We start from the raw sequence: 57671 nt of genomic DNA, 5'->3' as shown, positions 1-57671 counted from the left end.
CTATTGCCGCGGCTGTACCAACAGCTTTGTGGGCAGGGTAGTTATATAAGGTGAGCAAAGGAACCGAAATAGTACCACCGCCTATCCCGACCATAGAACTGAAAAAACCAATTGATGTGCCCATCATTGTTTGCCCTGCGGTATTTGGCAGTTTTTGATACAGAGCTGACTTTCCCGTTCTAAATAACATGTTTAGTGCCGATAAAACCGCTATCATCCCAAACAACATAGTAAGCATAGTCCCTTCAACGCGAGTCACTAACCAACTACCAAGCAACACCCCCACAAGAATAAATGCTGCCCAACGTTTAAGTAGGTCAAAATCCACATTACCTTTTTTATTGTGAGAACGAATTGAACTAATAGACGTTGGTACTATGGTGGCCAGTGAGGTTGCTGTAGCAACTAACATCGCAGACTCTGGTGATACGCCGAAGCTCTGGAACAAGAAAAAAAGCACAGGTACGATTACGATACCGCCGCCTACGCCTAACAACCCAGCTAAAATCCCTGCAAATACACCTGTGGCAACCAACGCCAAAAGTGTCGGCATATTATTTGTTATAAATTCAATGATATTCATTAACTACTACTTCTATTTTCATTTCTATTATGTATAGCCGTCACCAATCAAGATACAGTTTTCAGAGTGCACGTTGAATGGTAACGGGTATAAGCGCAATAAAGACCTTACTATCAATTCAAAGGGCAAACGCACACAGTATGCCCCGTATTATTTAAAGCTGTCAAAAGTAAGCTGAGTAAACAGTAATATATTGCTTCGTTATGAGGCATTATTACTCAATTACCGACGGAAAGTTCTCTGCGGATAATTGCTGCACCTGCACTTAACGCATTTAATTTCCCCCTTGCTACCTCACGAGATAAAGGCGCCATACCACAGTTGGTGCAAGGATAGAGTTTGTCGGCATCGACATACTTAAGTGCTTCTCTAAGCGTGTTGGCCACTTCCTCGGGTGTTTCAATGGTATCGGTTGCGACATCAATGGCACCTACCATCACTTTTTTACCGCGAATAAGTTCAAGTAACTCCATTGGAACATGAGAGTTATGACATTCTAGCGAGATAATATCGATAGTAGATTGTTGCAGTTTGGGAAAAGCTTCTTCATATTGTCGCCACTCAGACCCCAAGGTTTTTTTCCAGTCTGTATTGGCTTTGATGCCATAACCATAGCAAATATGTACAGCGGTTTCACAGTTAAGTCCTTCAATTGCTCTCTCTAAGCAAGCAATGCCCCACTCATTAACTTCATCAAAGAACACATTAAATGCCGGCTCATCAAATTGGATAATATCAACACCCGCTGCTTCTAACTCTTTCGCTTCTTGATTAAGGATTTTGGCAAATTCCCAAGCAAGTTGTTCGCGACTTTGATAATGGGCATCATAAAGCGTATCTATCATAGTCATAGGGCCTGGCAGCGCCCATTTAATAGGCTTATTAGTTTGTTGACGTAAAAGTTTAGCATCGTCAACAAACACGGACTTTGGCCGAGAAACAGCACCAACTACCGTCGGTACACTCGCATCATAGCGATCTCTAATTTTAACGGTTTTACGATTTTCAAAATCAACACCGGTTAGGTGCTCAATAAAAGTAGTCACAAAATGTTGCCGCGTTTGCTCGCCATCACTGACAATATCAATACCTGCCTGTTGCTGTTCTTGCAAGGACACCCGTAATGCATCGTGTTTGCCGTCAATTAATTCCTCACCCTGCAATTTCCAAGGTGACCATAGTGCTTCAGGTTGTGCAAGCCATGAAGGCTTAGGTAGACTGCCTGCCGTTGATGTAGGTAATAGTGTTTTTTGCATACTTACTTTCTGAATACGTGTTTTCATAATAAATGCTGTTGTACCTTTTTATTCATTAAAGAGCATAGTTAGCAGACCACTGCTCTAGTACTGTTTGATGTGGTTTGATGAAGTGCTCCTCAGCAAACTTCCCCTGCTTAATAGCCAGCTTACTGCGCTCTTCTCGATCATAAACAATTTGAGTTAATGAATGATCTTGGTTCTTCAAGTTTGGTTGATAACAATTTCCCGCAACCGCATTGGCATTATAAATTTCAGGTCGGTAAATTTTTTGGAAGGTTTCCATCGTGCTAATCGTGCTTATTAGCTCAAGATTACTGTAATCATTAAGTAAATCGCCAAAGAAATAGAAAGCCAAAGGGGCAACACTATTAGGCGGCATAAAATAGCGAACCTGTAAGCCCATTTTTTTGAAATATTGTTCAGTCAACGATGATTCGTTGGGCTGATATTCAAAACCCAATAAAGGATGTTGATTTTCAGTTCGGTGATAGACCTTGTTATCAGAAACACTCAAACAGATAACAGGTGGCTTTTTAAAATGCTGTTTATAAGTAGTTGAGTTGACAAAATACTTGAAGAGGTTTCCGTGCAGTTCGCCAAAACTATCTGGAATGCTAAATTTGCTTTGGCCTTTATTATGATCAGAAAGTAATACACTAAAATCATAATCTCGCACATAAGAAGAAAAGTTATTCCCTATAATACCTTCAATGCGTTCATTGGTTTTATGATCAATAATATTGGTTTTCAATACTTCAATTGACGGGAAAGTCTGGCCACTGTCCTCAATATCTATATCAACAGAGATTATTTCAAGTTCTACAGAATAGCGATCACCTTTGGGGTTATCCCAAGAGGCTAAAGCATTAAAGCTATTGTCTATCATTTTCAACGTGTTACGTAAATTCTGTTGGCGACTCTCTCCTCTGGCCAAATTAGCAAAGTTGGTGGTAATACGAGTATTGTCTGAAGGATGATAGTTTTCATTGAGACAAATGTTCTTAATAGTAAAGGTAAAATCTTTATTCATGATTATCTGGTATCCAATTTTTGTAATAAAACCCGCATTTATTTCATGCTCGTTTGAGCAGTCCTATTTTTCTGATTTTCCCAATCTGTCGTCTTCACAGTCTTTATTGGTTTATGCCTGGAGGCTTGATTAAGAACCAACTGTAATTTTGTCTAAAGTTAAAAGCAGAATGTATTTTATACTTGGTTCATTACATGAATAAAATTGATTTAATTTCATAAAACCATGAACTTTACTCATAGGTTATTTCAGTGGGACATTTTGCCGTATTTCTACTCAGGTTATACGGTCACATATTTCACTTTACACTGATTATCTATTTCGCTATGTATGCTGATAAGTCACCGTCAATATTTTTCGATATAAGCTGCTAATACGGCATTAAAACAACGGTTGATTCAGCAGTAAATTAGCGTATTCTAAATCACTTTCTAGTTATTCATGTGGAAACATCATCTTGAAAAAAGTTGTGCAAGGTTTTATTTTACTGTCCGTGTTTTTTAGCTTATCTGGCTGTATTGCGGCGACTGTTGTATCTGCCGCGGTAGATGTTACTTCAACGGTTGTTGCTGGGACTATCGACGTTGTCGATACAGTGACTCCAGATATTATTGATGACGATGATGAACACGTAGAAGATGAAGAAAACGACAAAAGTTAAACCGCTTGCTTTGATAAAAAAATCGTCAAATACGGTGGCGTTTCTCATCGCGTGATGCCTTTCTCAATATTGATAAAGATCCACCATCAGCTATAATCATCCAGCGCTACATTAGCAAATTTTCTATAAGCAAAATGCTTATTAGTCCTTAGTAGGCAAGCTAATATGCACAGTAACTCCTTCAGGGTTTTGATGATTATAAGCACTGATACTTCCCTGATGAAATTGGCAAATTAAGCGAGAAATATATAAGCCTAAACCAAGGTGTGGCACCACTTGCTTATCTTGCGTTTTTTGGTTTTTATCACGTAATGACACCATGGAATCAAATAAACTTTCGCTAAGTTGCTCGGGTAATAAAATGCCATTATTACTAATAAGCAGTTCCGCATTATGCTTATTACTGCTCTTTTTCAACTCAATAGTGATGATATTATCTTGGCTAAATTCAACACTGTTACTGATCACTTTATCTAACAATTGCACGATATGTTCGGGTGAACCATGCATAAGAAACGTACTTTTTTTGGACGCTTTACCGTCAACATTCAAATTGAATTGTATTGCGGGGTAAATTTGCTGGTAGCCAGAAATACAACCTTTAACAACTTGCTGTAAATCAAAATCCACTTTTTCAGTGCTCGATAACATTTGTTCAAGGCGCGTTGCTTCACTCATATTGGTGAGAATTAAATTTAACGTCTTAATGCCAGTTTGCGCTCTTTCAATATAGGGATTATCTGTTTGAGCTTGCTGCGTCTCCAGTAAGCTTAAGTTGTCTAATGATGTTTTAACCACGGCGATTGGCGTTCTTAATTCATGGGATAAACGAGAAGACATGTTTTCTAAATAGTGATTGTACTCACTTAAACGATTAACTGCGGTAGTAAAACTCCGTGATAAATCACCAATTTCATCATTACTGTTAGAGGCCTGCATTTGGCCAATAATGCGCCCTTGTTTATCAATCGCTAGTTCAGCTTGACTGGATAACTGACGAATACGCGATGATATACGTGAGGCAAATAAAATAAAGGTCAACGCGCCTAAACTCATAATCGCTAAAATGACGGTAAATAGCTTTTCTAACGCGCGATTTCGTAAACTACGTATGCCGTTTGTTGTTTCTTCAACAATGACAGCGCCTTTTACTTGGTTATTAATAAAAATAGGATACGCCGCAGAAAGCACTAGCGCTTTTTTATCGGTAGTTAAACGCCATTGAGAGGTTGCCTTTCCACCTAAGGCATTAACAATATGTAAGCCTTGTAAATGCTGTGCATCGTAGAGTTGATCGATAAAGTCTGTTGACGGTTTCGTTAGAATTTTATAATACAAAGGCAATAAAAATTGCTGCTTAAACTGATACCAAAGACTATTTTTTTCCTCTTCCTGCGGCTGCTGTTCTTTTGCATGCCAAACACCACTGGCAGATTTTAGTGAACCTGCACTAGCGAGCACTCGGTGGTGTTGATCGACCACCCAAATGCTAGAGTTGGTATAGCGCATGCCTTTCACAATACGCTCAATTTCAGGCGAAGGCACAACGATAGTCCCCAAACTTTCTTCGTTACTGGGATCTGCAGAGCCAATGGCAGAAACGGCTTCACCATTGCTTTTATCTACATCATAAAAAGCAAAAGCAATGTTATCGCCTAAGTTGTCTAACGGTACTCTGAGCTCAACATTATAGCCTTGTGCTGTTGCTAACCAGTGTCCTTGAATCTGAGGTGCCGGCGCAGGAACCGCTAAATCATCATCAGCAAGGGCAAAAGCAGATATCCAACCGGCTTTTTTATTACTGATAATAAAGCGATTTAACTTATTGTTCGTATCACTAAAAGACAGAGCTAAATGATCGTTATTGCTGATACTTCGGGTATTTTCACCACGAAAGATCACACGGTTATCAACGACCTGAAAAAATAAATACAAATAATTATTGTACTTACCAACACTCGCTTTAAAGTTTAGGCTTAATGGCTCGTTGGCAAAGAGCTGCTGTTGTTGGTTATAAAAATGTGTGCGTTGATTAAAGTCAGGCCAATCATTAGGTAAACCATCTAAATTGACAGCTTCTGTTAATTTGTAGCCATAAAGATCTTTGCCTTGTTCAACATTAGGTAAAAAGCTCGCTTGATTATTAAATAACTTCTCTCGCTCATGCAACGCAGTCGCTAGTGCTCGCGCTGTACCTACTAATGTTTGCTCTTGTCCAAAGCGCAAATACTTTTCCATTTCCCAGACATATTGATACCCAAACCAAGGAATGACAAACAAAAAACTTGAAAGTAATAACAGTTTTGATCGCAGTCCAAAGCGCAGATTAGGGCGTTTAACCTTAGCCATATTAGCCTTCATCATTCACTATCAATACTGTTAGCAGTTAACCAGCGATAGCCCATGCCATAAACCGTTTCGATGCAGTCAAAACTGCTGTCGTGTTGCATAAATTTTTTGCGTATACGTTTAATATGTGAAGTGATGGTACTGTCATCTACATATATTTTTGAATCACTCATCAATTGGGTACGGTTTTTAACATGACCTGGTTGTTTGGCTAAGGCATGCACTAACCAAAATTCGGTAATAGTTAAATCAATAGCGCTATTTTGCCAGGTAATACTCATGCGTTGACTGTCCACTGTAAGCGCACCAGAGCGAGTAATATGGTCATCATTAATGGGTTTCTTTAGAGCTTCTTGGCGACGAAATAATGCCGATATTCGCGCTGTTAAATGAGGTAAACTAATATCTTTGGTCAGGTAATCATCTGCGCCAATGCGTAAGCCAGAAACGGTATCAAAATCATTATCTCGTGCGGTCAAAAAGATAATAGGCAAAGTCGCCGACTTTGCTCTAAGTTGCTGACACAAAACAAATCCACCATCATATTCATCATTCAAGCCTATGTCTAAAATGACTAAGTTGGGTAAACGTAGATTAAAGGCTTGAGTGGCGCTAGATCTATCGGCATAGGTTTGTACTTGATACCCTTGATTACGTAATACGTCTGCATAGTTTTCTCTGATAGCCGCTTCATCTTCGACGATAGCAATTCTTTTACTCATTTCTATTCACTTTTAATTATCTTGATAAATTGACACTAAAACTAACACCTATATCCGTGACCATTCAAAATGCATGTTTCAGTGGGAGAAAAAAACGATTTAGGCAAGGCATTGATTGTAGGGAATGGTTGTTTCATTCTCAAAATCAATAACGACGTATCAATCGTTTTTAGCCCCATCGTAGAAGCGCTTGAGCAATATCATTTTATTGTTGCGCCAAAGAAGTAGGGAATCCCCCTGACTTAATTGACGCGCTTCACACTGAAATTGCTCAAGCACTCTGAATCGAGCATTTTGAATGATTATGGGTATCTCCTCTTTATTAGGTCGACTATATCTAACTTTTCGGGTTAACGCGCTTAATTTTTGAAATTGCCATATTGTTGCCACAATTGCTCACTGCTTTGCCTTTATTCGAGCAGAGCAATGCCCATTTTTTGCGGTGTAATAACTCCTGTCAACAACACAGCCTTATCAACATAACTTAACAAGACTGTTTAACAAAAAATACGCCATAAAAAGGAAATATCATGAAAAATAAAATTCAACCAGTCCAAGGTCAATCAACTAAAATCACAGGGAAAAAATTAGCGATAACGACAGCGCTAATTGCGGCATTAGCAACAGGTTCAGTCAATGCCTCAGAAAAAACACATCAAGAAGCAACAAATAATGAAAATATTGGTTTTGGCACAGGTGCCGTCATCGGTGCAGTCGTTGCAGGTCCTTTAGGCGCGATTGTTGCGGGAGTAGGCGGCATATTTGTGGCTAAATACATTAATGTGAATGATGAAAATGATGAATTAACTACTGCGTTAGTCAATGAACAGCGCAAACAACGTTCTAATGAGCAAATACAAAGTCAATACCAAGCTAAGTTACAGCGTTTAGAAGCCTCGTACCAGCAACAGCTAGTCGCCTTAGAAAATCAACAGCATAACTCTGGTCAATTGCAAGCAGACAACTTGTTAATGAGTCTGCAATTCTCTACCGGTTCAAGTGACATAGCACCACACTATCAAGAACAAGTTTCAGCGCTTGCACAAATATTAAATAGCTCACCACAAATGAAAATTGACCTATCGGGTTATACCGATTTAATCGGTGAGCAATCACTTAATCAAACATTATCACAAGCCAGAGTTGAGTCAGTACGGACCTTGTTGATGGCACAAGGTGTAAAAGAGCAACAAATAGCGACTTTTGCTTTTGGTGAAGATGCTCCGGTAGTGGCTAATAATGAAAGTGAAGTGAGCTTTTATGACCGTCGTGTTGTGCTGAAACTGCATACCCCGCCATCAGAAGAAGAGGCAGAAACAATAAACAACCAAATGGCTAATAATCATTAATTTTCCAGATCAGTAACTCCCAGTCAGTCGTATTTTTAATATCAAAGGAGGTGTTTATGGCCATCTAATGAGTACAAGAAATTTATACCTGTAATAAGAGTAATGAAAAAAGTCGCCCTAGAAGGCGACTTTTTTATAAATATCTAGCTAAATTAAAATGCGTTTTATTCGTCCGAGCTAGTTAATGAGAGTCAGCGGCATTAAAATCTTGGGTTTCAAAATACAAGGGTTTTATCGTGCCACAGTTTATAAACTTATATTGAAGTTCTGTTTCTTTTGGTACTGGCGATGAGGTATTAAAACGGCTTAAACACCCTGCTTCTAAATCCACACCTAATATATGATCAAAGCTAGGTGCCTGTTGAATTCTGTGAATATAGAATTTATAGTTTTTTCTTAAAGAAATAACGTCGTACTCTTGTGTTTTACTTGAAGGTTTAATGTCATCAAACGAACGTACATACAATTGCTTATCAAAAGACAATGAAATATTTTCATACACTAACATGCCGTCACGCTCAAAATGTCCCGCATATAAATCTGCCTGTATAACCATTTTCTCGCCGCGCATTAAGCGCTGTAAGTTAAATGGTTTGGGTTTAATAGTAACAAGTTGACTATCTCTAACCGTTTGTAACACCGCCAAATCCTTATTATCTAGCTTATAAAGTAGCTGTACGTTATGAGGCTTGTTATAAAGCGGCAAGTGAGACGCATAAAGGCTTGAGCCATGAGTCACTATAACCATACCGTGAACTCCCATATATCCTGGGTCTAATGGCGGTAACTCTTTAACATCATCCTCTGCAAAACTCACCTGACTTAATAACAAGACAAGACCAAATAACACTTTTTTCATAGATTAATTCTCACTACTTATCGACAGGTTGAAGCAAGTTCTACAACCAAAATTTCAGATCCAATTGCACATTATAATTTGTTTTATAAAGCAAAAATATCCTATTGCAGTAAGAATTTACACTTAATGGTCTTTTTATTCCTTGGCTGTTTACTTTTTTGGCAACAAGCTCTTTTTAGGCATCACCAATATAACTAACGCTAATATAATACGTCACTAGAGCTCGTTTAATTAATCACTACGTTTATCAAAAGAAAATTGTCCGGCAAGCTCTGCTTTTCCTGAGCGATCTCTTGGCGTAGTATAAAATTCAACATTTAGCGCATCGTTTTGATTATTTAGTTCAATATGGGCAAAACCCCACACGAAACTTTGCGACCAATGCAGCTTATATTGTGGATACCGTTTCGCTTGTTGCTCGGCAAACGGGGTGTGTTTACCCCGCATTTTCGCAGCTGCGCCACTGATAATCAAAGGTAATGGTGGGCGAGACTTCCCTGTATTGTAACCTGAGCAATCATCAGTGATCAGTTCTAAGTCATGCTCATGTCCGGCAATATAGGCATCGGCATATTGGCATAATGAGGGTAATAATAACTTTCTTAATACATGGCCTTCACTGTATTTACTGCCGCCAATAGACCACAAAATATGATGACCATAAACAACTTTCCATTTAGCTGTTGAGCTTGCTAACCCTTTTGCTAACCAGGCAAGTTGTTGTTCATCTTCATTTTGTATGGGTAATTCATGTGCATCTGCTTGCTCTAATTCAGCCGTGCCATCGTTAAATGCTAATGATAACTCTCCTTCACTGCCATCACTATTAAGAGGGACTTCATGAAAGGTTTGCCCAGAAAGCAGCATATTGGTATCTAAGACAAAAAACTCAACATCATTGCCTTTGCTCCCGATAGTATATTTATAATAACCTTGCTCACCCAGCGTAAAATTCTGTTGCTTTGCCATCCACTCTGTTTGCAAAGCAACACCTTGGCGTGAGCTTTTCCAGTCATGATTTCCTAACGCTGAATACACCATTAAATCGGGGTTTTCGGTGAACAAGGGAATTAACGGTGACAGTATTAAATCATTCATGCGCTTTTGATCATCTTTGCCATCATCGGCACCAGCACCATCAGGGTAGATATTATCGCCCAATTGAATGGCAAATTGACACGGTTTATAAATACAGACCTCTGTCATTGCTAAGCCAACCGCCTCTGCTCCGCCTTGCTCAGTTGCGATATTTGTATTGGGGTAGACATAAATAGGCGCATGTTCAAACTCTGCTTCAGGACGAAAATCAGCGAGCCAATCTTCTTTTTCATGAGCAATAAAATCAGGTTTATTTCTAGGATTTTCTATATGTTTTTGCTTCGGATAATCCACATGATAGCCACCATCACCAAAAGCAAGAAAGCTAATATTATCAGGATCGTCACTAGCGCTAACATTTTTATTCGAAACACTGCCAGCTGTAATTTCATGGTCAGAGCTATCCGTTAATGGCAGCTGACTGCAACTGGCTAACATGGCTAAACTTAAAAGTGAACTAGATATTGCCACTCGTGATAATGGCTTCGCTCGCTTTAAATTAAACATAATGTTTGGTGTTAAATTTTTATTTTTCATAAGTCACTCGATAGAGGGTAACAACATATCTTTTGAAACAGAGGCAATAGTAGGAACTGTTTCACATCAACAGTTCCTACTCGCGATTATTTATTATAAAGACGTGATAGTAATACCTAATTCAAAACTACGGCCGTATTCTTCGAATTGATAGTTATATTGCGTTTCACCGTGATAGAGGTAATACGGTTCATCATTAATATTCACCGCATTAAAATAAAATTGCGTGCTATTATTGAGGTAATATTTTGCACTAAAATCTAGCTGCATATGAGCATCTTGATAAACGTCCGCATCATTATCAGTAAACTTAAAGTTCTCACTTTTATAAGTTGAACTTAATCGTAGACTGATATCATTGTTCTCAAAACCAAGCATTAAATTAGCCACTGTATCGGCTTGGTTCGGCAGTTTTTCATCTGCATCAACAAAGGTACCGTTTGCCCCGAGTAAAATGCCCGATTTGAACGTTTTATTCCACGCGAGTTCAAGCCCAGTAAGAGAAGCACTTCCGCCATTTTGCGGTTGAATGACTTCTTCAAAGCCATCCCACTGACCATTATCCTGCACTTCTTGTTTTAGAATATAATTATCAATATCTTTATAAAACAGACCTGCCGATAAGACGCCAATATGTCCTGGGTAATATTCGATACTCAAATCGAGATTGCTTGCTTCATAAGGATCAAGATCTGGATTACCTACTTCAGCTTTGCGCTCTGTAATCGTTTCACCCTCTTCTTCGGTTACTTCGGTTTCTATTAACTGATTTGCGGCAGTATCACTAAAAGTGGGTCTCGCAATCGTTTGAGTATAAGCAAAACGGCTAATTAACTTGTCGTTAATGTTATAACGTACATTCAGGCTTGGGAAAAAATCATCATAATCTTTGGCTCCTTGCCAAGGGCTAATATTAACTGTTTCGTTGCCATCACCTGTGGGTGAGTCATCAACAATTAAGTCAACCTTACTGCCTTGCGTAGTAAAACTGGTATCTTCGTAACGTACTCCGGCAACTATGTACCAGTCATTAATGTCGAAACTGACCATGGCATATAAGGCTAAGACATCTTCATTGCTTGTATAGGAGCTACCTTGACTTTCAATATCAGACTTCAAACTATTTAGCTCAAAACCCGCCATATTACTCAGTACATAATCACTTAATTGGTTTTGAGAAATGCCAGGACCAAACTCGCCTAAATTAAAATCAACAGCGCCAGTATTGAATGCTTGTGCATTTTGATCCTCACCTGTAGCATCAGTAAAACCACCATCATAGATAGCCGCATCAACACGGTTAAATTTTTCCCTAGTACGGTATTTGCCACCAAACTTGAACTGACCATTATTATTTTGCCACACAAAGTCTTTACTAAAATCTAATGCTAGGGTGACTTCTTCGTCTTCGGTAAGGTTGTTTTCATAAACCACTTCGTCTAAGGCAAAGTTATTCAAATCCTGAGATGCGTCATCAAAAGTGAGCTGTGGAATTTGACCTGAACTTAAATAGCCAATAGGTAAACCTTTAGCAACAAAAGTGCTATCTAGACGATCCGGCTCAGCTTCGCTGCCTTTAGAGTAACCAGCACTGTATTCCACAAGCCAATCCCCCAGCTGATTTTCACCACCCGTGATAATGGAGAATATTTTTTGCGCTTCATAACGATCTTTAGTATCACGCTCCATTTTAGCATCCGAAAACTGGGCACTATTTGGCGTATGAGAACTTAAATCAATTTGACCTTTATCATATTTAAACTGATTTCTTAAACGGTATTCATCATCTGAAAATTTACTGTAAAGAGTACGTAAATAATACTTATCTGTCGCTGAACCATATAAATCAAAATTCAGTGCCGCACCCAAACGTTCACGTTCAATACCATAAACACGTTGCTCAATTTCTTCTGCGCCAAACGCCTCAACATCTTCACCGGTTGCCGCGTCTTCATAATCAAAAGTACTCCAGCCTCCATCGGTTTCCATATTGTGCGAGCCAAACTCGCGCTTAAACCATGAAACAGCGCCAGCAACGCCAAGCTGACTCCCCCCTGCTAAGGTATAAATATCGGTATAACTCCCCGAGATTTTAGGACTTGTTTCAGACACTAATTCATTATGAGAGGCTTGTGCGGTAAAGGTATAACTTCTGTCATTACGGTCAAAGGCTGATAGGCTTTTTACTTCAATAGAGCCACCAATTGCACTGGCATCCATATCTGGCGTAACTGTTTTACTTACTTCAAGGGATGAGATTAGTTCACTGGGAATCACATCTAACGCAACACTTCGAACGCCCGCTTCAGGTGAAGGTACATTTAAGCCATTAATAGTGACATTATTTAGGTTAGGATCTATGCCACGAATTCCGACAAAACGGCCTTCTCCTTGGTCTCTCTCTATAAATATCCCCGGCATCCGCTGTAACGCCTCAGCAGCATTTTGATCAGGCAATTGACCAATACCATCACTACTAATAACCGAAACTAATTTATTAGCATTTTTTTGTCGGTTAATAGCACTGGCTTGTCCGGCTCTTTGCCCATAAACAATGATATTATCTAACTCGTCTTGCTTAGTATTAGTCGCACCAATAATAAAGTTTTTCGTTAAAATTTCACCATCAACCACAGAGACTCTTTGCTCTAAATCCGCACTACCAATATATTTTATAATTAAGGTATATTCGCCCTCAGGCAACTTGGTAAAACGAAAAGAGCCGTCTCGCTCGCTAATTGCAGTTAAGTTCAGCTCCTTAATCTGCACTTCTGCCCCTTGAAAATAGACCTTATTACTTGCGTCGGTTACTCGACCTTCAAGTACGCTATCTGCCCAACTTGCTGGCGCGGTTAATAACGCTAAACTACCCGCTAAAGCGACTGTTAACTTATTAAGGCGAAAATTGTTACCGTAAAAGTTCGTTAAAGAAAGTTTCATGTGATTTAGTGCTCTCATATTATTTTAGTTTTACTGCCTGACATAGCGAACTAGCTAGGCAACCTACTTGGCTACAAATTGATATTGACGCTAAAGTAAGTAAAAAATATGACAGCACGATGACAGTAAAACGGCGACGGAATAGTTGAGATTAAAAATCGCAAATATCTGCTTTCTTTTGCGATTAAAAACAGGAATACGAGCTAATTTGACCCCATCATCAGACAGTTTAGCTTGATTGAGTGATAACCAAGCCTCCTCTCGATAGTTAACCAGAGTGCTCTACAGCGTATCTATCACTTACTAATCAGTTAGTAAGCTAATGGCTGGATTATTTTTAATTCATCACATTTAAGTAAAAAAACTGTCATCTGTGTGAGCTAATATCACTTTTATAAATTTGCTTCACATTGATAACAGGACTCAGCATGAACACGCCTTTTATAAAGCCCCACTTCCATCTATTAGTCATCTTGTTCATTACGCTAACCACAGTCACCACCGCTACCTTCACCTTAGGTGAATTAAAACCCAGCAACGAATTAGATTATTTTGATGCCTTAGGTGAAGGCGGTATGACCTTGATGACACTGGTGTGGATTGGTTTTACTTTACTGAGTAGGCCAACAGGTAAAGTCACCAACTGGCTTTTTTCTGGCTTATTGCTGATGAATATATCCATGTTATTAGACTTTATAGATGAGTTTATTATTTACCCAGACAACAGTGCTTGGTTGACCGCAATCGAATCATTACCAGCCCCTGTAGGTATGATTATTATGAGTATTGCTCTGTATCATTGGCATCGAGAGCAAATGACCATTAACGCGCAGTTAAGACGTACCGAACGCGTGTACAGAGATCATAATCTTACTGACTTTATTACCGGTTTATACAGTGCCAAGTATATGAAGCAGCAAATAAAACATCAGCTACTTTATAGTAAAAAAAGTAACAAACCTTTCACTGTGATGATGCTAGATATTCGCCAATTTGATCAGTTCAATCGACAATATGGTCATCAACAAGGTGATAATTTGTTGCGCGAAATTGGACAAGTCATCACCATGAATATTAGAGATCAAGACTTAGCATGCCGATACGCCAGTGATCGATTTGTCGTTCTTTTTCCCAATACCACCAGCGCACTCGCAGATGCCTTTTCATGGCATATTGAAAACAGCCTAGCGAACTTAGCATTTAAAGTGGGCAGTGATCAGCGCGCAAATTATCAAAAAATCACCATTTGCAGCAAGGAATTTGACGGCAATCAAAGTGACTACCAAGTGCTTGAATTGATGAGCCAACAAATGGATAACACAAAAATTAAAAACAATAAGCATCAGGATAAGCGAGTTGCCTAATGAAAGGTTATGAACGCTATGACGAAGTACTCGATGCTCAGCAATTGCTATTGAGCCTAATAGATTTAGCCAGACAACGAGGTGCCCATCCAGACAAATTACTTAAAGGCACTAAACTCTTTAGCAGTGACTTGAGTAAAAAAAACTTAGCTAAAAATGGCTTAACTTGCTCAGCTAACACCTTACTCACCGTAATAGAAAATTGTAGTAAATTAGTGCAAGGCAATGAAATTAGCTTTCTACTCGGAAAACGTTATTTCCCCTCACAACTAGGCTTACTTGGCCAAGCCTTAATGAATTGCCGGCATTTAGGGGATATGTTGCGACTGTGTCAATGTTTCCAACTCGATTGTTTTCCGTTAATGAACTTACAACTAAAACACTACAACAAAAACAGTTACCTTATCTTTCAAAGTGCCGTTGGCAAGCTAACAAAAAACCAGCAAGTTTTTATCACTGAGTTTATGTTAAGTGCTTTACTTGGCGCCATTAAATATCGCTGCGGGGTTTTACCTCAATTAACCATGCATCTCGATTACCCTGAAGTGCAACACATTGAGCAATATCACGTGCACTTAAATATGAAGGCAAATGTAAACCTACATTTTGACCAACAAATTTGTATGTTCACCATAGCATCAGAGCAACTCTATTTACCTTTTAACGACAGCGCTATGAGTTTAAAAACAATTGCCTTAGAACAAATAAGTCAAATAGACACAAGACCTTATCCTATTAGCTTTATCCAACAAATCACTAATTACCTTAACCAAGAGATACTGGAAAAAGATGACTTATCACAAGAGGGTTGCGCACAACATTTTGGCTATAGTAGTGCAACATTAAAGCGCAAACTTGCTAGCCATCAGCTTAATTACCAAGGCATCATTGATGCAATACGTAGCCAACAGGCTATTTTCCAATTAATTGTCTGTCAGCACAGTAACGAAAAGATCGCCGGTGACTTGTATTTCAATGATGTCAGTAATTTTCGCAAAGCCTTCAAACGCTGGACAGGCATGACACCAAACACTATGCGTGAACAACATTGCTTTAACTAGTAGCTGTTAAGCAGCCGTTACTTTGATATAGCCTGCGTCTATTGCTTGAAATAATGGCGGTAATTGCTCTGCAGGTGAATAGAACCAAAAATCACGATATTGCGGTAAAACAATAACGGGCATGCGTTGATGATATTCTGCGCACTTTGAATTAGGCGCTGTGGTGAGAGTAACCAATTGCTGTTTGGGCTCAGAACTTAATTCTTCGTTAGTACTTTGACTATGACCTTGCCTCTTACTTTGTTGCGCATACCAAATGCCGGCCATTAACATAGGTTCATCATTAACCTGACTAAATAGGTACTTTTGCTTTTTACCCTGCTCAGTTCGCCATTCATACCAACCAGAACAAGGGATCAAACATCGATGGCTTTTAATCGCACTTTTAAAAGTGGCTTTACTGAGCACTGTTTCACTTTGCGCATTAATAAGAAGCCGCTTAGACCAGCTAATACCCCAAGTTGAATCAAGCTGCTTAAAAGAAGGCTCTTCACCTAGTGTACTAGTGGAGCCATCCGTTGTATCACAGCTAACTAAGGTAGCAACTGATTGTCCAGGACTAAGGTTGTTATTTGATGGCGCACTAAAATCACAGCCAAAAAACTCACTGATCACTTTACTGTGCTTATTATCAAAATTCATTCTTCCGCACATCTGCTACCACCTTAACTATTCTATATTCGACATTCTTTAGCCCAGTCTTGCCAAGCAATACTGCGTCCGGGAAAAGCTATTTTGTCAAAAGGCCAATACTCTGTCAGCCAAGTTAATACGCTTGTATGTAGTATGGCATCTAAGTCAGCACAGTCTTCCCTCACCCATAAATAGACTTCACAATCATAATGCGGCGATCGACTAGGGTCTATATAAATTGCGCCAAGGCATTTAGTTTTACTCTCATCAAAAACGGAGTAAGCGAAGGCATCGCGATCGATAAACTCTCGATGGTGAGCTTGCAAACTCGTGATGTTTTCCTTAAGGATCATCTTCTGTGATGGCCATGAGGTATTGGGTCCAAAGATTGATTTTAACCGTGACAGGCTAGACATCACCGCTTGATAATCAACTTCTGCATTACTCGCTTCAAGCACGGTCAACTGAAAGGGAGTCAGGGAGGCCTTGGTAGGAACATCAAAAGATTTAGGTACAAAAGTTATATTCATTTATTCACTGATTTAATGATTGGTAAAAAGACGATGGGTAATGCCTTAGCATTGCACTGTTATGCCTTATTGTAGCAAAGCGGTTGGCAAGAAAAAAACGCAGTATAGTTCAGGGAAAACCATACTGCGTCAAAGTTGCGCAAAATGCTAATAAATTAAGTGCTTACGCTATACAATCATCTTTTTCAGGCTCTGTTATTAATCAAAGTACTTAAAAATCCCACTTTAATGCGACTTCAAAAGCGACACCTTTGGTTTCACTGCGCAATAACGTATCTTCAAACTCAATTTCTTTTTTCTGGTTTAAAATGTTTTGCACTTTAAACTTCAGTGTTGATGAGTAAGTCGGATAATAGGTATAGACCATATCAAGTGAATGGAATGGTTGCTCATAAGCATCATCCTTACCATCAATGCCCGGTATAATAATACGCTCAGCAAATACGTTATAAGCTAAGGTAGCACTGTGATTACCATTAGGCGCATCCCAGCCTAAGTTCATATTAACTACCCAAGGTGAGTGACCTGTCATAGCACGCGTTGGATTAGTTATCGTGGTAGAGACCTGAGTTTGCTCAACAACTTTCTGGGTATCTATGTTAATTTCTGACTCACTTACCGTAAAGTTACCCGATAAGAAAAAGTCGCCGCCGTGTAGTCCTGCGAAGTCACCTAAGAAGCCAAAATCTTTCAAAAACTCTAACTCAAGTCCATAGACATAACCGTCTTCTGCATTGGCAATTCTGATCAGTGGCGGACCATCTTGCGCCGGTGATTGTACCGCTTCTATTGGCTTATCCATGTCCTTATAGAATAAACCGACTGACAGATTATCTCCGGTGGGTAAATACCATTCCCATCGTAAGTCATAGTTATCAATCGCCGTGCTAGTCACACTTGGCGTGCCACCAATAGGAAAGCCAGTAAGTGGGTCAATATAGGTCGCCGGCGCAACTTCTCGAATGTCTGGGCGAATGGTTGTTTGTGCATAGGAAGCACGAAACTGCATTTCATCATCAACGAGGTAAGTCAATGCAATAGCACCAAAAACATCATCTTCTTTAAAAGCCAATGCTTCTAAATCTTCATCGGTTGGTTTTGCTGGTAAATCAAACTTACCTGTTGCGGGATCTAACGGTGCAACAACTTGACGGAAATCTTCATAACGCAGTCCTAAATTAACGCGCCATTGTTGTGCGATAAAAAAGTCGGTATCAATAAAGTAAGCATCAACCAATTGCGCCGAGTAGTAGTCATCGCCAGCAACCGAGGTATCACGAATAACTAACTCGTTACCCGCTAATGGATGATTTAGCATAACATCATCATTTAAAATTACGCCCATTTGATGACCCGTTAAATCAAGGTTATCAAAAGCCAGGGTATTGACGTCAATACGCCTAGCCATAGCGTCACGTGTTTTTTCAATAAAGTTTCCGCCAGCTTTAATTTCTAGTTCTATGTCGCTAAAGTTAATTGGCAATGAAAAACTAAAACCATAGTTTTCCACATTATCATCTAGGTCTTGAAAACTATAACGTGAGGCGGTAGTAGCTTTACGTAATGAGCTTTCATTGATGGGGTCAAAAATACCGTCTTCTGCTTGGCCATTTGAACCATCAGAAAGTATATAACGTGTTGAAATATTGCCGGGTGCATAACGGTTAGAACGGGCATCAGAGTAAAACCAATCAGCGCCTAAATTCCACAGGTCAGAAAAGTTATGCGTGCCGCGAATTTGATTAGCGATCATTTCTCGCTCTTCATAAATCACATCGCTATCACGTACGCGCAAACCATCACTGATAGTGACATTGTTAGTATTGCCGAGTTTATCGCGAATCTCATCACGGGTATCGTGTAAAATTAATGAGCTCACGTCTATGCGGTGATCTCGTTTAAACTCTACCCCAACATTTAGCATGCCAGAAAAGCGTACTGTATGTTCTGTCGATTGAATATCATCAAAACCACGCACTAAAGACCAGCTACCGTCATCACCTTCAACACCTTCTTGATAGGTAAAGTCTTGCCCTTCGTACTCTTCAGAAACTTGCCACTTATTGTCATACGATATTGCACTAAGGAAACCTACGCGAAAGTCGTCGAAATCAAAGCGGTTCCCTAAGGTGACATCAAAACCAGTATTAGGATTAATACTCGTTGCTTTTGGATCATAATCACGATTTAGTTGCGCAGCAATTTCACGGTTATCTTGTTGTGATAAATCGTTTAATGGACTATTACTTTGCCATAGTTTTTGTAATGATTCTGGTGCGGCACGCGTGCCATCATCTTTACCATACCAATCATCATCGCCGCCATTATAAGACAGGCCATCATCAAAGTTATTGCTGTTACCGCCAAGCTTGCCTTGCATAGTAAAAACAAAATCTGAAGGAATGGTTTTCAAACGTACATCAACATTACCGCCAGCAAAATGTGCGGGCATATCAGCTGAATAAGATTTTTGTACCGATAAGGACTCAATGATTGAGGAGGGAAAAAGATCGAGTGGTATAACGGTACGTGTGGGATCTGGGCTAGGTACGGCTGCGCCATTTAATTGTGTGCTGGAAAAACGCTCGCCTAAACCGCGTACATAAATGTATTTACCATCAACTAAAGTGATACCAGTTACACGGCGTAATGCCGCAGCAGCATCTGAGTCACCAGTACGTGCTATTTGCTCAGCGCCAAGAATATCAGCAATAAATGCCTGATTTTTACGCTCTTGCATTACTGCACTAGCAGTGCCTTTTAAGCGACTTGCTTTGACAATCACCTCTTCCATAGCCTGCGCATCATCGTCTATTGCCGTTTCTGCATAGGCGGAGTTGAGAGATAAGCTTGCTGCAATGGCAAGACTCAAACGTTTCAACGTTGTATTCATTGTTAACCTCATTAACAGGAGATTTACCGGGGATGTATAAACCGCTGCCAGCGTAAAACCAGTTGCTAACAGCGGTTATGGACGGTTTACTAACTACCTAAATGTTTATAAGTAATTATGTCGGCTAGGATTAATCTAAACCTACAGCCCAATTGGCCGTCCAGTCATTGCCTTCAGAGACCGCACCAATGTGGTCCGCATTTTCAAAAAATGCATGGCCAGATAAGTCTTTTGAAGGTGTTTCATCAATGGTGAATATGCCGTTGAGTACTGCACTCATGTCAGAGGCCGTGCTGTTATTTAGATTCAAAGTAGGATTTTGATTAAGCACCCAATCTTCTGTGTCTAATAACACGCTATCATCTTCTGCCTTGGCGCTTTTGAAGTTCTCACCACAAGCAAATACCGAGTTTGAAATAACGGTTTCACCAGCTATCGCTTGGTTTACCGTCACAGAGCTTGTTGCGCCGCCTTCAATTTCAAAACACTCGCCCATACCTGCGCCACCGGTAACAACAAAGTTATGAAGTTGTGCTTTGGTGCCTTCTCGTAGGTAAACCCCTTCAGAGTCTTTGTCTGCCGTATCAAAAGCGTTACCTATGATAGTCATGTTGGCAATGGTCGGGTTTGATTGTGGTAATTTATTTGGCGTAGAGCCGTCGTTATCCCCTTCAATACCACGGTTAGCTTCGCCATCATCATTTGCATGCTTAACCAATACATATTGTAAGTTGCCGCGATAACCATTATCCCAATCAACGCTGTCATCTTTGTTCGCAGTAAGCACGACATATTTCGCATTAACCGTACCACCAAAGAATTCAATGCCATCATCCGCATTATCATGTACTTGGATGTATTCCACTTTAGTACCTGAGCCTACTGCACCAAACGTAATACCATTTAGTTCGTTATCTGGTGCTATTTCGTAACCTGCATGCTTAACGACAACATAACGCAGAGTACCTGAGCTGTCGGTATCATCTGTACCGCCAAATACCGCGCCTTCTTCAACACCCTCTACTTGCAGGGCACAATCACTGCCATCTGTTGGACATTTATTCGATTGCGCATTACCTAACAGCACGATACCGCCCCACTGACCAGCGCCAGTAACACCTGAGCTAATATCTTCACTTGAAGTGAAGGTGATAGGTGAATTCGCAGTACCATTGGCTTCAATTTTTGAATCTCGGCTAACCACTAAGTAATCACTGCCAGAGCGACCAAAAACAGTCGTTCCCGCTTCGATTGTTAACGTTGCGCTATCCGCTTTATCATGACCAACGAACACTGGGCCACTTAAGGCATATAAGTTATTCGCCGTTAACGTTAAATCGCTAGTGATATCACCACTAATCTGACAGGTAGTTGTTACCCCATCAGCAGGTGAAATTGCGCTAGTCCCTGTTGGACAACCTTCCGCTTCGGCTTGAGCAGTCACGACACCGCCACCAAAACCAAATGCCCATCCTTGTCGCCAATCATCAGCACCATCAAGTGCACCAATGTAATTAACACTATCAAACCAAGCATCCTGAGTAGTAGCAACATCTTGACCCGCATCCGCGGCAATCAATGGTGAGCCACTATCAGGTATGCCACTTTCACCAATAAGAACAGAAGTGCTAATGCTATTAGATTCTTCAGCTTCAAACCAAGCCGCTAAATCAAGCAAGACTGATTTATCGTCCGCTTTTGCATTTTTAAAGTTTTCACCGTTAGTACAAGCCATCACAACATTTTGCATAACAATTTTATCGTTATTAGCATTATCTACCGTCACTGATGAGGTCGCGCCGCCTTCAAACTCTAAACATTCACCCATTTCACTTGGGCCTGTTATTACCGTATTGAAAATTTTTGCCGCTGTGCCTTCTCGTAAATAAATACCTTCAGAGTCTTTATCTGCGGTATCAAAGTTATTACCGATTATGGTCATATTGGCGATGGTAGGGTTTGATTGCGGTTCTTTATCAGGCGTTGAACCGTCATTGTCACCTTCTATAGCGCGGTTTGCTTCGCCTGCACTTTTCGCATGCTCAATGTAAACGTGCTGAAGCTTGCCTTTAAAACCATTATCCCAATCAACACTGTCATCTTTGTTAGCCGTTAATACCAAATGTTTTGCATTCACAGCACCACCAAAGAACTCAACACCATCATCTGCATTACTATGTACTTGAATGTAATCAACGGTAGTACCTGAGCCAACACCACCAAAGGTAATACCATTTAATTCATTGTCAGGTGCGATTTCAAAACCAGCATATTTAACAACTACATATTTTAAAATACCTGAATTATCTTCCCAGTCTGTGCCGCCAAAAACAGCACCTTCAGCTACACCTTCAATTTGCAAAGCACAATCACTACCGTCAGTTGGACATTTATTTGAAGGTGCATTACCTAAAACAACTAAACCACCCCATTGCCCCGCTGTTGTTTCTTCACCTTTAACATCTTGCAATGACGTCATGATGATTGGCTTAGTTTTACTGCCTTCAGCCATAATTTTTGCATCACGATGAACAACAATATAATCATTACCTGATTGGCCAAACAATACTGCGCCTGGTTCAATAGTCAGTACAACATCCAAATCAGGATTGCGCGCTTTAGCAGCTTTACCGCTAGTGCTGCGTGATTGTGAGGCCGCTACTGAACCGCCTACCTCAAGTCCACCACTTATTGCGTACATAACGGTTTTACCATTTACATTCGCCACTAAGGTGGTACTTTCATTTATAGCGCTGTCGAGCACTTGCACTTGTACGTCAAACCCAAGAGCTGCTGATACTTCATTACTTAAAGCGGTATTTGCTTTACCCGGTAATGACGCACCCGCATCAGGAGTTGGTGCTGGGTTTTCAATAATGGTATCGCCTACTGACTCATCTACGGTAGAGGTTAAATTAATGTCACCACCACAAGCCGCTAAGCCAAGGGTTAAAGCTGTTGCTATCACACTGTATTTAAAACGATTCTTAGTTTGCATTTCATTTGCTCCGCAGCAATTGATGAAGGATTAATTATTTCCTTGCAAATACACTTTTGGCTGAGCTGTGCATCTTCAGGTAACAATTGTTCACATAAAGTAAATTTGACTACATACTAAAGTGATTAAATGACAGAAATGTTTTAGAAGTGTGACTATTTGATGTCGTTAATATTGCAGAAAAATGACAGTGAGAGATTAAAATGGACACAAAAAAAGCGCCGAAGCGCTTTATTAAAATGATGTTCTGAAGTTACTAACTATTAAAAATACCGCTTACAAGTAGTAACCAGCTTCTTCATGTTCAGCCTGATCTAAACCGTTTGACTCTTGCTCTTCACCAACGCGTAAACCATCTGTCACCAAACCGACCAATTTAAGAATAATATAGGTTACAACGGCAGTATAAATCAGTGTTGAGAAGATACCGATAAGCTGAACACCAATTTGCTCCGCCATCGTAGCTATACCTTCAGCAAAACCAAAACCACTAAATACCCCTAAACTTGTTGCTGAGAAGACCCCCACTAATAAGGTACCTAAAATGCCGCCAACACCATGTACTGGGAAAACATCTAATGAATCATCTATTTTTAGTTTTTGTTTGATATAAACCGTTGAGTAGAAACAAACAAAACCGGCACTAATACCGATAACTAATGCGCCACCAGGTCCAACAAAACCAGAGGCTGGTGTGATAGTACCTAAGCCTGCAACCATACCGGTAACAGCACCTAATACACTGGCTTTACCAAATTTTTTCCACTCAATTGCTGCCCAGGTTAATGTACCTGCTGCGGCAGAAATATGGGTAACCAACATCGCCATAGAGGCATCACCATTAGCGGCTAACGCACTACCACCATTAAAACCAAACCAACCAACCCATAACATACCAGCACCAGTCACAGTCATAGTTAGGTTATGTGGCAACATAGGTGTTTTTGGAAAGCCACGACGTGGACCAACAACAATTGCAGCAACTAAGGCCGCAGTACCCGCGGTAATATGTACCACAATACCACCCGCGAAATCATAAACCCCCATTGCTGATAACCAACCGCCACCCCAAACCCAATGGGTAATAGGTGCATAAACAGCAAGTAACCAAATACCACTAAAGAGTAATACCGCTGAGAACTTCATACGCTCAGCAAAACCACCAATAATAAGCACTGGTGTAATAACCGCAAAAGTCATTTGAAACAACATAAATAAGCTTTCAGGAATATCGCCTGACAACGCATCTTTGGGGATGCCGTGCATCATCACCTTACTAAAATCGCCGATAAAAGCATTACCTTCACCAAAGGCTAAACTGTAACCGACTACTAACCACAAGATTGATGAGATAGAGCCGATTGCAAAACATTGCATTAATATTGATAACACATTCTTTTTACGTACTAAACCACCGTAAAAAAGCGCAACTCCTGGTAAGGTCATCAATAAAACCAATGCGGTAGAGGTTAATATCCAACTGGTGTTTGCACCATTTAACTGCCCTTCATCCGCCCAAGCAGTGCCTGAGATTAAAAAGCTAAGTAAGGTTAAACACAAGATTAATGCTTTGCTCATAGTTGTTTCCATAGTGAATAATTCAATAACTGTCATGAACAAAGCACAAAACAAGCCAAAAAATAAAACATTTAATTTCAATACGTTAAAAACACCATGCATTAAAACAGTGCCATAGCGCACCATAAAGGCACAAATTACGCACCAAACGCTCTAAAAGAGTGCAAGTACGCACAAAATAAGTGAAGTTTTTCTTTTACCTTAGCAGAGTCATTTTATTTTCCACTCAGATCCTGCTCTTTGATACAATAATAGCCATATAATTAATGGTAAATCGACGGTAAGAAAATGGACTCACAATTAAGCTCGACTACGAACATTGAAATCACGCCAATCATCGCATTTTTCAAAAGCCTGCAAGATAGAATTTGTCAGGCATTAGAAGAAGCGGACGGTACTGGAAAATTTATTGAAGATAACTGGCAGCGTAAAGAAGGCGGTGGTGGTAGAACTCGCGTAATGACCGATGGTACTGTTGTTGAGCAAGGCGGGGTTAACTTTTCAGTAGTATCAGGTAATAAATTACCACCATCAGCCACGGCTCATCGCCCAGAGCTTGCCGGCAGGACATGGCAAGCTTGTGGTGTTTCATTGGTTATCCATCCTAAAAACCCAAATATCCCAACATCACATGCAAATGTGCGTTTTTTTATTGCCGAAAAAGAAGGTGAAAAACCCGTGTGGTGGTTTGGCGGTGGTTTTGATTTAACACCTTTTTACCCTAATGATGAAGATATTCAGCACTGGCACCAAACCGCGCACGATTTATGTCAGCCATTTGGTGACACTGTATATAACGATCATAAAAAATGGTGTGATGAGTATTTTCATTTAAAACACCGTGATGAAACCCGTGGTGTTGGTGGTTTATTCTTTGATGATTTAAATCAGTGGGATTTCGATACCTGTTTTGATTACGTCAAAGCCGTTGGTCAAGGTTTTATCGACGCTTATGTGCCTATTATGCAGCGTCGCAAAGATGAGAGTTATGGTGAGCAAGAGCGTCAATTTCAACTATATCGCCGTGGTCGTTATGTTGAGTTTAACTTGGTGTTCGATAGAGGCACATTATTTGGCTTACAATCTGGTGGTAGAACGGAGTCTATTTTAATGTCTATGCCACCACTTGCCCGCTGGGAATATAACTTCCAAGCAGATGAAGGTAGCGCTGAAGCTAAGTTAGCAGATTACTTAAGTCCAAAAGATTGGCTTAACATATTGCAATAAAATGTCTTGAGTATTTAAAGCGTAGATAATGTTTTGAATGAAAGTCTTATTTAATATCGGCTAGTGTTAACTAGTTAAGCCGCCATTAAATAAGACTCTCGTCTTACATTCTTGGCTTTACGTTGGTATGAACCTTTTCCCTTTTTCGCTTTAACCACCTGCATTTTATATACCTTTGAGGTAACTAATGCTGCTAGAAAATTATCTTTTATTTGTCCTCTACCTAGTTCTGTTTCACTTTTATTTACTTTAACAGTGCCAGCTTTCGCTAATGGCTTTTTCTTCTTACTCATGATTTATCCTTTTATAGTCTCTTAGTTATATACATTGAAATAATCAGGTTAATAGCATTATGACAATGAAATGCCTATTTATTATACATGTGGATGGTCACAAATAATAAAAAATATCAGTGGATGAGAAAATCACATAGTAGTTATATTTAATGACTGCCCTTAAGCATTGAAATTAACTACTAATATGATCACTAGTGCGACAAAACGCTCAGAGAGACTTTAAATTAAAGTGCTCTCTTATTTGATAAAATAGGCAAAAGAATCAAACATCAGCAAGTTAGAGGCTAACTTGTTGTTATGAAATAGTCGCGATTAAATAACCGCTGTTTCAAAGCTCTTTGCTAAATAGTCAAAAATCTATTTCATATTTAATGCAAGTAGAGCATTCAAATACCTTACATTGCTTCAAATAAAACGGAAATCTCTTCCCATAAGCTTCTATTTTCAATGGCTTCCTTTCGCATAGCCTTTAGCACTTTCTTTGAATACCAATGACCACTCTTTGCCACACCTTCTGGTTCCGTAAGAACGGATAAATCAGCGATTGGGTTAGCAAGCGAATAAACAAAATCGGCTGTATAGTTTATAGTAATTTTACCTATTTCATTATCTAGGTTAAGTGCTTTGGCTGGGTTTATTGTCGCTGCAGCTAATACATCAAAAGTACTTAAACCAGAGGCTTCTAACAAACGCATCTCATTATGAGTTGCTAAACCGTGTGGAGATAGTAAAACACCAGAATCAGAGCCAACCGTTAATGGCACACCACTTTCATGCAAACTTTTAGTAATATATTGCAAAAACGTCAACACTTTTTGATTATGAAGAGAGCTTTTTTCTGAAGCTTGTAACCAGCGCTTCACCTGATTACTTTCAGCTTCAAACGCTATAATGTCCGAAGTATAATCTTCTGGGATTGTTTTTAAGTATTCTTCCCTATCTTGATTTAACTTCGTTAATTGAAAATAAATATTGAGTGTCGGTGTAACAGCTACATTGGTGGCTTTAATTTCATTGATTATTGGAGGTAGATGCTCGGGTGAAAATTTAAAATTCAGTGGACCTTGATATATGTCTTCCACATGTTCAAAAGATTGTAACCCTGTAAGTTGTAATATAGACATGTCACCAGAAGCATGTGGCCCATGCTTTGCTATAGGCATATCTAGTACTTTACCTTCTTCAACAATCGCTAATAAGGAGCTTTCATTTAAATTGCCGTAAGCTTTTATTAAATCATAGCCTTTAGCTTGATATTCTCTTACCGCACTTCTTGCTTCTTCTGCCGTTTCAACGCCATGATGTAAATATTCTCCTTTATAACCTGAAATGATTGGACTGCTAACTGTAGAAGAACTACCAACCTGAGAACCTTCGTTAATATTGTCTCGCCATAGAAGTTGTCTTGGAACCCCATTCATTATCCTAACATGTGTAACCCCATGGCTTAAGGTTAAAATATAGGCGGCTTTTTCGTACATGTGTACGTGCATATCGATTAAACCAGGTGTGACGTATCCTCCATTTCCATCAATCTCTGATAAGTTATAATGTGCAAATGGTAAGGATGGTACAAAGTCAGTAATTAAATTGATTTTTCCATTTTTTACGACAATCGTTTTTGAAGGAATAATTTTTTGATTTTCAACGTCAACGATATTAACGTTTTTCAAGATAAAGCTATTGCTGCTTTGTTCATTTTTCGATTCATTAGCACTGCAAGATACAACAAAAGCTAATAAAAATATGCGACATAATATTTTCATTGTTAACCCCTTAAATTAAAGGCAGAAAATTAACGTAAAAATAGAATACTGTCGTCCAATGTCATGTTTTTAGAAGGCTATTATCTTGATTTTAGACTTCTTTTCTGCATTTATATTCGGTAGGCGTCATTCCTGATATTTCTTTGAAAACCTTATTAAATGAGGCTTTAGAGCTAAATCCTGCATCAGCAGCAATGTCAGAAAGAGTTTTTTCAGTGTTTTTTTCTATCGTGGTAAAAACATAATTAACTCGGTAATTATTAATATATTCATTAAACGATTTTTCAGTGATTACATTAATCGCTCTGGATATATCTCTTGTTTGTAAGCCAGTAAGAACACTTAAATCATTCAGTGTAAGACGAGGTTTTAAAAACCATTGATTTAAGGTGATGAGTTTATCAAGCTCTTCAAAAAGGGAACTATAATCGTTCTTAGTTGAGTGTTTAATAGTATCAGGGGCTGTCGGTTTTTCTGTAATTTTAGGGATTTTTTGCTGTGATTGAAGCTTGATGGTAATAATCATCACAACAACTAACCAAATTGCGTTATTTATTCCTTGCCCTAAAACGTTAAGCTCATAGGGTATTATTTGTTGGACGTTAAGACGAATCAGATCAATGAGGTTAAACATTGTTGTAACAGCTAAAATCCAAACTAGCCAATTTAATGAAAAATCTTCTGAATCAGAGCGCTCTTCATCCATGGTTTGTTTATATTTCAACAACAGTGTTATTGTTAAAAAAGCATAGGCAAAACGCCATACTGTTCCAATGCCAATTACCAAGTACGTATATGATGTAAAAAATAGTAAAGGAATAACAGGGAATAAATGCCACCATTGTACTTTATTTAACTCTTTATCAATCAGAAGTTTTGCTGCTAAGTAGGTCATGGGTCCAAAGAGCATAATAAAAACAGGGCTAATTAAGTATATTTCTCTAGTAAGGCCTGTCTCTTCTAATATATTGATGCAACTGCCAAGAGCAATAGTAAATAATAAAAAAGCAATACCTTTAAACTCTTTGGTTTTGGTAAGCCATAGCAGTAATCCACCTAGAATACCTGTCGCTGCAAGCGCAGATTGAATTAAGTTAACGAAATTCAGAGGGTCCATTTAAAATTAACTTATCCTGATTACTTGATAATTTTCTTTACATTTAGACTGATAAGTGTGACATGCATCGAAGCAGTTGTAAAAATTTAAAAGCGCAATGATATATTTACAACTACTTCGTTGGAGCATTTTGCTGTAAAACATTTTATGATTCACATTATAAAATGAGCAATTTGTATAGATTCAAACCTGAATTTCTGCTTTGTGTTTGCAGCGGGTTATCGAGTGGTAAACTCCCTCTTTGTGCACAATTGAGACATGATCACTTTTAGCATTACCCCCTCTAAATCTGCCAGCAAAAATCCCTCCTCATAGCATTGATTCGAAATCACACAGCTTTTAGACATTAAATAAGAGATGAATTTCAGCTGATATTGGTTACTCAACGTAAATTCTGACACCTTGAGCTTGTTTTTACTGTGGCTGCGTGGACATTATTTAGCAAAGCGTAGTATTAATGGATATTCATTAGAGTGCAGAAATCAAGCATTCCTCCATGTTTACAATAGGGACAACCGTATGAAACATATTTGCCTTTCGATCATTTTGTTGCTTACTACACTCACTATGAGTAGCAAGAGTTTTAGTCAATATGAATTTCCACTATTAGAAGGTCCTTATATGGGACAAGAGCCACCAGGCTTGGTGGCAGAGCCCTTTGCACCTGGTGTCATTTCCAAACAAGGCTGGGAGCTTGAGGGGGTATTTGCACCCAACATGAGAGAGTTTTACTTCACGACAAACCGAAAAAGCGCCACCGTTATTGGCTTCCGCCAGCAAAACAATGTCTGGAAAAAGTACGTTGAATTTCCTAGAACAGGTGAAATTGTCTTCTCGCCTGACGGAAAACGCATGCATATGGCAAAAGGCTATAAAGATCGCATTGGCGATAGCTGGTCAGAACTCAAAAGCCTTGGTCCGATGTTTGATCGGAAAGACTGGGGAATTATGCGTCTTTCGGCATCGAGCAAGGGCACCTATGTTTTTGACGATTATAAGAGCAAGGACGTTATCCGCATCTCAACAATAAAAAACGGCAAGCGCCAAGCTCCAGAATTGATGGGGCCCGAGGTCAATAAAGGCGAATGGACAGCCCACCCTTTTATTGCGCCCGACGAAAGCTACCTGATTTGGGATAGTGAACGCGAAGATGGATATGGAGGCTCTGATCTATATATTAGCTTCCGGAAAAATGATGGCTCTTGGGGCGGGGCAATTAATATGGGCGACAAGATTAATTCAGATAAAAGTGATTTCTATGCGAGTGTCACCTCTGACGGAAAGTATATACTTTTTAATCGAAGCGTAGATGATAAAGGTAATATAGATATTTACTGGGTCGATGCTCAGATTATTGAGACACTTAGGCCAAATTAGTCCCCCTATAACAAGCGACTTTAGTGCTTAACAGTAAGGCTCCTTGCTATAGAGGAGCTTGCATAAACAACGTTTATTAAGTGACTTTTTCAAAGCAGAGACGTTTCCTTCCTAAAGCACCTCACATTTTCAGTTATTCAGTATCGTACTAATAACCAATATTTAAGCCCCATTAAAGCAAGAATCGTTAACTTACGACATAACGTTAATTAATAATTTCTACTAGTATTAATTTAAGGGTTCCTTTAAGACAGCTCCTCAAATATTCGGCTGTAACGGTGTTATTCATCTGTTTGACGTCGTAAATGGATTAGTTGCACCTATCAGTAACGTTTTACACTTAAATGGTTGAATATTGTTCGGTTGAGAACAACAACATGCAAAACGTAACTAAATATAAAAACAAATGCGAACTATCTTTTGGAGAATAACTAATGAAAACATCCATCCCAATGCTTGGGTTATTGTTAGCAAGCTCAACAACGGCCTTTGCGGCCACAGAAAGTGATAAAATTGAGCGACTAGAGCAACTTGAGAAACAAGTGGCTGAGCTAAAAAAAGAAGTTAAAACCAATACAAAAACTACCACAGATTTAACGCCTAAGATTAAAATTGGTGGTGCCGTACGTTTTCAATATAGCTACGAAGATTATGATGATGACAATAAAGATCGCGGTGGCGATTTTGACTTTGATACCTTTCGCTTAGATGTAAACGGTAGTATTGGTGATGTTAAGTTATCAGCTCAATATCGCTGGTATCAATACATGAATGTAGTTCACCACGCCGATGTAGCCTACCAATTCAATGATAACTGGGAAGGAAAAGTGGGTATTACGCAAGTGCCTTTTGGAAACTTAAACTATAACTCTAACAACTTTTTCTTCAGCTCTGCTTATTATGCTGGTTTAGAAGATGACTACGACGCAGGTTTGTCATTTACTGGTAAGTATGACAAACATGATATCCGCGTTGCTTATTTCCTAAATGATGAAAAAGGTGGTGTCGACGGTTATTCAGGTGACAGAACTCATCGCTATTCTTATGATGTTGTTGGTATCCGCGACTTCGCGGGTGGCGAAGGTATTTACAGCGCACCAGCTCAAACAATGGGTGAAAGTAATACCATAAACTTGAGATATACTTATAATTTCTTCTCTAATACCGAAGTGGGTGTATCATTATTATCAGGTGATCTTGAAGGTGGCTCAGGTGCGGGCTCTGTTGGCGACCACACGGCATACGCTTTTCACGTTAAGAGCAACATTGATAACATTGGTATCATGTTCCAAGCTTCAGAGTATGAATATGACCTAGATAACGGCTCGGACGCTGTCGCTGTCGGCGCTTGGGCATTCTATGACACAATTCCAACCGAAGCTACGTCGTATAACCTTAACTTATCTTACAGTCAATCAGTGTCGCTTGGACCTATCACTAACTTAACTTACTACAACGATTACAACTTAATCACTGATAAATCAGCTGGTTTAGACGATACCACAATGAACGTGACCGGTGTTGCAATCAGTGCTGGTGGCGTATATGCATATATTGATTATGTTATTGCTAAAAACCAACCATTTATCGGCGGTACTTTAGTTGGTAATGCTGATGATTGGAATAAACGCCTAAACATCAATATCGGCTATTACTTCTAAGCCTTTCTTATTTATGCCGTATTTGAGTAGTGACCTGCTTTAATACGGCAATTTCCTCTCCCACTCCTTTATTTATTCAGCCTACTTAGCTCCATTTCAATCATTTAAAATACAATATTAGATACAATCTAAAGTACAATCAACCTCTTAAAATCACGCTTAAAATATTTCCGTCGCAGCAGAAAATGAATAGTTTTGAACGCAATAACATGTCTTATAACAATCGCATGAACAACAAAGGTTCATGCAAAACTCAGGGGAGATGCAAGGTATTTCAAATGCCAACGCATGTCGAAAAGGAGGTAAATTCATTAGGTCTTTGAATTGAATAGTCAAGGTAAGATATCGGTTCTAAATAAGGCAATTAATAGCGTGATAGCTTTTTACTAAATTGCTTAACCGCGTTTCTTTAACTATCAGTAAGTAATTGCTTATTCGCTCGACTAGAGCCCACCCGCATTATGATTAAGGTGAGTAATACCATTAATATTACCGCTATTGTCACAAGTACATAAACAAGCGCCAAAGAGCCAGTAGTATCTCGAATAAATCCAGCGATTAGATTACCCAAGGCTCCGCCCAAGCCAAAGGTAACCATGCAGATACTACAAATTTGCATGGTGGCAGTCGAAGAAAAGGCTTGTCTAATCCAACCAGCTAAAATGCCCCAGACAGGAAAATACATCAAGCCATAACCAATACCCGCTAAAACAGCAAATTGAGTAGGATCATAAATAAAGGCCATCAAACTGAGCGCAAAACCGGTAAAGATGATTATTAACGCCGTAGCATGGTTAGTACGATCAGCAATCCAACCCGTAATAACCCCAGCGAACATGCCGGTTACACCGGCAACGGTCCAGGTATAGCCGCCAAGTGTGGCGGGTAATTGCAATTCATTCAGATAAGTACTCAGCCAGTTAGCAAACGGCATAGTAGAAAATCCAAGTAAAAAACTCACAACACAGGCAAACAGTGCGGTACGCTCTCTTATAATAGTAGAAAATAGCTCTGCAGCTGGGATCATGGCTTGTGTGGAGGTGGTATGAGTTGCTGGCTGACGGTTCAATTTGGTTAACAAACGCCAAGTAAATAGTACCACTATCAAGCCAAATACTGCGGCAATTTGCCAGCTACGCTGCCAACCAAGTAAAGGCACTACCAATAAAATAAGTAAACCATTAAGTCCATACCCCCAAGCAGTACCACTTGAAGCAAAAGACAAATAAGTTGAGCATCGTTCAGGTTTAGCGTGTCGTCCAAGAATTTCAACAATAGCGCCCCAACTAATTGAAGCACTGGCAGCTAACAACACCAATACCATGGTAATAATTAACGGACTTTGTAATTGCGACATGCTGAATAGCATCATAGTGGTGAGTGAGCCCGTGGTCAGGACCAATCGTGTAGAGCAGACTTTATTGCCAATAAACCCGAGTAATAATGCCCCAGCAAGGTATGACAATTGGGTCAGTGCACCAATAGCAGCTATATGCCAATTAGTAATGGCAATAGACTCTCGCATTAGTGGCACTAAAGCAGCAAAGAGAAAGAGTCCAAATCCGTGACTAACGATTTGGTTCAGACCAAAAACAGCAGCAACTCGCAAAGTGTACTCTCCAACTGTGATAAATATGAATAAGTTTTCTATGATCTCAAAGGAGATTTACGAGCAAAGCACGTAGTTACCGCATAGAGACTAAGTAGCTAAAATCAATAACTACCTTAACCTCTATGGTAGTTAATTAACTATACCAAGCCTTCTTCCACCAGCAAATCTAAAATAGCTTGTGCTGACTCTTCAACGCCATGGACCACTTTACCACCACCGCCAGAAGCTTTAGCTGTTGCAGCTTTAAAACGATCTGCCGCGGTTTTCGCTTTGATTATTTTTAGCCGTTTAGGACGTTTTTTAGCATTACTTGTTTGCCAGGTTGAAGCTTCTTCATCAGCAAAATCACCTGCCACAGCTGTGTCCAGTAAACCTCGCATCGCAGGGCCAAAAGCGCTTTGTCTTGGCATAGCGGCAGCCATGTCGACACTCGCAACAAAAGGTAAATCAACGATTAATTTACGTCGTTGACCGCGCGGTAAAGCTTGTAATACTTCGGCTTGTTGATTCGCTTCATCAACAGATAAAATATCAGCAATTGAAGTCACCATAGCCATACCCAGATGCTCAGCTAATAAATACGGCAACATACCCGATGATTCACCACTTTCTGCGCGTACTCCTGTTAAAATAACATCTGGGTTTTGCTGCTTTAAATGTTCAGCAATAACCAGAACGGCATCGGCTTGTGCTGGCATTTCTAACAAATTCATTTCAGCAAGCCCCATGCCAAGGTAACTTCGTAATGCAGTTTGTTGGTTAGCATCGTCAGGCAATTCTCCTGCGTGCAAGGTTTGTAAATTTTCACCAACAAGTTTAATACCTAACTCAATAGCTCTAGCATCTTGCTCAGCACGTCTTGGGCGACGAGATGTTGGATGCTCACCAATAGAAACTAACGATATCACCGACAAGTTGTCATTAGTCATTTGTCGCTCCCCCATTAATGGTTTGTTTTCTTTGTTCAATCAATTCAACTAATCGTGTGAGTATTTCAGTACTGTCGCCAATGGCGCTTAAATCAGCACGTTTGACCATATCACAGCCTTCATCGGTATTGATAGCTACCACTTTTTCACATTGTCCGATACCTTGCATGTGCTGGATTGCCCCTGATATACCAACCGCAATATATACTTGCGCCGTTACCCAAGTACCAGTGGCACCAACTTGTCGCTCACGTGGCATGTTGCCATCATCTACCGCGACTCGGCTCGCCCCTTCCGTTGCCCCCAACACACTGGCGGTGTGATGAAACTGCGGCCAATCGTTAATACCATTACCGCCTGAAAGAATAAAACCTGCTTCTGCTAGCGGAATAGCATTCGGGTCAACACTAATATTGCCTTGATCGATTAATTTAGCCCCAGTAAATTGGCTTGTATCCTGTGGAATCACGATGTTTTCATGTCGCGTTTCACTAATAGGCTCACTACACTCTTCCATTACCAGCATTAGTTGACTTAACGGACGAGTGATATCACTTTTTCCGGCACTGCCACGACATGTCACGGTATCGTCAATTAATTTCCATACGCCACAAGCTGGTCGTTGCTGAAGTTTAGTCGCTAAGCGACGACCTAAATCACCACCACCATTGATACTATCGGGTAACAGAATATGCTGTGGCTTCAAATCATCAACAATGACCTGTAAATCATTACATCGCTGTTCAGGGTTATACTGTTCATAGTGTGGACTGTCCAAGTGGATCAATCGATCAACACCCGCTTTATCGAGTGAATCATCTTTTAATTCACCAAAGGCAATAGCGACTACTGCGCCTGCTCCGCCATTGCGATTCGCTAATTGCTGCGCCAGACCAAGCGTATCTTTATCATGACCATTTAGTCGCCCTGAAACTAAGTCTAAGACCACCACGATATAAAACGCTGGTTCAAGCACTTGATGTAATGGCAATATCACTTCGCTTGCTGCAGCTGCTCGACGCGAACCTTGAGCACTATCATTAGAGGCACCAGAACGGTCGATACGTTTTAAACCATTTGGTCCAATGAAACCTATGCTATGTAGGTTTTTACGCAGCAAACCTGACGGACCAAAGACTGGCCCAATAACCAAAGTTTGATGCAGTGGATGCAGACGATTACGTGCTATCCATTGTGCGCGAGGATCTCGGCGGAATAACTCACTCATACTTCACCCCCAACCGCGTTTGCAACCACACCTTCGCCCGTATTTTCAACGACACCTTCAATGAGTGCATCTAACATTAACTCTGCAATATCTTTCACTTCAGGTCGTGGTTCAACCACACCTTCAAGCATCAAGTTACATTGCGGACAGGCTACCGCAACAATCTCTGCATTGGTTTCAACAACATCAGCCATTCGCATGTCTGGAATACGTTGCTCACCAGGAATATCGGTAACTGGTGCTCCGCCGCCGCCGCCACAACAACGTGCGGTTGATTTACTGCGATCCATTTCTTTTATCTTGACTCCCATGCTTTCTAATAAGAACCTCGGGGCGTCGTATTCACCGTTATATCGACCCAAATAACAAGGATCATGATAGGTCAACGCCAGCTCTTTGCTATTGTCTAACTGAAGTTTATTTTGACTAACCAAGTCAGCAAAAAAGCCGGTATGGTGCAGCACGTTATAATGGCCACCAAACTCAACATACTCATTTTTAAGACAGTGAAAAGCATGCGGATCGGCCGTAACTATGGTCTTAAATTGGTATTTATTCATGGTGCGAATATTACTGGTGGCTAAGCGTTGAAAAGTTGCTTCATCACCTAATCGTCTTGCTAAGTCACCGCTATCAAATTCGGCATCACCCAACACGGCAAAGTTGACCTCAGCTGCACGTAGTAATTTTATAATGGCGCGTAATGTACGCTGATTGCGCATGTCAAAAGCAGCATCACCAATCCATAACAATACGTCTGCTTGGGTCACTTCTTGTTTTTCAACATTTTGACCAAATACCGTTAAGTTTTGATCTGCCGCCCAGTTCATCCGAGTACTAGGCGCATAACCATTCGGATTATCCGTAGCGCTCAGGTTCTCTAAAATTTCACTGCCTTTGCCTGGGGTTTGTCCCTTTTCCATGGTTTCAAAACGACGCATGTCAACAATGGCATCAACATGTTCAATCATCATGGGACAGGCATCCACACAGGCGCGACAAGTGGTACAAGACCACAAGGTCTCATTTTCTACCAAGACGTTAACAATAGGAATGATCGCACCACCTTTGTGAGTGCCCACTTCGATACCCGGATAAGGACTGCCAGCAAATTTTGCATCATCACCACCCGCCATGCCAATCACCATATCTTGGATCAGCTTTTTCGGGTTTAACGGCTGCCCTGCAGCAAATGCCGGACAATTTTTTTCACAACGGCCACACTCAACACACGCATCAAAACTTAATAATTGATTCCACTTAAAGTCGATTGGCTTTTCTACACCAAGTTTTTTCGCGTTTAAGTCTATCGCTTTTAATCCTGTTGACTGTCCGTCTCCAAAGCGTTCTTGTCGTCGATGTAAGCCCAAATGCAATGCTCCGGCAAAAGCATGTTTCATCGGTCCGCCCCAGGTCATGCCGAAAAACATTTCGCCAATACCCCAAATAATGCCAACAACTAGCAGTACTGCTAATAACCAACCGCCAGTATCGCTCGGCAATATTCCCGTTGCTGGTAAAGTGAGGATAAAAAAACTCAATGAAAAAACCATCAGGCTTTTCGGTAATCGCTGCCATTTACCTAAGGATAAATTAGGCGGCGGATTACGACGTCTTCTCATCACAAAAAGACTACCGACAAACATTAATAATGAAGAACCAAGCAGTGTCCAAGTCAATATTTGCAGTTTTAGCTGAAATACATAAAGCAATATGATTAATATCGCAGACAACACAAAACCACCCGCCGTAGCAACGTGGGTATTAGACATATATTTATCACGGGCGACAACATGATGTAAGTCAACCAAGTAGCGGCGAGGGATTTGTAACAACCCAAGCCAATGTATAGTTGATGACTGCCCTTGTGACCACAGCAATATACGTTTAACTGCACCAACTAACGTCAACAGCAAGGCGAACGTAATTAGAGTAAACAAAAATTGGGAAAGAAATTCGGATGATGACATAACAAGACCTATTAATTATCCTAGGTGTATATCCAAGCAACTTGAAGATGCGTATTCAGATGTCTTGGATATGTATATCACCGCACAGAACGGTGATATACATTGTAAAAGCTGCTAAAGCTAGAAATCCTTACATAAACGTAATGCGTCATATATTGCAGCATGAGTATTACGCTGCGATACACAATCACCAATACGATAGAGTATGTAACCTTCGCCCTCTTCAGACAGAATTGGCTGAGGTAAAGCTGCATATAGCGCTTCAATATCGATTTGCCCTTTGTTGCGAGAATCACCTTTCAACTGCAGATAGATTTCTTCATCAGGACGCACACCGTTTTCAATGACAACTTGATCAACAACACGCTCTTCTTGCTGTCCGGTGTATTCATTCTCTAACACTGCCACAACCTTATCGCCTTCACGATAGACCTTTTCTAGTATTAAATCCGAGGACATGATCACCTCTTTTTCGTACAAGTTTCGGTAATAGGTTGGGAATGTTGTGCCACCCACTGCAGCACCTGGCTTAATATCATCGGTTACCATCTCAACCAATGAACCATTTTGTGCTAAAAAGTCAGCAGCAGATAAACCACTAAACTCACAAATAGTGTCATACACTAAAACATTTTTACCTGGTGCAACCTTGCCACTTAAAATATCCCAAGTGCTCACCGATAGACCTTCTTCAACACCCCAATGCGGGTTTTGTGCTAAGAAAGGTTGACCACCAACAGCTAAAATAACAACATCAGCATTAAGGCTGCGAATCATGGCTTCATCAGCGGTTGTATTAAGACGCAAGTCGATCCCTAAGCGTTCCAGTTCTAAGGCAAACCAACGGGTGATACCAGCAATTTGATCGCGTTGTGGCGCTTTAGCCGCAATGGTTATTTGACCACCTAACTCAGGGGCTTTTTCAATTAAAATAACGTCATGCCCCCGCTCGGCACAAACTCTCGCAGACTCCATACCGGCAGGACCACCACCAATAATCACCACCTTGCGGACTTTACCTTCGGTTTTCTCAATAATGTGCGGCATGGTTGATTCACGTGATGTCGCAGCGTTTTGGATACACAGAACATCTAAACCTTGATACTGACGATCGATACAATAGTTAGCACCCACACATTGTTTTATCTGATCTACCTGGTTCAGTTTGATTTTAGCGATCAAATGCGGATCAGCAATATGGGCTCTAGTCATACCAACAAAATCAACATACCCCGCTTCAAGAATACGTTGTGCTTGATTCGGATCTTTAATATTTTGTGCATGCATTACCGGGACATTAACAACTTCTTTTATCCCTGCTGCTAAATGTAAAAACGGTTCAGGCGGATAACTCATATTCGGAATAACATTGGCCAGTGTATTATGAGTATCACAGCCAGAGCCAATCACGCTGAAGAAGTCGAGTAACCCCGTCGCATCATAATACTCAGCAATCTGCTTCATATCGTCATGATTTAAACCATCCGGGTGAAATTCATCACCACAAATACGCAAACCGACAGCAAAATCACGGCCCACTTCTTCACGGATAGCGTGTAATACTTCCATACCAAAACGCATTCTGTTTTCGAAACTTCCACCGTACTCATCATCACGCTGGTTAACACGAGGGCTCCAGAATTGATCGATTAAATGCTGATGTACGGCAGACAGTTCTATACCATCTAAACCACCAGCTTTTGCACGACCAGCTGCTTTAGCGTAATCTCCGACAATGCGTTGCATCTCTTCAATTTCGATAGTTTTACAGGTAGCGCGATGCACTGGTTCACGAATACCACTTGGACTAAGTAAAGTAGACCAATTACCACCATCCCAACGAGAACGACGTCCCATATGAGTAATTTGAATCATTATTTTACCGCCGTGCTTATGCACAGCATCGGCTAAATTTTGAAAATGAGGAATGATCCTGTCGGTAGACAAGTTAACTGACTTCCACCAATCTTGTGGGCTGTCAATCGATACGACACTCGAGCCACCACAAATTGATAGACCAACCCCACCTTTGGCTTTTTCTTCGTAATATTTAACATATCGTTCGGTCGTCATGCCACCCTCGGTAGCATATACTTCGGCGTGTGCCGTACTTACCACACGATTACGTATGGTAAGATTATTTATTTTTAATGGCTGAAATAGTGCATCGAACTGCGCCATGATGAGCTCCTGATATTTATAGTTCTTTTAAAAGCTGTTTGTAAAAAAAGTTAGATTGGTGTTACTTCAAAGTAACCCACATCACAACCTTCTTCAGCAGCACATTGTGTTTGCTGTGCAAAGGTTTTCACTGGGTAACCTAGCGTTGCAGCAATTTGATCCATTGCTCCCGCAAACCACCCTGTAAACATATAATCAACTTTGCGATTAACCTTGCCGTATTGATAAACAAAAGCAGAATTTTCTAATCGAACTTTTGCAGTACCGGCTTCAAGGTCAAGTTCTTCAGTGATGAAAAACCCCCAGCCACGTTGTGACAAACGTTTCATGTAATGTTCAAACAACTCTTCGCCACCGATACCGTGCTCTTCACCTTCTTTTTCACACCAGTAAAAAGCAGATTTATATCCCGCTTTATACAAAACTTCAGCGTATTTTTCAGCGCCTAGCTCTTCTTCGATGCCCATATGGTTATTAACAAAAAAGTGACGCGGTACATATAACATTGGCAAAGCATCGGTAGTCCAAACACCCGTCTCATTGTCAACTAAGATTGGCATATCAGGGCTGTGGCTCGCAGTATTCAGGCTATTTAATTTACTCATTGTCTATTCTCCCCAGACGTCTTTTAGAACGCGAACCCAGTTCTCGCCCATGATTTTTTTAATTTTAGATTCAGACCAGCCATGCTTTAACATAGTAGCGGTCAGGTTAGGAAATTCACCTAAGGTACGAATGCCCTCAGGATTTATTATTTTGCCAAAGTTGGTTAAGTTACGCGCATAACCCTTATCATGAGTCAGCATATCGAAGAACGCTTGATCATGGCCTTGAGTAAAATCTGTACCAATGCCAACACAGTCTTCCCCAGCAATATTGATGACATAATCTATCGCTTCAACATAGTCATCAACCGTAGAGTCAATGCCATTTTTTAAGAAAGGTGCAAACATAGTTACGCCAATAAAACCGCCATGTTCGGCAATAAAACGTAACTCTTCATCTTTTTTATTGCGCGGATGTTCTTTTAGCCCGTAAGGTAAACAGTGTGAATAACACACTGGTTTAGTTGATGCTAAAATAACTTCTTCTGAGGTTTTTGGACCAACATGTGATAAATCACACATAATGCCAACGCGGTTCATTTCAGCGACGATTTCACGGCCAAAGCCAGATAATCCACCATCGCGTTCATAACAACCTGTACCAACAAGGTTTTGCGTGTTGTAGGCCATTTGAACAATGCCAACACCCAGTTTTTTGAATATTTCGACATAGCCAATTTTATCTTCAAAAGCATTGGCATTTTGAAAACCTAAAATAATGCCAGTTTTACCCTGCTCTTTTGCTTTAGCTATATCTGCAGTTGTATGCACAGGCATTATCAAATCACTGTTATCACAAAAGAATTGATTAAACTCGGTGATGTTGTCGATGGTGTCTTTAAATCCTTCCCACACTGATACGGTACAGTTGGCAGCCGTTAAGCCACCTTTAGCCATGTCTTCAAATAAATCTCGGTTCCATTTTGCGATGACTAAACCGTCGAAAATAGTTGAGCTTTCATGTAACGCTAAAGCTTGATCTGTATTCATTAAATTAACCTCATTAATGCTGTGAGATCTTTACTGATCAATCACAGGCAAATTTAAATTAAAGTCAGTCTAACAAAGGCAAATAGCGTGGTTTGGGAGAATGCGACACCTACCATACTAAAAACGGCGTAGATGTCGTGAATTGGATAGCTAAAAAACGACTTAGAATGCACAGATATCCAACATCAAGCAAGCTGTCGGTTTCAGCTATTTAGCAGAGTTTTCATTCGAAGCTTTATAATGAGTTATTGATTATTAGCAGGATGCTAACGAAGCTTCCTTCGGCATTATTTCAGTCGGGACTTCCTGTCCCTAGCGTATAAAAGGCTCCCTTTATCAGCATATTCATGTCGAATGATTATATATTGACAAGGTTTAAAAACGTTCATTTGTGTTAAAGATTCGGTGTATAAATCAAACAGGGTAAAGTATTTTTTCGACGTCGGAATTATACATGCTCTCGATATAAAGCTAATGTTTTACGCCAAGCAAACTTAACCTCGGGGATCATCAAAGGAGAGCGCGGCTCAAAAACATTACTTGATTGTTCTCCTTGCTCATTTTCATGATAATAATCAAGGACGTTTTGTTTATCCATGCCATAGGTTTGATGCATAAAGTCGAGTTCTTTCTCCCCTAAACAAATGCCGTAATAACGATGGATCGCTTGGGCAATTTGCTCGGACGCCTTCACCATATCTTTTTGTACTTCTTTCGCTACCGACTCACCCCACCCCACTTTCGTGGTGGTACTCAAACCAGGCTCGAAGCTACCTAAATCAACAGAATTAGAAGAGTATATCGCTCGTTGAACTTCAGGTAGGCTTATAAAAACACAGGGGTTTAATGCTAAAGCTAAGTCTATAGCCAATTGTTTCGCTGCACGTACCTGTTGATTACTTACCTGCCAATTACTTTGTTCTTTGCGCCTTCTTAGCCCCTTTGACAAGATACTTTGACTATCAAAGTGATGGGCAATTTTTTTGACCACCGTGATTTTATCCGCATCCGTTAACTGTATATGACGTTCGATAATGTGTAAGCCCTGCTTACCAGTGACCGATACTTTGGTGTTAGCATCAGCATATTTAAGATTTATGCGTTGCCAACTCTTAATGTCTTTTAAGAAATCTGCATGTTCATTGATCACCATAGCACTACTTCGATAGGCTTGTTGATATAGATCCAACGCTTTAAGTAGTACACTATGATTAAGCTTTAGCGCACGCATATCAACGTTTTCACGCTTTTTCACTAACTCAATGTCAGCACAAATATTCCGGCAAAGTCCATCCAAGGTATCAAGGCAAATTTGTAATAAATCACGGCTGGGTAGGCGCTCGGCAACCGTTGAATAATCAAGCAAATTACTGTCACTTAAGAAGTTTGCTAACGCTAAAAGTTGACTATAACCGCGAGCTCGGGCAATACGATATTTGGAGCGTTCTTTTTCCAACTTATCAGTAGCATTCATCAATTGCGATGAGCCAACGCAGTTAACCACTAGCATAGGAATGCGTCGGCCAGACAACAATTCAAACGCTAAGGTTAGAACCTCTTCTACATCACTTAACCCCATGATGTCTTCGTTATCTTCTTCAATAGCTGAAAATATTCGTTCAATGAAAAAGGGTTCTCGCTCAACACCACTTCGCAAGGTATTCTTATTACCTTGTAGTCGTTGCTCTAATAACCTGGCCAAGCGTGGACGATCTTGCTCTAAGCTCACCAAAGCAGCAGAAATTTCTGTAGAAAGCTCTTGGTTTATATCATGAATACGACTGTACATTCCTGCACGCCAGTAAACTTCAATATTAGCAACAGCTTGCGCAATCACAGGGGAATCAATGATGCTATTTACCGCAAGTGTTAACCATTGCGGACCAAGGTCTGACTTTTGTAACAAAATACGCGCCGATTCATAGCGCCGAGATTCAGGCTCCATGCGGCTTAGGGTAAGATCTCTGACCGAGAGGATGAAATCAGGCATGCTGCCAATAACCAGCAACAACTGTTCTTTAGCATCTTCAAGCACTTGCCCTTTTGTCGCTTTATAGATGAATTTGACTAAAACGGCTATCAGTCCCATTAATACCGTATAACCGACAAAAAATATCAAGTTTTCATTTGGCAACCAAGTACCAAAGCCCAGATAATATCCGCCTTGAGCCGCTAAGAAAGTTACCGGACCCGCAGTCCAGCCAACTTCTGCGAGACTCCATAAGGAAGACTTACCTACACCAGATTGCGCCATGCGGTCAATACGGCGTTGGCCACTCTGTTGGATTTGTAAATGATTTTTTTCTGAGATTTCAGAAGTTAACATAGAGGATAATTTCATATCGCCTAGTATGCATAAATTCAGCTATATTGATACCGTTTAGCTTCGATTCTAAACGGTATCTTTAAGTATTTTATTGCCTAATGATGTTGCTGATGCTGAATTTTAACTGATCCCAAACTGGACTCATTACTGGCAGCAAATTGTTTGTTTTTAGCCAAAATGTTACGTTCATCTCGAGGCGGGATATTAAATGAATTACGGTAACATTTACTAAAATGTGGCGTAGAAACAAAACCACAGGCTATGGCGATTTCAATAATAGACATATTGGTTTGCTTTAATAGCTGACGTGCTTTACCTAATCGCAACTGTAAGTAGTAACGATGTGGCGAGCAGTCAAGATATTTTTGAAACAGTCGCTCCAATTGACGTCGAGATAAATCAACAAAACTGGCTAATTCATCTAGGCACAATATTTCTTCAATATTTGCTTCCATTAAGGCGACTACATCTTGCAATTTCGACTGAGTAGCACCAACAATATGTTGCAGTGGTATGCGTTGCTGGTCATTTTCATCACGAATGTTTTCATGGGAGAACATGTCTGAAATAGCCGTTGTTAATGCTTTACCATACTCTTTAGAAATTACTTGCAACATCATATCCATGGGTGCGGTACCACCTGAGCAAGTCATGCGATCTCGATCAAGCATAAATAGTTGATTTGAGCTTTTTACTAAGGGAAATTCTTCCTGGCAACTTGCCAGTAATTCCCAGTGAATGGTGCTTTGATAGCCATCTAACAAACCCGCTTTTGCTAATAAATAACTGCCTGTACAGATGCCACCTAGCATAATATTACAACGTGATAAATGAGTTAACCAGCTCAGTACTTTTCGAGTAACAGTGCCTTTTATATCAACACCACCACAAACTAAGACAGTATCAAATTCAACATAATTATTGATACCAGAATCAACCTCAACTCTTAAGCCATCACTGGCAGTAACAACACGCCCATCTTCACTCAGGATGGTCCAACGATATAAATTCTCTCCAGATAATTGATTGGCCATTCGCATTGGCTCAATTGCTGATGATAGTGCTAACATGGTAAAGTTGGGTTGTAATAGAAAACCAACGTGTTTACATTTAATTTGTCTCTGACTGCTATTTTGATTTATTGATGGCATGTTATTCATTCCTACTATTATTGCAGTTTTTATTATTATTGTAGTTTTGATTAAAAAACAGTGTGTCGATTTTCTTAATAACTTTACTTTTTCCTTTTTAAATCCAACAGGTAAAATTTACTATCTAGATATTGATACAGATCAAAAAGCCAGACTTTAATTAACAACAACCAGTGATATAAATCAATAAAAGCTGAAAGTTCAAAGTTTAAATCTACGGATACAATAGATTCACAGTACTTTAAAATCATCCCAATTACGACGCTATTCATGCCCATTAACGACATATTATGATAAGCAATTGATTTGACGTTCAAAAAACATACGATTTTTTAATGGTATTTACCAAGAACAAATGTCTCAATTAGCTATGAAGATGTCTTAATCGGCTATATTTAATATAATCACTTATTTGATAATGCTACTAATGTAAAATGCCCAGAGGATCATTATGACTGCTACCAACGAGCAAGGCCTGCAAAAAATTGCGACCATTATCGAGCAAAACCAAACATTGCCCGGCGCTATGTTACCCATATTACATGCCATTCAGAACGACTTGTCTTTTATTCCGTCCAATGCACTGCCTTTAATCGCCAAAGCTTTAAATGTATCTAAAGCTGAAGTTCATGGGGTGATTAGTTTTTACCATCATTTTCGTACTGAAGAACCAGGCGCTCATGTTATTGAAATCTGTCGGGGTGAATCATGCCAAGCCATGGGTTCACGTACATTAGAGGAAAATATCAAACAAAGTTTGTCAATTGATTACCATCAAACGAGTAAAGATAGACAATTTACTTTAGAGCCCGTTTATTGTTTGGGTAATTGTGCGTGCTCGCCAGCAATTCGAATTGGTGATGATATTCATGGTGAATTAGATCTACAAAAGTTTGAACAAATTATTAAATCGATAAATACTTATTCGTTGGAGTTAAAATGAATCACTCACTTTCCGATGACAGCTCATTGCCAATAACGTCACGAAAAATTTTTGTTTCTTTAGATACCACAGCTCGTTCTCGTGGCAGTGATAAAGTAGCAAAACAGGTTGAAAGTGTACTTAACGCACAACCAGAGCTAGCAGCAACTCTCGTAAGAAATGGCTCTCGCGGGATGTTCTGGTTAGAACCTCTATTAGAAATCAGTACACCAAAGGGCCGTGTTGCTTATGGTCCTGTGCAAGCGGAAGATGTTAACAACATCATTAATCAGCATTGTTTTGATGATATTAGTGAACACCCACTATGCCTTGGATTAACCGAAGAATTACCCTGGTTTAAATCTCAGCAGAGATTAACATTTGCCCGCGTAGGCATTATCGATCCCATTGATGTTGAAGATTATATTACTCATGGCGGCTTTGTCGGCTTAAGCAATGCCTTAAGCAAAACTTCACAACAATTAGTCGATGAAGTAAAAGAGTCTGGCTTACGAGGTCGTGGCGGCGCAGCATTTCCTACGGGAATAAAGTGGCAAACAGTATTGGATGAACCAGAACAGCAGAAATATATTGTTTGTAATGCTGATGAAGGTGATTCAGGTACTTTTGCCGACCGTATGTTAATGGAAGGTGATCCTTTAGTGCTAATAGAAGGCATGATAATAGCGGGCCTTAGCGTAGGAGCAGATCAAGGTTATATTTATTTACGCAGTGAATACCCACAAGCTCACAGCATTTTAAATCAAGCAATTGATAATGCAAAAACAGCCGGTTATCTAGGTGATAATATTTGTGGTAGTGAGCACAGTTTTCACCTAGAAGTCCGTTTAGGTGCTGGTGCGTATATTTGTGGTGAGGAAACTTCATTATTAGAAAGCCTTGAAGGCAAACGTGGCTTAGTGCGCGCTAAACCCCCATTACCTGCTATTGAAGGTTTATTTGGTCAACCTACTGTAGTAAATAACGTCATATCCCTCGCTTCTGTACCCTATATTTTAAGCCATGGTGGTGAGAGCTATCGTGACTTCGGCATGGGTCGCTCTCGTGGCACCCTACCCATTCAATTAGCAGGTAATATTGCCCAAGGTGGTTTAGTTGAATTAGCTTTTGGTATTTCGCTAAATGAGTTACTACAACAATATGGCAATGGCTGTAAAAGCAAACGGGCCATGCGCAGTGTGCAAGTCGGTGGACCTTTAGGTGCTTATTTACCAGAAGAACAATGGGATACAGCGCTTGATTATGAAGAGTTTTCCAGCATTGGTGCTGTGTTAGGTCATGGTGGTATTGTTGCTTTTGATGACACAGTCGATATGGCAGCACAAGCGCGTTTTGCCATGGAGTTTTGTGAAGTAGAATCGTGTGGTAAATGTACCCCATGCCGTATTGGCGCCGTACGCGGTGTCGAAGTTATTGATAAAATTACCGATGAAAAAAATGACCCGCAACAACGACAAGACAGCGTAGACTTATTACATGATCTATGTGACACCATGGAGTTCGGTTCTTTGTGTGCTATGGGCGGTATGACGCCATTTCCAGTACGCAGTGCACTGAAATTTTTCCCTGATGATTTTTTGCCACATCCGTCAACACAAAAGGCTCAATAAAATGATAACTTATTATGATCCCAAAACAGAGCCTGCTGTCAATCAACCAGCCGACCTTAGTAAAGACTTAGGCACCCCCCCTTCTAAGTCTACGTTACAAGTTAGTGTACAAATTGATGGTGTTGATATTGTCGTGCCTGAAGGAACCTCCGTTTTACGCGCCGCCGCTATTGCTGATATTAATATTCCCAAATTATGTGCGAGTGATAATTTAGAAGCCTTTGGCTCTTGTCGCTTGTGTGCAGTAGAAATTGAAGGCATGCGCGGTATGCCAGCTTCCTGTACTACTCCTGTAAGAGAAGGAATGAAGGTACAAACACAAAACCCGAAAATAGCAACATTGCGCCGTAATGTGATGGAACTTTACATTTCTGACCATCCATTAGATTGTCTTACCTGCCCTGCCAATGGCGACTGTGAGTTACAAGATATGGCAGGTGCCGTCGGTTTACGTGAGGTGCGCTATGGTTTTGAAGGAAAAAATCATCTTGACGGTGCAACTGATTCGTCAAACCCTTATTTCAGCTTTGATGATTCTAAATGTATTGCCTGTTCTCGCTGTGTCAGAGCCTGTGAAGAAGTACAAGGTACCTTTGCTTTAACCGTTGAAGGTAGAGGCTTTGATTCGCGTATAAGTACTGGCCAAGACAATAACTTTATCGAATCAGACTGTGTATCATGTGGTGCTTGTGTACAAGCTTGTCCTACAGCAACACTGACTGAGAAATCAGTTATAGATAATGGCCAACCGGACCATAGCATCATTACTACCTGTGCTTACTGTGGTGTAGGTTGTTCATTCCGTGCCGATATGCAAGGCGATAAAGTCATAAGAATGGTGCCAGATAAAAATGGTAAAGCAAACCAAGGACACTCTTGTGTTAAAGGCCGCTTTGCTTTTGGCTACGCAACGCATCAGGACAGAATAACGAGTCCAATGATACGCGATAATATCGAACAAGACTGGCGTGAAGTAAGCTGGGAAGAAGCTTTAGCCTTTGCAGCTAAACGCTTGAACGATATTCAAGATGAGCATGGCCGCAATAGTATAGGCGCGATAACCTCATCTCGCTGTACCAATGAAGAAACCTATTTGGTACAAAAACTAGTACGTGCTGTATTTCAAAATAATAATGTTGATACGTGTGCCCGAGTTTGTCATTCACCAACAGGTTATGGCCTAAAGGCTACGCTAAACGAGTCTGCAGGAACACAAACCTTTGAATCGGTAATGCAAGCTGATGTGGTACTCATTATTGGCGCTAACCCTACCGACGCGCATCCAGTCTTTGGTTCATTACTTAAAAGCCGTTTACGCCAAGGTGCTAAGTTAGTTGTTGCCGATCCGCGCAGCATCGACCTTATCGACAGCCCACATACTAAAGCACAACATCATCTTAAACTGCGCCCAGGCACTAATGTGGCATTAATTAACGCGCTCGCCCATGTCATTGTAGATGAAGGTTTGGAAGATGTTAATTTCATTCAAAGTCGTTGTGATGATGCTAGCTTCCAGCAATGGTATAAACATATTCAAGACCAGCGCCATTCACCTGAAAACACTATGGAAATCACGGGTGTCGACGCGACAGAACTACGCGCCGCTGCCAGATTGTATGCTAGCGGAGACAATGGCGCTATTTACTACGGTTTAGGTGTCACAGAACATTCTCAAGGCAGTTCATCTGTCATGGCCATTGCTAACTTAGCAATGGTTACCGGCAACATTGGCCGTGAAGGTGTTGGCGTTAATCCACTACGTGGCCAAAATAATGTGCAAGGCTCTTGTGATATGGGATCCTTTCCTCATGAGCTACCAGGATACCGCCATGTGAGCGATGAAAGCACACGTAACTTATTTGAACAAGAGTGGGACGTTTCATTAGATTGTGAGCCTGGCTTGCGTATTCCAAATATGTTCGAAGCTGCAATACACGGTGACTTTAAAGGTTTGTACTGCCAAGGCGAAGATATTGCCCAATCAGATCCAAACACCCAGCATGTACAAAAAGCCTTAAGCGCAATGAAGTGTATTATTGTGCAAGATATCTTCCTTAATGAGACGGCAAAATACGCCCATGTATTTTTACCAGGCTCATCATTTATGGAAAAAAATGGTACTTTTACTAATGCTGAGCGACGCATTTCTCGCGTACGAAAACTGATGCCAGCTCTAGCAGGTATGGAAGATTGGCAAGTGACAGTTGCTCTTGCCAAAGTACTCGGTTATGAAATGGATTACGATCATCCCAGTGAGATAATGGATGAAATTGCCCGCTTAACACCAACATTTGCGGGTGTCAGTTATGAAAGATTAGAGCAACTTGGTTCTATTCAATGGCCATGTAATGAAAAAACACCACTCGGTACGCCAATTATGCACACCGAAGATTTTGTGGGCGAAAAAGGCAAGTTTGCTATTACTGAGTATGTCGCTACCCCTGAAAAAGCGAATAAGCATTTTCCGTTGTTATTGACTACAGGTCGAATATTAAGCCAATACAATGTCGGAGCACAAACAAGACGTACCGAAAACCAAGTTTGGCATGATGAAGACGTATTAGAAATTCACCCGAATGATGCTGAAGATCGTGGACTCAGTGATGGCGACTGGGTCGGTATTGCCAGTCGCGCAGGTACAACGGCATTGCGCGCCCTCATTAGCCAACGTGTTCAACCTGGCGTGGTTTATACTACTTTCCATCATCCGTTAAGTGGCGCCAATGTGGTCACCACTGACAATTCGGATTGGGCAACTAACTGTCCTGAATATAAGGTAACAGCGGTGCAAGCAACGAAAGTTGATGAGCCGTCCAAATGGCAAGCAGAATATGCCCAATTCAGTCAGCGACAAGCGAAGTACTTAAAAAATAAAAATGGGGGGGACGTTGTTAAAACATAATATCATGGCAGCTGATACTGACGTTGATGTGCCTTCAGTACAACAACGTCAAGTGCTGCGCTATACCAATGACGCCCTAACAACAGCGATGGATGACATCGCTGAGGAGACGGCTATTGCCCTGGTTTATAACGGTATTTCTCATGTAGTAATGATGAGTACTCCTAAGGATTTGTACGACTTGGCAATCGGCTTTAGTTTAAGCGAGAAAATTGTCGATGACGCTAATGAAATACTCGATATTAGTGCGACTAAACAAGCATTAGGCATTGAAGTAAATATCACGGTATCTAATCGAGCAGTTTGGCGTTTAAAGCAACAAAGACGCAATATGACAGGTCGCACCGGCTGTGGTTTGTGTGGCGCAGAGTCATTACAACAGGCGATGAAAAACCAGCAGAGCACGGTAGCTGATGAGAAAAAGAACAAGCAAGCTCCTCGCGAATTAAGTGAGTTAACTAATTTAGCAATACAAAAAGCAGTGTTGGACTTGCAAGCGCACCAACCATTACAACAAATGACGGGGGCTGTGCATGCTGCTGCTTGGTGTGATGAAAATGGCGACATTCAACTTATTCGCGAAGATATTGGCCGACACAATGCATTAGACAAACTCATTGGCGCACTTAATGCGACAAATATTGTTATTAACCATAGCAGCTTTTTGCTCATTTCTAGCCGTGCGAGCTATGAAATGATAAGCAAAGCACATGTTGCCGGTATCAGTTTGTTGGTAGCTGTTTCTGCGCCAACCGCTTTAGCCATAAACATAGCAAAAAACACAGGTATGACATTAGTAGGCTTTGCCCGTAACGGTCGTCATACCATTTACAGTTAAACTATTTACAAATAAATTGGTTTCAATAAGATTAATGACAGTGAAACTAATTACGGTAAAACCAAGAAGCAAGAGAGCAGCATATGTCAGATGATCGTTTAAAATATGTGGTAGATATGGCCAATCAAATTGCGCTTAATTTATTACATGGTAAAGAACAACAACAATGTGTAACTGAGATCAGCCATCACATCAATCGTTTTTGGGCGCCAAGTATGCGTGCACAACTCGCCGAAGCGGCAGACAATGATAATTACCAACTCGAAGCTATGGTTATTTTGGCGCTTAAGGAAATAAAAAACGATTAAATACCGACTACAAAATGACGATGTCTATCGTCATTTTGTAGTCAAACTTCCAACACCTATTCTCAAACGTAAGACCTAGCTAAAGAACTGTCATCACTGCCCCCGAGTCAACATAGATAATAAGTCCACACTCCTAGAAAGCCCCTCTTAATATATTCAGGCATTTAAGCGCCAATAAATAGTTCACCCTAACTCAACATAGCGTCTGATGGTAATAACGACTTAATAGCGGCTAACCTCGAAAAAGCTTTTTTTAACTGCACAAGTACATTTGAAAAACAACACACTTACTATTAATGTCTATAAAGGTGCATTGACCTCAAAATTCATAGTGCATTAGAGCAAAGAACCTGGCTTGTGACTAAAAATAATTAACAATTAAAAACTAGATTAGCGAGAATAGTAAACTACCTTTTTACTGCCAAATAAAAAGCATAGATGGCCATGACTGTATCTGATTTAACAACTAACTAATGCGATACAAATTCAATGGGTAAAAAAAAACCAGAACGATAAGACGTTCTGGTTTTTTAGTTAATAAGGGTTGCGAGTTTACACTAGCTAGCGACAGCCTTAGCTGAAGTGTACACTGCAGGCGCTAAATTCTCTTGCCTTAGTGACCTCATCAAGCCCCATACCATTATTATCATAACAAATGAGAAAGGTAACGCAGCCGTTATCGAAGCGGTTTGCAACGCTTTCAATCCGCCTACCATCAACAAGATGGCTGCAACTGCACCTTCACCTAAGCCCCACAATACTCGATGAGTAACAGGTGGGTTTTCATCACCCATTGATAAAATAGTGGTAACCACTAACGTACCTGAATCTGATGAAGTGATAAAGTAAGTCGCAATGAGTAATGTTGCCATAAATGCTGCAATAGTGCCTATGAAACCAGCATCAAGTTTGTCTAATGTCACATACAGTGCTGACGTTACATCGGCCTTAACTGCATCAACAATACCCGCCTGACCCACAGCAGCAACCAGCTCGCCCGCTTCGTTGGTTATTTGGTGAAATAGTTCCAGATAGATAGCCGTTCCACCAAAAAGAGTTAACCAAATAAAACCTAACATCGTTGGTACTAACAATACGCCAACAATAAATTCACGAATAGTACGACCTTTAGAGATACGCGCAATAAACATACCTACAAATGGTGCCCAAGCCATCCACCAACCCCAGTAAAATGCAGTCCACCAAGATTGCCATTGGCTACCTTCATTAGCATCGGTCCAGGTACTAAGTGATAAGACATTACCTAAGTAATCACCTGTGCTTTGCAATACGCTGCCCAATAAATAACGAGTCGGACCAAAACAAAGTAAAAATACCAAAATACCAATCGTTAGCCACATATTAACTTCTGATAAGATTTTTACCCCCTTACCCACACCTGATACGACTGATAGGGTTGCAATAACAGAGATAACGGCAATAAGTATCATTTGATTACTAAGTGAAACTTCCATTCCAAACATAGTATTTAGGCCAGTATTCATTTGAGTTACGCCTAGACCTAACGATGTTGCAACACCAAAAACGGTACCAAATACAGCAAGTACGTCTACCGCGTGTCCAACAGGCCCATACATTTTGTCACCGATCAAAGGATAAAGCGCAGAGCGAATAGTCAAAGGTAGTTTTTTTCTATACGAGAAATAAGATAGCGATAAACCAACAATTACATAAATTGCCCACGGGTGAAGCCCCCAATGGAAAAAGGTTAAACGCATTGCTACTTGTGCCGCTTCCGCCGTTAATCCTTCAGTTATAAAGGGATTACTTTGAAAGTGGTATATAGGCTCTGCAATAGACCAAAATACTAGACCAATACCCATTCCGGCGCTAAACAACATAGCAAACCAGGAAAAGTTACTGTATTCAGGTCTTGAGTCATCATCACCTAAACGTAAGTTACCGTAGCGACTAAATGCCAGCCAAATACAGAAGAACAAAAATATTGCTACAATGCCAATGTAATACCATTTAAGGTATGCCAATATCCAACCAGATACCGCTGTAAATAACGCAGCTGATTGTTCAGTGAAAAACACACCGCCCAAGACAAACAGCGTAATTATAGCCATTGATACAAGTGTTGTAACTGGATTCATGCCTTTTAACAGACCATGATTCGCTACCATGAGAAACCACCTTTTTTTTAGTTGTTATAAGTAAAAGTATAGATTTCTATAAACTGCTAATTTAACGAGCAGTTTATAAGCATCTAGATAAAATTTACATTTATTATTCATAAGTGCCTGAGTTTAAATCCTCCTACTCTTAAAATAAATTTATTGTCAAGTTAATCAAAAAAATCAACTTATCCCATTAAGTCAGAGTTGATTTAGATCAAGGTATCTAAACGCGACACAGAAATAACATGTACCGACTTATCGCGGTTCCATATGAAGTTGAAGATTTCAGTGAAAATTATAAACGCCTTCAGTTAGGGCTCTAAATCCTTGCTAAGTGAGTAATATTCCCAAACCACCTGCAGGTGCAGGTTTTAGCTGGAATGATAAATTCCTTCAGACAAGGTCTTGCTTGAGGAGAATAGTGATTATAATGCCGACACCAATAACGCAGCATAAAGCTTTATTAAAGCAGCTCTTCGGGGAACTGTGAGCAAACCATGATCTTCGTTTCCTCCTTTTTAAGGACGCTACATGAATGTCGTTTATTAAAGAATGTAGACGGTACCGAAAGTACCTTATAAGATAATGCAAGAGCAATTATCCTGAGCATATTCTCCTGCCCCCCCCTTAATAAAAAAACGCCTTACTCATGAGCTCCTTATTTTCCCTAAAAAACACATCTTCAAATGGCTTGGTAACATAAGAGTGCTACCACAATAACCCGTTGAAATTGCACAAAATTAAGACATAAAAAAACCAGTGACACCTATCACTGGTTTCGAAGTAAGCCATAAATTAACACCATGGCATGGTTGGAATAACCGCTTGTTATTTGAAAACAGCTCTATTCCCTATTGTTTTTACTTTATTCAGAGGATGCTTTAATGTTTTTTTGCATCGTATCACTGAACCAGTCAATGAAGTTAACCACACCAAACTCAAAGGTTGTTGAGTAAGGTCCTGGCTGATATGCAGCAGAGTTTATTCCCTTCTGATTGTTCTCAGCTAACGTTCTATCTTGCACATTAGTTGCATCCCAGACTTGACGTAAATGAGCAACATCATAATCAACCCCCTCGACTGCATCTTTATGAACTAACCATTTAGTCGTTACTTGTGTTTTTTGTGGCCCCAATGGTATCACTTGAAAGGCAATAACATGGTCCCCCATCGCATGACTCCAAGAGTTAGGCAGATGCAAAATGCGCATTGATCCCAAATCTGGGTTTTGAATACGGCCCATTAACTTTTTACAACCAGCATTACCATCAATTGTCATTGACACGGTACCTTCAAGTAACGGCATTCTAACAATGCGATTACGTAGGCCATGCCCATGAGATACATGCTTATAAGGAATACCTTCTTCTTCCCACATTGCTTGTTTAGCAGCTACCTGAGCCTTAAATTCATCACTAGCCCTTGGATCTTCCGTGTCATCCCACTCTAATAACGTATTTAATAATTCTGGGTGATTTCCGCTACAGTGATAACATTCACGGTTGTTTTCAATCACTAATTTCCAGTTTGCATCTTCAACTAGAGTACTTTCGACGGCAACCTTACAGTTATCTAAATCATAAGGTTCTAGATAATGGGTTAAATCATCGAAAAACCCATCGATATCAGTAGGGTTTTCACTCAAAGAAACAAAAATATAACCACCAGCAACACGACAATTCACTTTGTGCAGACCATAATCATTCTTATCGAAATCATCGCCCATTTCAGTACCTGCAAAAAGTAAATCACCATCTAATTCATAGGTCCATTGATGATAAGGACATACTAGTTTTGGTACCTTTCCTTGTTTCACTAAACAAATTTTAGAACCGCGGTGACGACAAGTATTATGAAATGCGCGTACTTCACCATTTTGATCTCTAATAACCGTAATTGGGTTATCACCAATATCTAGAGTGATAAAATTACCATTGTCTGGGATCTCACCAGTGACGCCGACAAACAACCATTCCTTGTAAAAAATTTGTTCCATTTCGACTTGATATACATCTGCGTCGTTATAAAACGCCTGAGGTAAAGAAAAGGTTATAGGGTGTTTTTCTAAAGTATCCGCAACGCTCTTCGCCAACTTATTCGGTGAAGTAACCAGTAAATTTTCGTGTTCGTGTGAGCAAGACATAAGTAATTCCTCTGTTCTATTATATTCGACAATCTAGATGTCACTTTTTATTTAGGTCATGAACAACTTTTGCCTGCTAAGTGTTCATATTATTTGTTGTTAGATATTGAGTCTCACAGCGTGAATCGGTTTATCTAAAAACGACCAAAAAGGTAATTAATACCGACCCAAAAAAGTGATTTCTTACAGAAGTTGATCTAAATCAATAAATATAGCCATTCCTCATCAATGTGAAGATTTTCGGCTGGAAAGAGAAATGCTTTTGCACTAGATATCGACTGACGTTGCAAGATATTTCCTGTCACGTCATTACAAAATCAGAAATAAAATAAAAAAGGTATTTAAATCAACTATGCTGATATGCCTGAGACCTCATTACTTATAGCGATTTAATTCTGATACTCAATGAAAGGAATCTCAATATGGCAAAAAAAACTACATCAATGTCGCTTTTAGTTAAGTGGCGAATAAGCACTTAGCGCATCGTATTGCCATAACTATAATATTGGATGCACTTATGACAAATACCTCCCAGCACTCCGTTAACACCCAAACATGGACCAATGGACGTCACAATGTTCAATGCGTCAAAGTGATTGACGAAACCATTGATGCACGTACTTATTGCTTTACTAGCTCAGAGCCTGTAATGCACTTTTTCAAACCTGGCCAATTTGTGACACTAGAATTAGAAATTGACGGAGTTCAAGTATTACGTAGTTACACGATTTCATCCTCTCCTTCAGTGCCATATAGCTTTTCTATTACGGTAAAAAGAATGCCAGGAGGTCAGGTATCAAACTGGCTACATGACAACCTTAAACAAGGTGATCAAATCGCGGTGCATGGCCCGGTAGGCATATTCAACTGTATCGATATTGCTGCCGAAAAAGTTTTATTACTCTCTGGCGGTGTAGGGATAACACCAGTGATGTCAATGGCTCGTTGGTGGTTCGACACTAACGGTGATGTGGATATGATTTTTGCCCACAGTGCCCGTACTCCTAAAGACATTATATATCGTCGTGAACTTGAGTATATGGATTCAAGAATAACTAACTTTAATCTCAACTTTATTTGTGAGAAATATGATATTGGCGATAGCTGGAGTGGCTATAGCGGTTTCTTCGATGAACAAAAACTTAGAATGATAGCCCCTGACTTTATGGATCGCACTGTTTATTGCTGCGGACCAACACCTTACATGACTGCGGTCAAAAAGATGTTAGAAAGAATTGGCTTTGACATGGCCAATTACCATGAAGAAAGCTTTGGTGCGCCACCAGAAGAAGCAAAACTCGATGCAGAACAACAAATGGAAGATGCTGCGGGCGAGTCGATCAATGATGAGACATTAATCGAAGTCGCCTTTAGCAAAACCGGTAAATCAGTCAAGATACAACCAGGAGGCACTGTACACCTAGCTGCCTCTAAGGTTGGTCTTCACATACCTAAAGCGTGTGGTATGGGCATATGTGGTACTTGTAAAGTTAAAAAAATCGACGGGGAAGTTGTTATGTCACATAACGGTGGCATTACCGACGAAGATGTCGCTGATGGTTACATATTAAGTTGCTGTAGTGTTCCTCAAGGGGATGTTTCGGTTGAATATTAATATCCAAAAATGTAATGAGCCCAGTAATTAATAGGGGTTACAAACGATTGAAGATGATGTTTTAGTTTAAATATCATCTTTTTTTTTATGTCGTAAATAGATGTGATAAAGACGTTAGCAGAATGGTTAGCCATTATTTAGCAAGCTACTATCGACTCAATCCCAAACAAAAAAAACGACGGCAAATTGAGCCGCGGAGAAAGCACATGTTTTATAAAAATGATCAAATAGCCGGTTTCGACGACAGTATTTGGCAAGCCATGGGTCAAGAAGATAGCCGTCAACAAG

40 protein-coding genes (1 of these 40 running past the window's edge) are annotated in these 57671 nt (G+C 40.2%); 13 read left to right on the top strand and 27 right to left on the bottom strand.

The features are described 5' to 3' along the window. The 3 genes from ND2E_RS08640 to ND2E_RS08650 form a co-directional block, all read right to left on the bottom strand. Positions 1-583, bottom strand: the 5' portion of a protein-coding gene (locus tag ND2E_RS08640) for a sulfite exporter TauE/SafE family protein (RefSeq protein ID WP_033094331.1). It extends 248 nt beyond the left edge of the window; only the first 583 of its 831 coding nucleotides appear in the window; the start codon lies at positions 581-583; its stop codon lies beyond the left edge, outside the window. A gap of 218 nt (positions 584-801) precedes the next feature. Continuing rightward, positions 802-1866 carry a methionine synthase gene (locus tag ND2E_RS08645; RefSeq protein ID WP_052056628.1) on the bottom strand — a complete coding sequence of 355 codons (1065 nt, stop codon included), beginning with the start codon at positions 1864-1866 and terminating at the stop codon, positions 802-804. A gap of 28 nt (positions 1867-1894) precedes the next feature. Continuing rightward, positions 1895-2872, bottom strand: coding sequence for a DUF1852 domain-containing protein (locus tag ND2E_RS08650; protein ID WP_033094330.1), 978 nt, complete (start codon positions 2870-2872; stop codon positions 1895-1897). Between the two features lie 457 nt (positions 2873-3329). Here ND2E_RS08650 and ND2E_RS08655 point away from each other — a divergent pair, with 457 nt between their 5' ends. Continuing rightward, positions 3330-3533 (top strand): NF038104 family lipoprotein, encoded by a 204-nt coding sequence (locus ND2E_RS08655; RefSeq protein ID WP_033094329.1) that lies wholly within the window; start codon positions 3330-3332, stop codon positions 3531-3533. A gap of 141 nt (positions 3534-3674) precedes the next feature. Here the strand turns inward: ND2E_RS08655 and pdsS are convergent, their stop codons facing one another. Together pdsS and pdsR are read right to left on the bottom strand one after the other, a co-directional pair. Next, the gene (gene pdsS, locus ND2E_RS08660; protein ID WP_033094360.1) at positions 3675-5882 is read right to left on the bottom strand and encodes a proteobacterial dedicated sortase system histidine kinase; all 2208 of its coding nucleotides are present in this window, start codon (positions 5880-5882) and stop codon (positions 3675-3677) included. A gap of 11 nt (positions 5883-5893) precedes the next feature. Next, positions 5894-6604, bottom strand: a complete 711-nt coding sequence (pdsR, locus tag ND2E_RS08665; RefSeq protein ID WP_033094328.1) for a proteobacterial dedicated sortase system response regulator — start codon at positions 6602-6604, stop codon at positions 5894-5896. Positions 6605-7134: 530 nt separating this feature from the next. Here pdsR and pdsO point away from each other — a divergent pair. Further along, positions 7135-7953 (top strand): sortase-associated OmpA-like protein PdsO, encoded by an 819-nt coding sequence (gene pdsO / locus ND2E_RS08670; protein WP_033094326.1) that lies wholly within the window; start codon positions 7135-7137, stop codon positions 7951-7953. Between the two features lie 181 nt (positions 7954-8134). Here pdsO and ND2E_RS08675 read toward each other — a convergent pair whose 3' ends face one another. The 3 genes from ND2E_RS08675 to ND2E_RS08685 all read right to left on the bottom strand — a co-directional run bounded on the left by ND2E_RS08675 (position 8135) and on the right by ND2E_RS08685 (position 13387). After that, entirely contained in the window at positions 8135-8812 is a 678-nt protein-coding gene (locus tag ND2E_RS08675) for a hypothetical protein (protein WP_033094325.1), read from the bottom strand. A gap of 231 nt (positions 8813-9043) precedes the next feature. After that, positions 9044-10447 (bottom strand): metallophosphoesterase, encoded by a 1404-nt coding sequence (locus ND2E_RS08680; protein ID WP_223303621.1) that lies wholly within the window; start codon positions 10445-10447, stop codon positions 9044-9046. 93 nt (positions 10448-10540) lie between these two features. Then, positions 10541-13387 (bottom strand): TonB-dependent receptor, encoded by a 2847-nt coding sequence (locus ND2E_RS08685; RefSeq protein WP_033094324.1) that lies wholly within the window; start codon positions 13385-13387, stop codon positions 10541-10543. Between the two features lie 428 nt (positions 13388-13815). Here ND2E_RS08685 and ND2E_RS08690 point away from each other — a divergent pair, with 428 nt between their 5' ends. Together ND2E_RS08690 and ND2E_RS08695 are read left to right on the top strand one after the other, a co-directional pair. After that, positions 13816-14751 carry a GGDEF domain-containing protein gene (locus ND2E_RS08690; RefSeq protein WP_033094323.1) on the top strand — a complete coding sequence of 312 codons (936 nt, stop codon included), beginning with the start codon at positions 13816-13818 and terminating at the stop codon, positions 14749-14751. Beyond that, positions 14751-15812 (top strand): AraC family transcriptional regulator, encoded by a 1062-nt coding sequence (locus ND2E_RS08695; protein ID WP_033094322.1) that lies wholly within the window; start codon positions 14751-14753, stop codon positions 15810-15812. The genes ND2E_RS08690 and ND2E_RS08695 overlap by 1 nt, the downstream gene beginning before the upstream one ends. Positions 15813-15818: 6 nt before the next feature. On the opposite strand, the gene ND2E_RS08700 is transcribed toward ND2E_RS08695, so the two are convergent. From ND2E_RS08700 to ND2E_RS08720, 5 genes are all read right to left on the bottom strand, one after another. Further along, positions 15819-16466, bottom strand: coding sequence for an SOS response-associated peptidase (locus tag ND2E_RS08700; RefSeq protein ID WP_033094321.1), 648 nt, complete (start codon positions 16464-16466; stop codon positions 15819-15821). A 20-nt stretch (positions 16467-16486) separates the two neighbouring features. Next, a complete protein-coding gene (locus tag ND2E_RS08705; RefSeq protein WP_033094320.1) occupies positions 16487-16975 on the bottom strand; it encodes a hypothetical protein in 489 nt (162 codons plus the stop codon). A 211-nt stretch (positions 16976-17186) separates the two neighbouring features. Then, the gene (locus ND2E_RS08710) at positions 17187-19868 is read right to left on the bottom strand and encodes a TonB-dependent receptor domain-containing protein (protein ID WP_052056624.1); all 2682 of its coding nucleotides are present in this window, start codon (positions 19866-19868) and stop codon (positions 17187-17189) included. A 130-nt stretch (positions 19869-19998) separates the two neighbouring features. Continuing rightward, on the bottom strand, positions 19999-22866 hold the full coding sequence (locus ND2E_RS08715; RefSeq protein ID WP_033094318.1) for a hypothetical protein: 2868 nt from the start codon (positions 22864-22866) through the stop codon (positions 19999-20001). Between the two features lie 276 nt (positions 22867-23142). Next, positions 23143-24444 (bottom strand): ammonium transporter, encoded by a 1302-nt coding sequence (locus ND2E_RS08720; protein WP_081962053.1) that lies wholly within the window; start codon positions 24442-24444, stop codon positions 23143-23145. A gap of 288 nt (positions 24445-24732) precedes the next feature. On the opposite strand from ND2E_RS08720, the gene hemF reads away from it, so the two are divergent. Then, positions 24733-25671 (top strand): oxygen-dependent coproporphyrinogen oxidase, encoded by a 939-nt coding sequence (gene hemF, locus ND2E_RS08725; RefSeq protein WP_033094317.1) that lies wholly within the window; start codon positions 24733-24735, stop codon positions 25669-25671. Positions 25672-25745: 74 nt separating this feature from the next. Here the strand turns inward: hemF and ND2E_RS08730 are convergent, their stop codons facing one another. From ND2E_RS08730 to ND2E_RS08740, 3 genes are all read right to left on the bottom strand, one after another. After that, entirely contained in the window at positions 25746-25964 is a 219-nt protein-coding gene (locus tag ND2E_RS08730) for an alternative ribosome-rescue factor A (RefSeq protein WP_033094316.1), read from the bottom strand. 398 nt (positions 25965-26362) lie between these two features. Next, entirely contained in the window at positions 26363-27733 is a 1371-nt protein-coding gene (locus tag ND2E_RS08735) for an amidohydrolase family protein (protein ID WP_033094315.1), read from the bottom strand. A gap of 91 nt (positions 27734-27824) precedes the next feature. Next, positions 27825-28850 carry a helix-turn-helix domain-containing protein gene (locus ND2E_RS08740; RefSeq protein WP_033094314.1) on the bottom strand — a complete coding sequence of 342 codons (1026 nt, stop codon included), beginning with the start codon at positions 28848-28850 and terminating at the stop codon, positions 27825-27827. Between the two features lie 519 nt (positions 28851-29369). Between ND2E_RS08740 and ND2E_RS08745 the strand changes: the two genes are divergently transcribed. Next, positions 29370-30227, top strand: coding sequence for a TolB-like translocation protein (locus ND2E_RS08745; protein WP_033094313.1), 858 nt, complete (start codon positions 29370-29372; stop codon positions 30225-30227). Positions 30228-30661: 434 nt separating this feature from the next. Beyond that, complete coding sequence (locus ND2E_RS08750) at positions 30662-31888, top strand: porin (protein ID WP_033094312.1); 1227 nt, start codon at positions 30662-30664, stop codon at positions 31886-31888. A gap of 409 nt (positions 31889-32297) precedes the next feature. Here the strand turns inward: ND2E_RS08750 and ND2E_RS08755 are convergent, their stop codons facing one another. The 9 genes from ND2E_RS08755 to gbdR all read right to left on the bottom strand — a co-directional run bounded on the left by ND2E_RS08755 (position 32298) and on the right by gbdR (position 44880). Continuing rightward, a complete protein-coding gene (locus ND2E_RS08755) occupies positions 32298-33497 on the bottom strand; it encodes an MFS transporter (protein ID WP_033094311.1) in 1200 nt (399 codons plus the stop codon). Between the two features lie 140 nt (positions 33498-33637). After that, positions 33638-34429, bottom strand: coding sequence for an electron transfer flavoprotein subunit beta (etfB, locus tag ND2E_RS08760; RefSeq protein WP_033094310.1), 792 nt, complete (start codon positions 34427-34429; stop codon positions 33638-33640). Then, positions 34422-35657: an electron transfer flavoprotein subunit alpha gene (gene etfA / locus ND2E_RS08765; RefSeq protein ID WP_033094309.1), complete on the bottom strand. Its 1236-nt coding sequence runs from the start codon at positions 35655-35657 to the stop codon at positions 34422-34424. The genes etfB and etfA overlap by 8 nt, the downstream gene beginning before the upstream one ends. Then, the gene (locus ND2E_RS08770; RefSeq protein WP_033094308.1) at positions 35654-37627 is read right to left on the bottom strand and encodes a (Fe-S)-binding protein; all 1974 of its coding nucleotides are present in this window, start codon (positions 37625-37627) and stop codon (positions 35654-35656) included. The genes etfA and ND2E_RS08770 overlap by 4 nt, the downstream gene beginning before the upstream one ends. A 120-nt stretch (positions 37628-37747) precedes the next feature. Then, positions 37748-39808, bottom strand: a complete 2061-nt coding sequence (locus tag ND2E_RS08775) for an NADH:flavin oxidoreductase (protein ID WP_033094307.1) — start codon at positions 39806-39808, stop codon at positions 37748-37750. A gap of 50 nt (positions 39809-39858) precedes the next feature. Beyond that, entirely contained in the window at positions 39859-40413 is a 555-nt protein-coding gene (locus ND2E_RS08780; protein ID WP_033094306.1) for a 4-vinyl reductase, read from the bottom strand. A gap of 3 nt (positions 40414-40416) precedes the next feature. Next, entirely contained in the window at positions 40417-41403 is a 987-nt protein-coding gene (locus ND2E_RS08785; RefSeq protein WP_033094305.1) for a dipeptidase, read from the bottom strand. 448 nt (positions 41404-41851) lie between these two features. Continuing rightward, positions 41852-43744, bottom strand: coding sequence for a hypothetical protein (locus tag ND2E_RS08790; protein WP_150113757.1), 1893 nt, complete (start codon positions 43742-43744; stop codon positions 41852-41854). An 80-nt stretch (positions 43745-43824) separates the two neighbouring features. Continuing rightward, on the bottom strand, positions 43825-44880 hold the full coding sequence (gbdR, locus tag ND2E_RS08795) for a choline metabolism transcriptional regulator GbdR (protein ID WP_033094303.1): 1056 nt from the start codon (positions 44878-44880) through the stop codon (positions 43825-43827). Positions 44881-45331: 451 nt separating this feature from the next. Between gbdR and ND2E_RS08800 the strand changes: the two genes are divergently transcribed. From ND2E_RS08800 to ND2E_RS08820, 5 genes are all read left to right on the top strand, one after another. After that, entirely contained in the window at positions 45332-45823 is a 492-nt protein-coding gene (locus ND2E_RS08800; RefSeq protein ID WP_033094302.1) for a formate dehydrogenase subunit gamma, read from the top strand. Continuing rightward, entirely contained in the window at positions 45820-47433 is a 1614-nt protein-coding gene (locus ND2E_RS08805; RefSeq protein WP_052056622.1) for a formate dehydrogenase beta subunit, read from the top strand. Before ND2E_RS08800 ends, ND2E_RS08805 begins: the two co-directional genes overlap by 4 nt. A 1-nt stretch (position 47434) precedes the next feature. Beyond that, positions 47435-50335, top strand: a complete 2901-nt coding sequence (fdhF, locus tag ND2E_RS08810; RefSeq protein ID WP_033094301.1) for a formate dehydrogenase subunit alpha — start codon at positions 47435-47437, stop codon at positions 50333-50335. After that, positions 50322-51173, top strand: a complete 852-nt coding sequence (gene fdhD, locus ND2E_RS08815) for a formate dehydrogenase accessory sulfurtransferase FdhD (RefSeq protein WP_052056620.1) — start codon at positions 50322-50324, stop codon at positions 51171-51173. The genes fdhF and fdhD overlap by 14 nt, the downstream gene beginning before the upstream one ends. A gap of 83 nt (positions 51174-51256) precedes the next feature. Beyond that, entirely contained in the window at positions 51257-51481 is a 225-nt protein-coding gene (locus ND2E_RS08820) for a formate dehydrogenase subunit delta (protein WP_033094299.1), read from the top strand. 557 nt (positions 51482-52038) lie between these two features. On the opposite strand, the gene ND2E_RS08825 is transcribed toward ND2E_RS08820, so the two are convergent. Then, positions 52039-53631 (bottom strand): BCCT family transporter, encoded by a 1593-nt coding sequence (locus ND2E_RS08825; protein ID WP_033094298.1) that lies wholly within the window; start codon positions 53629-53631, stop codon positions 52039-52041. Between the two features lie 859 nt (positions 53632-54490). Continuing rightward, positions 54491-55768 (bottom strand): aromatic ring-hydroxylating oxygenase subunit alpha, encoded by a 1278-nt coding sequence (locus ND2E_RS08830; RefSeq protein ID WP_052056618.1) that lies wholly within the window; start codon positions 55766-55768, stop codon positions 54491-54493. 517 nt (positions 55769-56285) lie between these two features. On the opposite strand from ND2E_RS08830, the gene ND2E_RS08835 reads away from it, so the two are divergent. Further along, positions 56286-57383, top strand: coding sequence for a hybrid-cluster NAD(P)-dependent oxidoreductase (locus ND2E_RS08835; protein ID WP_033094297.1), 1098 nt, complete (start codon positions 56286-56288; stop codon positions 57381-57383). Positions 57384-57671 lie beyond the last annotated feature (288 nt).

Source organism: Colwellia psychrerythraea (assembly GCF_000764225.1).
Lineage (GTDB): Bacteria > Pseudomonadota > Gammaproteobacteria > Enterobacterales > Alteromonadaceae > Colwellia > Colwellia psychrerythraea_D.
This window is presented reverse-complemented; position numbering and strand designations above follow the sequence as displayed.

Excerpts from the sequence above, each read along its gene's own strand:
- ND2E_RS08715 (WP_033094318.1), bottom strand. The coding sequence starts at position 22,866 with ATGCAAACTAAGAATCGTTTTAAATACAGTGTGATAGCAACAGCTTTA.
- ND2E_RS08735 (WP_033094315.1), bottom strand. The coding sequence starts at position 27,733 with ATGAAAATATTATGTCGCATATTTTTATTAGCTTTTGTTGTATCTTGC.
- etfB (WP_033094310.1), bottom strand. The coding sequence starts at position 34,429 with ATGACTAATGACAACTTGTCGGTGATATCGTTAGTTTCTATTGGTGAG.
- ND2E_RS08690 (WP_033094323.1), top strand. The coding sequence starts at position 13,816 with ATGAACACGCCTTTTATAAAGCCCCACTTCCATCTATTAGTCATCTTG.
- ND2E_RS08805 (WP_052056622.1), top strand. The coding sequence starts at position 45,820 with ATGAATCACTCACTTTCCGATGACAGCTCATTGCCAATAACGTCACGA.
- ND2E_RS08730 (WP_033094316.1), bottom strand. The coding sequence starts at position 25,964 with ATGAGTAAGAAGAAAAAGCCATTAGCGAAAGCTGGCACTGTTAAAGTA.
- hemF (WP_033094317.1), top strand. The coding sequence starts at position 24,733 with ATGGACTCACAATTAAGCTCGACTACGAACATTGAAATCACGCCAATC.
- ND2E_RS08830 (WP_052056618.1), bottom strand. The coding sequence starts at position 55,768 with ATGTCTTGCTCACACGAACACGAAAATTTACTGGTTACTTCACCGAAT.
- ND2E_RS08675 (WP_033094325.1), bottom strand. The coding sequence starts at position 8,812 with ATGAAAAAAGTGTTATTTGGTCTTGTCTTGTTATTAAGTCAGGTGAGT.
- ND2E_RS08790 (WP_150113757.1), bottom strand. The coding sequence starts at position 43,744 with ATGAAATTATCCTCTATGTTAACTTCTGAAATCTCAGAAAAAAATCAT.
- ND2E_RS08825 (WP_033094298.1), bottom strand. The coding sequence starts at position 53,631 with ATGGTAGCGAATCATGGTCTGTTAAAAGGCATGAATCCAGTTACAACA.
- ND2E_RS08650 (WP_033094330.1), bottom strand. The coding sequence starts at position 2,872 with ATGAATAAAGATTTTACCTTTACTATTAAGAACATTTGTCTCAATGAA.
- ND2E_RS08680 (WP_223303621.1), bottom strand. The coding sequence starts at position 10,447 with ATGAAAAATAAAAATTTAACACCAAACATTATGTTTAATTTAAAGCGA.
- ND2E_RS08685 (WP_033094324.1), bottom strand. The coding sequence starts at position 13,387 with ATGAAACTTTCTTTAACGAACTTTTACGGTAACAATTTTCGCCTTAAT.
- ND2E_RS08750 (WP_033094312.1), top strand. The coding sequence starts at position 30,662 with ATGAAAACATCCATCCCAATGCTTGGGTTATTGTTAGCAAGCTCAACA.
- ND2E_RS08820 (WP_033094299.1), top strand. The coding sequence starts at position 51,257 with ATGTCAGATGATCGTTTAAAATATGTGGTAGATATGGCCAATCAAATT.
- ND2E_RS08745 (WP_033094313.1), top strand. The coding sequence starts at position 29,370 with ATGAAACATATTTGCCTTTCGATCATTTTGTTGCTTACTACACTCACT.
- gbdR (WP_033094303.1), bottom strand. The coding sequence starts at position 44,880 with ATGCCATCAATAAATCAAAATAGCAGTCAGAGACAAATTAAATGTAAA.
- ND2E_RS08775 (WP_033094307.1), bottom strand. The coding sequence starts at position 39,808 with ATGGCGCAGTTCGATGCACTATTTCAGCCATTAAAAATAAATAATCTT.
- pdsS (WP_033094360.1), bottom strand. The coding sequence starts at position 5,882 with ATGGCTAAGGTTAAACGCCCTAATCTGCGCTTTGGACTGCGATCAAAA.
- ND2E_RS08780 (WP_033094306.1), bottom strand. The coding sequence starts at position 40,413 with ATGAGTAAATTAAATAGCCTGAATACTGCGAGCCACAGCCCTGATATG.
- ND2E_RS08740 (WP_033094314.1), bottom strand. The coding sequence starts at position 28,850 with ATGGACCCTCTGAATTTCGTTAACTTAATTCAATCTGCGCTTGCAGCG.
- ND2E_RS08710 (WP_052056624.1), bottom strand. The coding sequence starts at position 19,868 with ATGAATACAACGTTGAAACGTTTGAGTCTTGCCATTGCAGCAAGCTTA.
- pdsO (WP_033094326.1), top strand. The coding sequence starts at position 7,135 with ATGAAAAATAAAATTCAACCAGTCCAAGGTCAATCAACTAAAATCACA.
- ND2E_RS08705 (WP_033094320.1), bottom strand. The coding sequence starts at position 16,975 with ATGAATATAACTTTTGTACCTAAATCTTTTGATGTTCCTACCAAGGCC.
- fdhF (WP_033094301.1), top strand. The coding sequence starts at position 47,435 with ATGATAACTTATTATGATCCCAAAACAGAGCCTGCTGTCAATCAACCA.
- ND2E_RS08800 (WP_033094302.1), top strand. The coding sequence starts at position 45,332 with ATGACTGCTACCAACGAGCAAGGCCTGCAAAAAATTGCGACCATTATC.
- ND2E_RS08720 (WP_081962053.1), bottom strand. The coding sequence starts at position 24,444 with ATGAGCAAAGCATTAATCTTGTGTTTAACCTTACTTAGCTTTTTAATC.
- ND2E_RS08835 (WP_033094297.1), top strand. The coding sequence starts at position 56,286 with ATGACAAATACCTCCCAGCACTCCGTTAACACCCAAACATGGACCAAT.
- etfA (WP_033094309.1), bottom strand. The coding sequence starts at position 35,657 with ATGAGTGAGTTATTCCGCCGAGATCCTCGCGCACAATGGATAGCACGT.
- ND2E_RS08645 (WP_052056628.1), bottom strand. The coding sequence starts at position 1,866 with ATGAAAACACGTATTCAGAAAGTAAGTATGCAAAAAACACTATTACCT.
- ND2E_RS08695 (WP_033094322.1), top strand. The coding sequence starts at position 14,751 with ATGAAAGGTTATGAACGCTATGACGAAGTACTCGATGCTCAGCAATTG.
- ND2E_RS08700 (WP_033094321.1), bottom strand. The coding sequence starts at position 16,466 with ATGTGCGGAAGAATGAATTTTGATAATAAGCACAGTAAAGTGATCAGT.
- pdsR (WP_033094328.1), bottom strand. The coding sequence starts at position 6,604 with ATGAGTAAAAGAATTGCTATCGTCGAAGATGAAGCGGCTATCAGAGAA.
- ND2E_RS08770 (WP_033094308.1), bottom strand. The coding sequence starts at position 37,627 with ATGTCATCATCCGAATTTCTTTCCCAATTTTTGTTTACTCTAATTACG.
- ND2E_RS08785 (WP_033094305.1), bottom strand. The coding sequence starts at position 41,403 with ATGAATACAGATCAAGCTTTAGCGTTACATGAAAGCTCAACTATTTTC.